Genomic DNA, 56280 nt, shown 5'->3' with positions numbered 1-56280 from the left:
TCGGTCGAGTCGTCTTCCTCGTCCGGCGGCACCACGCCGGCCTTCTCGTACTGCGCGCCGCGCAGCACCAGCATGGTGGCGTCACCGCCGTCGTCCAGGATCATGTTGGCCGGCTCGTCGGGCCAGGTCAGCACCTGCTCGGCCGCCCACCAGTACTCCTCGAGCGTCTCGCCCTTCCACGCGTACACCGGCACGCCCTTGGGCTCCTCCGGGGTGCCATGGGGCCCGACGACCACCGCGGCGGCGGCGTGGTCCTGGGTGGAGAAGATGTTGCAGGACGCCCAGCGCACCTCGGCGCCCAGCGCGACGAGGGTCTCGATCAGCACCGCGGTCTGCACGGTCATGTGCAGCGAACCCGAGATGCGCGCGCCCTTGAGCGGCTGCACGTCGTGGTACTCGCGGCGCAGCGACATCAGACCCGGCATCTCCTGCTCCGAGAGCTCGATGTCCCGGCGACCGTAATCCGCCAACGACAGATCGGCGATCTTGAAATCGATGCCGTTCCGAACGTCGGGGGTGAGTGCGTTTTCGGTCGTCGTCATAACGTGTCTTCCTTTTAGGCTCGCTCGGATCCAAGCGGTAATTAGCTTAGGTATGTTCTTGGGCCACTGTAGTCGCGGGTCCGCGCGCCGTGCGGGTCAGGGAACGTTGATGACGCCGTGACGCTCCGCGAACGGCGTCATCAACCGGGCCAGGTCGGCGGCCACGTCTTCGCTGCGAGCGGGAGACACCCCCGGGTCCGCCTCAGGCGGCATCGACACGTAGCTCAGCGCCAGCCGCACGATGGCACGCGCCAGCACGCCGGCGTCCTCGTCGCTGGCGGCCACCCAGCTGTGGGTGAGCGCCGTGGCCAACCGTTCGGAGGCGCGGTTGACGATGGGGGCGCTGCCGATGGTGATGAGCTGCAGCAGGTCCGGCTTGGCCACCCCGGTGAGCAGCGAGATCACCAGGGGGTCCGCCGCCAGCTCGGTGAACAGGTCGCGGAAACCCTGCAAAAACGCCTCGTAGATGTCGCCGATGTTGGCTTGCAGCGCGGCGTCGACGGCGTCGACCAGCCGATCGGCCAGGCGCAGGGCGTACCCCTGCGCCAGGCCCTGCCGGGAGCCGAACTCGTTGTAGATCGTCTGCCGGCTGATGCCGGCGGCGCGGGCCACGTCGGACAGGGTGATGGCCGACCAGTCCCGCGTCAGCAACAGATCCCGCATCGCATCGAGCACCGAGTCACGCAGCAGGGCACGCGACGCCTCGGCGTACGGCATCCGCTTCACAGGCGCGACAATAGCGGCTTTCGCTGCGGCGGTGGCTGCGATCACGGTCGGGCGATCTCCACCATCACGAAATCGGACTTCGCGGCACCGCAATCCGGGCAGCTCCAGTCCTCGGGGATGTCGTCCCACCGGGTCCCGGGCGCGATGCCGTCCTCCGGCCAGCCCTTGGCCTCGTCGTACTCGAATCCGCACTGCACGCAGGCGAAAAGCTTGTAGTCCTCACTCATCGGTTCACTCCTATAGTTTCGAAATCGACCTTCTCGCGCACCGCGCAATCGGGGCAGCACCAGTCTTCGGGGATTTCACCGAACGGCGTGCCCGGCCGAAAGCCTTCCCGCGGTTCGCCTTTCGCTTCGTCGTAGGTGTAATCGCAGCCTGGGCAACGATAGGCGGTCATGCCGTCACCCCGTGACGGGCCAGCAGCTTCTCGCGCAACCGCGGCTGCACGTTGATCCGGGTGATGTCGCCGTCGTAGTGCGCCAGCACCCGGTGGTCCATCACCTTGCGCCACAGCGGCGGGAAGTAGGTGAGCGAGATCATCGACGCGTACCCGCTCGGCAGGTTGGGCGCGCCCTCCATGCTGCGCAGCGTCTGGTAGCGCCGCGTGGGGTTGGCGTGGTGGTCGCTGTGCCGCTGCAGGTGGTAGAGGAACAGATTGGTCACCACGTGGTCGGAGTTCCAGCTGTGCGCGGGGGTGCAGCGCTCGTAGCGCCCGCTCGAATTCTTCTGCCGCAGTAGGCCGTAGTGCTCCAGGTAGTTGACCGACTCCAGCAGGCTGAAGCCGAAGACCGCCTGGATGACCATGAACGGGATCAGCGCCGGGCCGAAGATCGCGATCAGCACTCCCCACAGCACCACCGACATCAGCCAGGCGTTGAGGACGTCGTTGGACAGATACGTCTTGGGGTGCCACGGGCTGGAGCCCTGCCGGCGGATCCGTTGCGCTTCGAGCCGCAGCGACGAACGCAGGCTGCCGAACACGCTGCGCGGCAAGAACTCCCAGAACGTCTCGCCGAAGCGCGCCGACGCGGGGTCCTCCGGGGTGGCGACGCGGACGTGGTGGCCCCGGTTGTGCTCGATGTAGAAGTGCCCGTACCAGGTCTGCGCCAGGGTGATCTTGGACAGCCAGCGCTCCAGCGAGTCCTTCTTGTGGCCCATCTCGTGGGCGGTGTTGATGCCGACGCCGCCGAGCACGCCGACCGAGAGCGCCAGTCCCAGCTTGCCGGCCCAGCCGAGGGCGCCGTCGAAGCCCAGCCAGCTCAGGTTCGACGCGGTGAACAGGTAGGCGCCGAAGATCACGCTCAGGTATTGGAAGGGGACGTAAATGTAGGTGCAGTAGCGGTAGTACTTGTCGTTCTCCAGCTGCTCCATGACCTCGTCGGGCGGGTTCTGCCCGTCGGGCCCGAAGCGCAGGTCCAGGATCGGCAGCAGAACCCAGAGCAGGATCGGCCCGATCCACAGCGGCACCTGCGCGGCGCCGTGCCAGCCCAGCCGGTTCAGACCCCAGATGAGCGGCAGCATCGCGAACAACGCCGTCGGGGCGATCAGCCCCATCAGCCACAGTCTGCGCTTCTTGTCCCGCCAGGCCAGCGGCTCGGAATCCCTGCTCAGTTGCGGTTCGAATGTGGTCATATGCCAAACCTCCTTGTGAGTCACACCACGTTGAGATTGGACAATACCGCCGTTTGCGTCTCCTGTCTAGACAAAAGACGTCAATTTGTAAAGCCGCTGGCCTAGGGCACCGGGGTGTGGGGGTCGGCCTCGAGCGCGTCGCTGCGTTCCGTCTCCCCTTCCTCACGACGGCCCAGCACCGAGTGCCGGTAGCCGTATCCGGCGTAAATGGCCGTGCCGACGGCCAACCAGACGCCGAACCGGACCCAGGTGAGCGCCGTGAGGTTGAGCATCAGCCACGCACACGCGGCGATCGAGGCGATCGGAAGCAACGGCACCCACGGCGCCTTGAAACCGCGCTCCAGATCCGGTCGCGTCCGGCGCAGCACCATCACGCCGGCCGAGACCAGGACGAAGGCGAACAGCGTTCCGACGTTCACCATCTCCTCGAGCTTGGTGATGGGAAACACCGACGCCGTCACGGCCACCACCACGGCGACCAGCACGGTGATCCGTACCGGAGTGCCGTGCGTGCCGGTCTTGGCCAGCGACCGCGGCAGCAGCCCGTCGCGCGCCATCGCGAACAGGACCCGGCACTGGCCGAGCATCAGCACCATCACCACGGTGGTCAGTCCCGCCAGCGCGCCGATGGAGATGATCTTGCTCGCCCAGTGGATGCCGTTCGCGGTGAAGGCGGTGGCCAGGTTCGCCTGCCCGCGGCCCTTGACCGTCTTGAGCTGGGTGTAGGAGACCATGCCGGACAGCACGACGGCGACGGCGACGTAGAGCAGGGTGACGATGCCCAGCGACGCCAGGATTCCCCGCGGCACATCGCGCTGCGGATTCTTGGTCTCCTCGGCCATGGTGGCGACGATGTCGAACCCGATGAACGCGAAGAAGACGATCGACGCGCCGGCCAGCACGCCATACCAGCCGTAGTGGCTGCCGTGCGCGCCGGTCAGCAACGACAGGACGGACTGGTCGATGCCCTTGGCGTCACGGCCCGCCTCGGCCTTCGGGATGAACGGCGAGTAGTTGGCGCGCTTGATGTAGAAGACACCGACCACCACGACGAAGATCACCACCGACACCTTGATCGCGGTGATCACCGCCGAGAACCTCGATGACAACTTGGTGCCCAACGCGATCAGGGTGGCCACCCCCGCGACGATCACCAGTGCCCCCCAGTCGACCTGGGTCGAGCCGAATTTCGCGGTGCCGCCGGCGAATCCGAAGACGGTGCCCAGATAGCTCGACCAGCCCTTGGCCACCACCGCGGCGCCGATCGCCAGTTCCAGCACCAGATTCCAGCCGATGATCCAGGCCAGGAACTCCCCGAAGGTGGCGTAGGAAAAGGTGTAGGCGCTGCCCGCCACCGGCAGCATTGAGGCGAACTCCGCGTAGCACAGCGCGGCCAGCGCGCAGGTGCCCGCCGCGATCACGAACGACACCCAGATGGCCGGCCCGGTGATGTCGCCGGTCGTCGACGCGGTGACCGTGAAGATGCCAGCGCCGATCACCACCGCGACGCCGAACACCACCAGGTCGCGCCAGGTCAGGTCCTTGCGCAGCTTGGTGTCCGGCTCGTCTGTGTCGGCGATGGATTGCTCGATCGATTTGGTCCGCCATCGATTGGCCATGCATTCGCCCTTTCCCAGCGCTGGGAGCCGTTGGTCCGTCACAGTACTGGGTACTCTCGGCAAATGCCGGATAGCGGAGCAGCGGCCAGGGATCATGCTGTGGTCATCGGGGGGAGCATCGCCGGTCTGTGCGCCGCTCGGGTGCTTTCGGATTCGTACGCGCGGGTGACGGTGTACGAGCGCGACGAGTTGCCGGACGGCCCGGCGAACCGGGCGACGGTTCCTCAAGACCGGCACCTGCACATGCTGATGGCGCGCGGGGCGATCGAATTCGAGGGCCTTTTCCCGGGCCTGCTCGACGACATGGTGAGCGCCGGGGTGCCCAAACTGGAGAACCGGCCCGATTGCATCCACCTCGGCGCCGCGGGCCACGTGCTGGGTACCGGGCACACGCTGCGCGATGAGTTCACCGCCTACGTGCCCAGCCGCCCGCATCTGGAATGGCAGTTGCGACAACGGGTCCGCGGCATCGACAACGTCGACCTGGCGCGGCGCTCGGTGGCCGAGCCGCGGTTCGACCGCGCGCGACAGCGGGTGACCGGCGTGCTGCTGGATCCGGCCGACTCCGAAAGCACGGACCCCGAATTCGTGGCCGCGGATCTGGTCGTCGACGCGGCCGGCCGGGGCACCCGGCTGCCGGCGTGGCTGGCGGAATGGGGTTTCGAGCGCCCGATCGAACAGGAGCTGGACATCGGCATTCACTACGCCACCCAGCGATTCCGCATCCCCGACGGGCTGATCGCGGAGAAGGTGGTGGTCGCCGGCGCCTCGCATGACATGTCGCTGGGGTTGGGCATGCTCTGCTACGAGGACGGCACCTGGGTACTGACCACCTTCGGCGTGGCCAATGCGAAGCCGCCGCGGACCTTTCCCGAGATGCTCGCGCTGGCGCGGCGGCTGCTCCCGGACCATTTCAATGCGGCGCTGACGCGGGCCGAGCCGCTGGGCGATCCGGCATTTCACGCCTTCCCGGCCAGCAAGTGGCGCCGCTACGACAAACTGGACCGCCTGCCCGCCGGCATCGTCGCCTTCGGCGACGCGGTGGCCAGCTTCAATCCGACCTTCGGGCAGGGCATGACGATGACCTCGCTGCAGGCCGGGCATCTGCGCCGCGCGCTGCGATTCCCGGACCATCAAGTCGCCGCGGAGCTGAACCGCGCCACCGCCAAGAGCACTTTCCCGGTGTGGACGATGAACGCGATCGGCGACGTCACCTTCCACCACGCCGGCTCCAAGAAGCCGATCCCCTGGTGGTGGCGGCCCTCAGGCGCGCTGTTCGATCAGTTTCTGGGCGCCGCGGAGACCGAACCCGTTCTGGCGGAATGGTTCTTGCGGCGATTCTCGCTGCTCGACAGCCTCTATATGGTCCCGCCGCCGCGGATCATCGGCCGCGCGATGGCGCACAACCTGCGGCTCTGGTTAGGCGAGCGGCGCGAAGCCGCCAACCGGCGGCGCCGGCTCACAGCCCAACCGTCGCCCTGAACAGCTTGGTCGGTTCGTGCGCCTCGAGCCGGATCGGGGCGTCGTCGGCCGCCACCCAGGCGGCCATCCCCCGCTTCAACGTCAGCGAACCGGATTTGCCATGGACGGTCGTGGAACCCTGGCTGCACAACAGGATCTGCGGGCCGTCGTGGCTGCACGTCGCGTCCACCTCATGGCCGACGTACTCGTCATCGAGCGCCAACAGCGCGACCGCGAACTCGTCGGTCGGTGTCTCATAGATCAGTCCGAAGCCCTCTCGGCGGATCCGCGGCCGCAGCTGCTCCTCGGTGGTGGGCGCGAAGTCCAGCACGCGCAGCAGCTCGGGCACGTCGACGTGCTTGGGGGTCAGGCCGCCGCGTAACACGTTGTCCGAGTTGGCCATCACCTCCACCGCGAAACCCCGCAGATAGGTGTGCAGGTTGCCGGCGGAGACGAAGATGGCCTCGCCCGGGGCCAGGCTGATGCGATTCAGCAGCAGCGCCGCCAGCACACCGGCGTCGCCGGGATAGCGCTCGCCGAGCTCCAGCACCGTCTTGGCCTCGGCCGCGAATTCCGTTGCGCCCGAGCTGAGGTACGCGATGGCGCCGTCCAGCACGGCGGTCACCAGCACGTCGATGTCGGGCTGCGGCGCGGTGATCCAGGTGGTGAACAACGCGCGCAGACCGTCGGCGTCGGACTGGTCGTTGAGCAGGTCGATGTAGGGGTCCAGGTCGGAGACGGCCAGGGCCCGCAACAGCTCGACGGTGCGCGACGCCTGCCGGAAGCCGGCCAGCGCCTCGAACGCGTGCAGCGCCACCAGCAGCTCGGGCTTGTGCGAGGTGTCGCGGTAGTTGCGCACCGGCGAGGTCAGCGGAATGCCGACCCGCTCCTCGCGCAGGTAACCCTCGGCCGCCTGCGCGGCGCTGGGGTGCGCCTGCAGGGACAGCGGCTCGTCGGCGGCCAGCACCTTGACCAAAAACGGCAGCACGTCGCCGAAGCGCGCCCGCGACGTCGGCCCGAGCTGGCCCTCCGGGTCGTCGACCAGGGCCTCGAGCAAGGTGATTTCGCCGCTGTCGGTTTCCAGCCAGGCCGGATCACCCGGGTGCGCCCCAAACCACAGCTCCGCCTCCGGATGCGCCGCCGGCACCGGACGCTCGGTGAATTCGGCGATGGCGGTACGCGAACCCCAGGCGTACGTTCTCAAGGCCCCGCGAAGCAGTTCCACTGTTGTATCTATCCCCGCACCAGTCGCATATAAACCGCGGCCATTTCCAGCCGGACGGCCAATACTGCCAGTTGCTGCTCGGGGCTACCGGGTCCCCCCAGCGCCGGCGAAACGCCGTAGCCGGCCGAGCCGCCGGGCCCGTCGGGCACGTCCTCGGCGGCGAGCAGGTACACGTCGTCGAGCCCGGCCGTCCGCGCGGCCACACCCGTCTGCTCGGACTCCAGGACGACGGCCAGCACACGCAATCGCTGCGGCAGCGGTCCGTCGATCTGTTCGTCGTGGAACAGCGCGGCGTCGGGATCCTCGAAGCCGCCCGCCGCCCCCGCGCGCAAGGCGACCACCGCGTCCGCGAGGCAGGCGGCCGGGGTCACCTGGTTCGCGACCCGCAGCAGCACCGAGCTGCCGTGCCGGGCCAGCGCGAGCGTCGCGGCCCCGTCGCCGGCCAGCACCACCTGGCGCTCGGCGATCCGCGCGGCCAGCAGCTTGGCCGGGTTGGTGAACAGCTCGCGGGCGGCGCTGTTGCGCAGCGCCTCGGCATCCAGCTCGTCGGCGAGCAACGCCAGGTCGACCTTGGGCCGGGGGTCCACGGCGTGCAGCAGCGCGAGCCCGGCGGCCAGGTACCGGCACAGGCCGAACTCGTCGGGAACCCAGAGCCGGGGCGCCAGCACGGCCGCTCCCCCGGCGGTGGCGTCCCGCAGCGGACCCTCATAGGGCGCCGCCACGACCACCCGCGCGCCGCGGCGCAAGCCCGTGGCGGCCGCGGCGACCAGCGCGGGATCGCCCGGATCGCCGCCCGCGACGACCAGCACATCGAGCGGGCCCACCCACGGCGGTGCCTCGCCGGCCAGAGTGAAGGGCTGGGAAGCGGTTCCACCCATCGTCGCGGCCAGCATCGTCCCGGCCGTCTCGGCGGTGCCGCGCCCGGCGACCCAGATGACGCTGCGCGGACGGTCGTCGGCACCCAGCGGGGCCAGCGCACCCTCGTCGACCGCGGCGGCGACCGCACGCACCTGGGCACCGGCCGACGAAGCGGCGCGCAGCAGGCCGTCGCGGTCGGCGGCCAGCAGGCCCTCGGTGTCCTCCAGATCGATCGCCCGGGTGGCGTTCACGGCGCGGCCTTCGCGCCCGCCGAGGCCGCCGTGATTTCGGAACTGATCTGGGCGACCACCGCGGCCACGTCCTCAACCGTGCGCGCCTCAACGTTCAGCCGCAGCAACGGCTCGGTGTTGGAGCTGCGCAGGTTGAACCAGCTGCCGTCGCCCAGGTCGGCCGTCACCCCGTCCACATGATCGAGGGAGTGAATCCGGGCGCCGAACGACTTGAGCACCGCTTCCGTGCACTGCCCGGCGTCGGCGACGGTGAAGTTGATTTCGCCCGACGATTCGTAGCGCTGGTAGTCCGCGGTCAGCTCCGACAGCGGGCGGTCCTGCTCGCCGAGGGCGGCCAGCACGTACAGCGCGGCCAGCATCCCCGAGTCGGCACCCCAGAAGTCGCGGAAGTAGTAGTGCGCCGAATGTTCGCCGCCGAAGATCGCGCCGGTGTCGGCCATCAACGCCTTGATATAGGAGTGCCCCACCCGCGACCGCAGCGGGGTGCCGCCGCGCTCGGCGACCAGTTCGGGCACCGCGCGCGAGGTGATCACGTTGTGGATGATCGTCGCGCCGATCTCCCGGCTCAACTCACGGGCGGCCACCAGGCTGGTCACGGTCGACGGCGACACGGGGTTGCCGCGTTCGTCGACGACGAAGCAGCGATCGGCGTCGCCGTCGAAGGCCAGGCCGATGTCGGCGCCGGTCTCGCGCACGAACGCCCGCAGGTCCTCCAGGTTGGCGGGGTCGAGCGGGTTGGCCTCGTGATTGGGAAACGAGCCGTCGAGCTCGAAGTACAACGGCTCCAACGTGATCGAGCCGATCGGGCCGAGCACGGCGGGCGTGGTGAGGCCGGCCATGCCGTTGCCGGCGTCCACGGCCACCCGTAGCGGGCGCAGCCCGGAGGTGTCCACCAGCGACCGCAGGAACTGTCCGTAGTCGGCCAGCACGTCGCGATCGCTCGCGTCTCCCGGTTGCCCGTCGTAGGCGTCGACGCCGGCGATCACGTCGTCGGCGACCAGCCGCAGCCCGGTCTCGGCGCCCACCGGTTTGGCCCCCGCACGGCACAGCTTGATGCCGTTGTAGGCCGCCGGGTTGTGGCTTGCGGTGAACATGGCGCCCGGGCAGTCCAGCAGTCCGGAGGCGAAGTAGAGCTGATCGGTGGACGCCAGGCCGATGCGCACCACGTCCAGTCCCTGGCTCCGCACCCCGGCGGCGAACGCCGCCGCCAGCGCGGGCGAACTGTCCCGCATGTCGTGGCCGATGACGACCTGGCGGGCGCCCTCGCCGCGCATGAGTTTGGCGAACGCTGCGCCGAGATCGGTGACCAGCGACTGGTCGAGCTCTTCGCCGACTAGCCCACGCACGTCGTATGCCTTGACGACACGGTGGACAGTCGCGGCGGGCCGAGACATGCGGGACTCCTGACGACGTGAACTCTTGGCGTCAGCCTATCGGGCTACGGAGAACTGAGGTCACCACCGTCAGGGCTAGTCGCTGGGATCGGGCAGCACGCGCAGATGTCCGCGGCGCCGTCCGGAGCGATGCTCGGGCGGTGCCAGCAGGCTGCTACTGGGCGCGGTGGCCTGAGATCCGCCGTGATGGATGTGCGCGTCGGAGAAGCCGTTCGCGGGGGTCGCCGCGTAGGGCGCGCCGCGATCGCCGCCCTCGCGCACCGCGTCGGCCAGGGCGACCAGGTCGTCCTCGTCGGGGTGGGCGGGCTCCGAAAGGAGGGGTCCGGCATGGCGCACCAGCTCCCACCCGCGGGGCGCGGTGATCCGGCCGGCGTGGTTGACGCACAAATCCCAGGAATGCGGTTCCCGCGCGGTCGCCAACGGACCGACGACCGCCGTCGAGTCCGAGTAGACGAACGTCAGGGTTGCCACGGCGTAGTGCGGGCACCCGGGCCGGCAACAGCGACGGGGAACGTTCACGATCGAAAGGCTATCGTGCGCAAACGTCGCCGAAGCGCCGGACACGCGCAACCGGCCGGCCCTCGATGTGCAACCGTTACCATCGGCGCGTGGGTGATTCGCGCAGCTCCCCGCGAAGAGATCGGTTCTCCGGCGGACCGGCTCCGCGCCGGACCGGGACCCACCGACTCTTCCGCAGGGGCCGCGATATGCGCGGCCCGCTGTTGCCCCCGTCCGTGCCGGGGTGGCGCAGCCGCGCCGAGCGGTTCGACATGGCCGTGCTGGAGGCCTACGAACCCATCGAGCGAAGCTGGCAGGATCGGCTGGCCGAACTCGACGTGGCCGTCGACGAGATTCCGCGCATCTCGGCCAAGGATCCCGACAGTGTGCAGTGGCCACCCGAGGTGATCGCCGACGGGCCGATCCCGCTGGCGCGGTTGATCCCGGCCGGCGTCGACATCCGCGGCAACTCCACGCGGGCGCGAATTGTGTTGTTCCGCAAGCCAATTGAGCGACGGGCCAAAGACACCGTCGAACTCGGCGACCTGCTGCACGAAATCCTGGTGGCCCAGGTCGCGATCTACCTCGACGTCGAGCCGTCGGTCATCGATCCGACGATCGACGACGAATAACTGCTGCTTGCGCGTGAGTGCTGGCGGCTTAACGCTCAGCGCGCGTTGCGATCAGCGTGCGTCAGATGATGCCGCGCTTGAGGCGGCGGCGCTCGCGTTCGGACAAACCGCCCCAGATGCCGAAGCGCTCGTCGTGCTCGAGGGCGTACTCGAGGCACTCATGACGCACCTCGCACCCCAGGCAGATCTTCTTGGCCTCGCGGGTGGAGCCACCCTTCTCCGGGAAGAAGGCCTCGGGGTCGGTCTGGGCGCACAGCGCGCGGTCCTGCCATTGGTCGGCGGCCGGCTCCGGCATGGGCTCGGGCTCGAATGCGATTGGCGCATCAGGAACCACGGTCAGATGCGGCCGAGCGGGGCGGTCCAGTGCCGGGTCGATGTCGGTGTGCGGCGTGCTCGCCATGGCGCCTTGAAAAGTTTCGTAAGACATACGGTCGTCCGCCTCCTCAGCTTGATTGAGAGAGAGTGATTGGTTTCCCACTGTTCTGATGTACAGACAATTCGAACAAGTGATCGAATCTCGGTCTGCGACACCGGAGTCGGCCGGCCAACCGGGAAATGACACTGTTGTGATTAGACACGGGTTGACCTGCCGGGTCAAGCACTTCGGCGCATTTCCATACCATCTCGTGATCGAATTTCGGCGTTTCTGTTGTTTTGGGCCTTCGGCGTGTCGATCACAGTGCCCTCAACTTCCTCAGGAGTTGCCCACAACCGGTGGGGAACCGCAACTTTGAGGCACCCCCGGTGGGCCCACCACAGCGCCGCCGCCGGGCAGTACTGTCGTGCAATGTGAAGGTCACCGTTCTGGTCGGTGGGGTTGGCGGCGCCCGCTTCCTGCTGGGGGTTCAACAGTTGTTCGGGCTCGGTCAGTTTCAACCGCAACGGCGCCCGGACACGGAGGCCGACAGTCACGAGCTGACGGCGATCGTCAACATTGGCGATGACGCCTGGATACACGGACTGCGAATCTGCCCCGATTTGGACACCTGCATGTACACCTTAGGTGGAGGTGTAGATCCGGAGCGAGGGTGGGGGCACCGAAACGAAACCTGGCACGCCAAAGAGGAATTGGCGCGCTACGGGGTGCAGCCGGATTGGTTCGGGCTCGGCGACCGCGACCTGGGTACCCACCTGGTGCGCACCCAGATGCTCAACGCCGGCTACCCCCTGTCGCAGATCACCACCGCGCTGTGCGACCGCTGGCAGCCCGGCGCGCGGCTGTTGCCCGCCAGCGACGACCGGTGCGAGACCCACGTCGTGATAACCGATCCCGACGACGGCAGCCGGCGGGCCATTCACTTCCAGGAGTGGTGGGTGCGGTACCGGGCCCAGGTGCCCACGCACAGCTTCGCCTTCGTGGGCGCCGAAAAGGCGGCCGCCACAATCGATGCCACAGCGGCCATCGCGGACGCGGACGTCATCCTGCTGGCGCCGTCCAACCCGGTGGTGAGCGTCGGCGCCATCCTGGCCGTGCCCGGCATTCGCGGCGCGTTGCGCGCCGCACGCGCCCCGATCGTCGGCTACTCGCCGATCATCGGTGGAAAGCCTTTGCGCGGCATGGCCGATGCCTGCCTGTCGGTGATCGGGGTCGACTCCACCGCCGAGGCGGTCGCCCGGCACTACGGCGCGCGCCGCGACACCGGCATCCTGGACGGCTGGCTGGTGAGCGAAGACGATCGCGCCGACATCGACGCCGTCGAGGTGCGCTCGGTGCCGCTGGTGATGACCGACCCGAAGGCGACGGCCGAGATGGTCAGGGCCGGGCTCGACCTGGCGGGGGTGACGCCATGACGACCGCCGGCGAGCACGGCGCCGCCGCCGCCATCGAAATCCTGCCCGTCGCCGGGCTGCCCGAATTCCGGCCCGGCGACGATCTTGGCGCGGCCGTCGCCGCGGCGGCCCCGTGGCTGCGCGACGGCGACATCGTCGTCGTCACCAGCAAGGCGGTGTCCAAGTGCGAGGGCCGGCTGGTGCCGGCGCCGCAGGATCCCGAACAGCGCGATCGGTTGAGGCGCAAACTGGTCGACGACGAAGCCGTCCGAGTGCTGGCCCGCAAGGGCCGAACCCTGATCACCGAGAACCGGATCGGCCTGGTGCAGGCCGCCGCGGGCGTGGACGGATCCAACGTCGGGCGCGACGAACTGGCGCTGCTGCCGGTCGACCCGGACGGCAGCGCCGCGGCGCTGCGGGCCGCGCTGCGCCGGCGCCTCGGGGTCGACGTCGCCGTGGTCATCACCGACACGATGGGCCGCGCCTGGCGCAACGGCCAGACCGACGCGGCCGTGGGCGCGGCGGGTCTGGCTGTGCTGCACGGCTATTCGGGGGCCGTCGACCAGCACGGCAACGAGCTGCTGGTCACCGAGGTGGCGGTGGCGGACGAGGTCGCCGCCGCCGCCGATCTGGTCAAGGGCAAACTGACCGCGATGCCGGTGGCGGTGGTGCGGGGCATGTCCGTGACCGACGACGGCTCGACCGCGCGGCAGTTGTTGCGGCCGGGCACCGAAGACCTGTTCTGGCTCGGCACCGCCGAAGCCCTCGAGGCGGGCCGCCGCGAGGCGCAGCTGCTACGGCGATCGGTGCGCCGGTTCAGCGCCGAGCCGGTGCCGGCGGATTTGTTGGAAGCCGCCGTCGCCGAGGCGCTGACCGCGCCGGCGCCCCACCACACCCGCCCGGTGCGGTTCGTCTGGCTACAGACCCCGGCCACCCGGACCCGGCTACTGGATCGCATGAAGGACAAGTGGCGCGCGGACCTCGCCGGTGACGGCCGGCCCGCCGACTCGATCGACCGGCGGGTGGCGCGCGGCCAGATCCTCTACGACGCGCCGGAAGTCGTCATCCCGATCCTGGTGCCCGACGGCGCCCACTCTTATCCCGACGCCGCCCGCACCGCCGCCGAGCACACCATGTTCACGGTTGCGGTCGGCGCGGCCGTGCAGGCCCTGCTGGTCGCACTCGCCGTGCGCGGGCTGGGCAGCTGCTGGATCGGCTCGACGATCTTCGCCGCCGACCTGGTGCGCGCCGAGCTCGGGCTGCCCGCCGACTGGGAGCCGTTGGGCGCCATCGCCATCGGCTATGCCGCCGAACCGGCCGGGCCGCGCGATGTCCCGGACCCCGGTGATCTGCTGATCCGCAAGTGATACTGGGCCCAGGGTGTCGTTGCGGGATCGGCGGGGTGCGATGAGCGTTCGGGAGTCGGCGATCGCGATGCTGTCGGATTGGGAGCCACCCGACCCGGCCCAGGATTCGTTGCGCCACGCGGTGTTGGCGTTCGTGCACGCCCGCAGCGATGCGTGTCGGCGCGAATGCGTGCCGGGGCACGTGACCGCCTCGACGCTGGTTCTCGACCACTCCGGCAGCAAGGTGCTGCTGACGTTGCATCCCCGCCTCGGCCGATGGGTGCAGCTGGGCGGCCACTGCGACGATGACGACGCCGACGTCCTCGCCGCCGCCCTGCGCGAGGCCGCCGAGGAGTCCGGGATCGACACGCTGCGCATCGAACCCCGCCTGGCCGCGCTGCACGTGCACCCGGTGACCTGCTCGCTGGGCGTGCCGACCCGCCATCTGGATCTGCAGTTCGTCGCGCACGCCCTGGCCGGCGCGCAGATCGCGATCAGCGACGAGTCCGACGACTTGCGGTGGTGGCCCGCCGACGCGCTGCCCGACGGGACGGACTACGCGCTCGCCTACTTGGTCGCCCGGGCCACGCGAACGTCACGCTAGCGTGGCCGCCGGGGTCGAACGCCACGCTGGCGTGACGCTCGGCGGGGTGAGGCGCCGCCTAGACGTCGGACGAGTAGCGGATCCCGCCGTCGGGAATCGACACGCCGGGCCACACCCGGGCGCCGCGCAACAACTCGCAGCGCGCCCCGATGTCGGCGCCGTCGCCGATCACGCCGTCGCGGACCAGCGCCCGCGGGCCGATGCGCGCGCCGAAGCCGATGATCGAACGCTCGATCACGCTGCCCGCCTCGACCTTGACGCCGTCGAAGATCACGGCGCCGTCCAGCCGGACGCCGGGGCCGATCTCGGCTCCCCGCCCGACGACCGTGCCGCCGATCAGCACCGCGCCCGGCGACACCGCCGCGCCGTCGTGCACCAACTGCTCGCCGCGGTGGCCGTGCAGCGCCGGCGACGGCGCGATGCCGCGCACCAGATCCGCCGAGCCGCGGACGAAGTCCTCCGGCGTACCCATGTCTCGCCAATAGCTGGCGTCGACGTAGCCGCAGACCTTCACGTCGGGATCCGACAGCAGCGCGGGGAATACCTCGCGTTCCACCGAGACCTCACGGCCCCGCGGAATCCGGTCGATCACCGCGCGCGAGAAGACGTAGCACCCGGCGTTGATCTGGTCGGTCGGCGGGTCCTGGGTCTTCTCCAGGAACGCGGTCACCCGGCCCTCCTCGGTGGTCACGCAGCCGAACGCGCGCGGGTCGCCCACCCGGACCAGGTGCAGCGTGACGTCGGCGTCCTGAGCCGAGTGAAAGTCGAGCATCTGGCCCAGGTCGGCTCCGGAGAGCACGTCGCCGTTGAACACCATCGCGGTGTCGTGCCGCAGGTGGCCGGCGACGTTGGCGATGCCGCCGCCGGTGCCCAAGGGCCGCTCCTCGGTGACGTACTCGATCTGCAGACCCAGCTTGGAGCCGTCACCGAACTCGGCCTCGAACACCGCCGCCTGATACGAGGTGCTCAGGATGACGTGGTCGATGCCGGCCGCCGCGACCCGCGAGAGCAGGTGCGTGAGGAACGGCAGTCCCGCGGTGGGCAGCATCGGCTTGGGCGCCGACAGGGTCAGCGGCCGCAGCCGGGTGCCCTTGCCGCCGACCAGGATCACCACATCGACGTCTGGAGTTCCCACCTCAGTGTCGCCCTTCTAGGAGTTTCCGCCGCCCGGACGCGCGCAACGCACTGCGCACCATCAGGCGCGACCGCACCATCAGCGAGGCGCGCAGCGTCCAGCGCAGCGGAGCGCGCAACCAACCGGAATGCCGGTCGGCCAGAAACATGTACGTGCTCCTGTGGTGCGCGGCCAGGTGGCTGGCTGGGTCCGAGCCGGTGGAGTGGCCCTTGTGATGCAGCACCTCCGCCGACGGCACATACACCGACAGCCAGCCGGCCTTGCCGAGGCGGTCGCCCAGGTCGACGTCCTCCATATACATGAAGTAGCGCTCGTCGAACCCGCCGATCTGGCCGAACGCCGACCGCCGCACCAGCAGGCACGACCCCGACAGCCAGCCCACCGGGCGCTCGCTGGGCTCCAGCCGCTCCTGGCGGTACGCCGCCGACCACGGGTTGCTCTTCCACAACGGCCCGACCACCGCGTGCATGCCGCCGCGGATCAGGCTGGGCAGGTGCCGCGCCGACGGATACACCGATCCGTCCGGCTCGCGGACCAACGGGCCCAGCGCGCCGGCGCGCGGCCAGCGCGACGCGGCCTCCAGCAGTTCGTCGATGCTGCCCGGGCCCCACTGCACGTCCGGGTTGGCGACGATCACCCAGTCGTCCTCGGGATCCAGTTGCGCCACGGCGCGATTCACCGCGGTCCCGTAGCCGAGGTTGGCGCCGGTGTGGAACAGCCGCACGTTGGGATAGCGGTCGACGGCCGCCTCCGGGGTGCCGTCGGTGGAGCCGTTGTCGGCCAGCAGCACGCACACCTCTCGCTCCGTGGCCAGCGACAGGGAAGCCAGGAAGCGTTCCAGGTGCGGACCCGGCGAGTAGGTCACGGTCACGACCGGCAGGACGTCAGTCACGCGTAGAGGGTAACGGTCGATCGGCGGCGGCCCCGTTATCGGCGGCGGCCAGCGCCGCGGCAAGCGCGGGGCGCCAAGGCCGCAGCGGCCGCATCCCCGCCGCGACGGACTGGCCGCTCGACAACGCGGAGTAGACGGGCCGGGGTGCGGGGCGGGGGAAGTGATCGGTGGTGACGGGCCGCACCCGCTCCGGGTCGGCGCCGCATTCCTCGAAGACCGCGCGGGCCTGCTCGAACCGCGAGCAGGCGCCCTCGTTGGCGGCGTGCAGGATCGGGCCGGGCGTGCGATCGTCGACGATCTGCAGCAGCGCGGCGGCCAGGTCGCCGACGTAGGTCGGCGAGCCGGTCTGGTCGTCGACCACGTCCACCGGGCCGTCGCCGGCGGCCAGCCGGCGCATGACGGCGACGAAGTCCTTGCCCGTGCCGCCGGTATAGACCCAGGCGGTGCGGACCACGACCGCCTCCGGCAGCGCCGCGAGCACGGCCCGCTCCCCCGCGGCCTTGCTGCGTGCGTACACACTCTGCGGCGCGGTCTGATCGGTGGGCTCGTAGGGCCGCGGCGGTGCGCCGCCGAAGTCGCCGTTGAACACGTAGTCGGTGGAGACGTGGACCAGCTGCGCGCCGGCCCGCGCGCAGGCGCGGGCGATGTGCGCGGGTCCGGCTTCGTTGACCGCGAACGCGCCCGCCTCGTCGGTTTCCGCGCCATCGACGTCGGTGTAGGCCGCGCAGTTGATCACCACGTCCCGACGCCGCACGATCCGCTCGGCCGCCGCGGGGTCGGTGATGTCCCACTGCGACGACGTCAGCGCCAGCGCGTCACGGCCCTGACTCGCGGTCAGCGAGGTCAAATAGCCGCCCAGCTGGCCACCGGCACCGGCGATCACAATCCTGCCTGACATGGTTTTCAGTCTGGCATGGCCCGAGAAGGCTGGAACCAAGCCCGGGGCGCGCGGGCGCTGGCTACCAGTGAAGCCACTGTGTCGCAAGTAATGTAGTGGGATGCCTGTGCAACGTGTGGTTCGTGTGATTGCCACCGCGCTGACGCTCGCGGTCGTCGTCGGCACCGGGATCGCGTGGAGCAACGTCCGGTCCTTCGAAGACGGGATCTTTCACATGTCCGCGCCCTCGTTAGGCAAGGGTGGCGACGACGGCGCGATCGACATCCTGCTGGTCGGCATGGACAGCCGCACCGACGCGCACGGCAATCCCTTGTCGCAGGAGGAACTGGACACGCTGAAAGCCGGCGACGAGGAAGCCACCAACACCGACACGATCATCCTGATCCGCATCCCCAACAACGGGAAGTCGGCCACCGCGATCTCGATCCCGCGCGACTCCTACGTCGCCGCCCCGGGGCTGGGCAAGACCAAGATCAACGGCGTTTACGGCCAGACCCGGGAGGCCAAGCGCACCGCCCTGGTCAAGGCCGGCGCCTCCCCCACCGAGGCCGCCGCGCAGGGCACCGAGGCCGGTCGCGAGGCGCTGATCAAGACGGTCGCCGACCTCACCGGCGTCACCGTCGACCACTACGCCGAGATCGGCCTGCTCGGCTTCTCACTGATCACCGACGCCCTCGGCGGCGTCGACGTGTGCCTCAAAGAGCCGGTGTTCGAACCGCTTTCGGGTGCCGACTTCCCGGCCGGCCAGCAACGACTCAGCGGCCCCGAGGCGCTCAGCTTCGTGCGTCAGCGCCACGAACTGCCGCGCGGAGACCTGGACCGGGTGGTGCGCCAGCAGGTGGTGATGGCCTCGCTGGCCCACCGGGTCATCTCCGGCCAGACGCTGTCCAGCCCCACCACGGTCAAGCGGCTGGAGTCCGCCGTCCAGCGCTCGGTGGTGATCTCGGCCGGTTGGGACGTCATGGATTTCGTGCAGCAGATGCAGAAGCTGGCCGGCGGCAACGTCGCCTTCGCCACCATTCCGGTGCTCGACGGTGCCGGCTGGAGCGACGACGGCATGCAGAGCGTGGTGCGGCTGGACCCGCATCAGGTCGCCGAGTGGGTGGGTGGCCTGCTGCACGATCAGGAACAGGGCAAGACCGAGGAGATCGCGTACACGCCGGCGAAGACCACGGCCAGCGTCGTCAATGACACCGACATCAACGGGCTGGCCGCGGCCGTATCAGATGTGTTGAGCGCCAAGGGGTTTGCCGCCGGCACGGTGGGCAACAACGACGGTGGGCACGTGAAGGCCAGCCAGGTGCGCGCCGCCAAGAGCGACGACCTGGGGGCCAAGGAGGTCTCCAAGGAGTTGGGCGGGTTGCCGGTGATCGCCGACGCCTCGCTGGCGCCGGGTGCGGTCCGGGTGGTGCTGGCCAACGACTACAGCGGTCCGGGCTCGGGCCTGTCCGGCGGCGAGACGGTCATGCCCGCCAAGGTGTCCACCGCCGGCGCGGTGGCGACCGACCCCAGGGTCCCCGCGCCGTCGCCGATCCTGACCGCCGGCTCCGACAAGCCGGAGTGCATAAACTAACCACCGGTGCATCAACTGATCACGCTCAGCGGGGCCATCCTGGATCCGATGCTGCGGGCCGATCCGGTCGGTCCGCGCATCACCTACTACGACGACGTCACCGGCGAGCGCATCGAACTGTCCGCCGTGACGCTGGCCAACTGGGCGGCCAAGACGGGCAACCTGTTGCGCGACGAGCTGGGCGCCGGGCCGTCCAGCCGGGTGGCGATCCTGTTGCCCGCGCATTGGCAGACGGCGGCGGTGCTGTTCGGGGTCTGGTGGGTCGGCGCCGAGGCGGTGCTGGCGGGCCCGGCGGACCTCGCGCTGTGCACGGCGGAGCGGCTCGAGGAAGCCGACGCCACGGTATCGGGGGGCGAGGTGGCGGTGCTGTCGCTGGATGCGTTCGGCCGCCCGGCACCCGACCTGCCGATCGGCGTGACGGACTACGCCACCGCCGTGCGGGTGCACGGCGATCAGATCGTTCCCGAGCCGCGCCCGGGGCCGGCGCTGGGTGGACGATCCGTCGAGCAGGTGCTCGCCGATTGTCAAAGCTCCGCCGCGACAAGGGGTTTGACGTCGAGCGATCGAGTACTGTCCGGCGCGTCATGGTCTGGGCCCGCCGAACTGGTGGACGGCCTGCTGGCGATCATGGCCGTCGGCGCCTCGCTGGTGCAGGTGGCCAACGCGGACCCGGCCGGGCAACAGCGCCGAATCGAGAGCGAAAAGGTCACCAGGGTGCTGTGACGCCCGGCGGCCCCGCCCCAATACATATTGATATCGCTATATTTCGATGTTAACGTCGTGCAAGCATGGCTGAACGCTGAGGCGATAGGAAGGGTGCGGCAATGGCGGTGTACGGGCTCCTGGCGAAGGCGGCAGGCACGGTGGTCACCGGGCTGGTCGGCGTGACGGCCTACGAGGTGGTTCGCAAAGCCGTGGCCAAGGCGCCGCTGCACGAGACCGCGGTCAAGGGGGCCGAGCTCGGACTGCGTGGCACCCGCAGGGCCGAGGAGGCCGCCGAGTCGGCGCGCCTCAAGCTCGCCGACGTCATGGCCGAGGCCCGCGAGCGAATCGGCGAGGAGGCGCCCACGCCGTCGATCGCCGACACCCACGACCACGAGCACTGATCCTTTGATTCAGCCGCAAGACCCTGCGCTGCAAGTCATTTCGGATGCCGGCGGACGCATGCGGGTGGCCGTCGACTGGGTGCGCGCCAACTCCCGGCGCGCCGTGGCGGTCGAAGAGGCCGTGGCCAAGTGTGACGGCGTGCGCGTGGTGCACGCCTACCCGCGCACCGGATCGGTCGTCGTCTGGTACTCGCCCCGGCGCTGCGACCGCTCCGCGGTGCTCGCCGCAATCGGCGAGGCGGCGCATGTCGCGGCCGAGCTGATTCCGGTCCGCGCGCCGCATTCGGACGAGATCCGCAACGCCGACGTGCTGCGCATGGTCGTCGGGGGCGCCGCGCTGGCCCTGCTCGGGGTGCGTCGCTACGTCTTCGCGCGGCCGCCGCTGCTGGGACCCAGTGGCCGGCTGTTCGCCACCGGCGTCACCGTCTTCACCGGCTATCCCTTCCTGCGCGGCGCGCTGCGCTCGCTGCGCTCGGGCAGGGCCGGCACCGACGCGCTGGTCTCGGCGGCGACCGTGGCAAGCCTGGTGCTGCGCGAGAACGTCGTCGCGCTCACCGTGCTGTGGTTGCTCAATATCGGTGAGTACCTTCAGGATCTGACGTTGCGCCGGACCCGCCGCGCCATCTCCGAGCTGCTGCGCGGCAGCCAGGATACGGCCTGGATCCGGCTGTCCGACGGGCCCGAGGCGGGAACCGAGGTTCAGGTGCCGATCGACACCGTGCAGATCGGCGACGAGGTGGTGGTGCACGACCACGTCGCCATCCCGGTCGACGGCGAGGTGGTCGACGGCGAGGCGATCGTCAATCAATCCGCGATCACCGGCGAGAATCTGCCCGTCAGCGTGGTGGTCGGTGCGCACGTGCACGCCGGTTCGGTGGTGGTGCGCGGACGCCTGGTGGTGCGCGCCCGCGCCGTCGGCAACCAGACCACCATCGGCCGCATCATCACCCGGGTCGAGGAGGCGCAGCACGACCGGGCGCCGATCCAGACCGTCGGCGAAAACTTCTCCCGCCGTTTCGTTCCCACCTCGTTCATCGTCTCGGCCATCACGCTGGCGATCACCGGCGACGTCCGGCGGGCGATGACCATGCTGCTCATCGCCTGTCCGTGCGCGGTGGGCCTGGCCACCCCCACCGCGATCAGCGCGGCGATCGGCAACGGTGCCCGCCGCGGCATTCTGATCAAGGGCGGTTCGCACCTCGAGCAGGCCGGCCGCGTGGACGCGATCGTGTTCGACAAGACCGGCACGCTGACCGTCGGTCGGCCCGTCGTCACCAATATCATTGCGCTGCATTCCGATTGGCAGCCCGAGCAGGTGCTGGCGTATGCGGCCAGCTCGGAGATCCACTCCCGGCACCCGCTGGCCGAGGCGGTGATCCGGTCCACCGAGGAACGCCACATCACCATTCCGCCACACGAGGAGTGCGAGGTCCTGGTGGGCCTGGGCATGCGGACCTGGGCCGACGGCCGGACCCTGCTGCTGGGCAGCCCCGGGCTGCTGCGCGCCGAGAAGGTGCGGGTGTCCAAGAAGGCGTCGGAGTGGGTGGAACGCCTGCGCCGGCAGGCCGAGACCCCGCTGCTGCTCGCCGTCGACGGCAAACTGGTGGGACTGATCAGCCTGCGCGACGAGGTGCGCCCCGAGGCCCCCGCCGTCCTGGAGAAGTTGCGCGCCAACGGGATTCGCCGGATCGTCATGCTCACCGGTGATCACCCCGACATCGCCGAGGTGGTGGCCGGCGAGCTCGGGATCGACGAGTGGCGTGCCGAGGTGATGCCCGAGGACAAGCTCGCTGCGGTGCGCGACCTGCAGGACGAGGGCTACACCGTCGGCATGGTCGGCGACGGCATCAACGACGCCCCCGCACTGGCCGCCGCCGACATCGGGATCGCGATGGGCCTGGCCGGAACCGACGTCGCCGTCGAGACGGCCGACGTGGCGCTGGCCAACGACGACCTGCATCGCCTGCTCGATGTGGGCGACCTGGGCGCTCGCGCGGTCGACGTGATCCGCGAGAACTACGGCATGTCCATCGCCGTCAACGCGGCCGGGCTGATCATCGGCGCGGGCGGCGCGCTGTCCCCGGTGCTGGCCGCGATTTTGCACAACGCGTCGTCGGTTGCCGTGGTGGCCAACAGTTCTCGGCTGATCCGCTACCGGCTGGACTCGCCACGCGGCTCGGTGAACGGCGAGCGCGCCGGCTGAAGACAGCGCGAGCGCGCACCTCGCGCCCGGGCCTCCGGCGCCGGTAGTTATGGTGGCTAACCAGTAGATCGGAAGGAATCCCTCGATGGCGCGCACCGACGACGACACCTGGGACCTGGCGACCAGCGTGGGAGCGACCGCCACCATGGTGGCCGCCGGGCGGGCCCGGGCCACCCGCGACGGGCTGATCGACGATCGGTTCGCCGAGCCGCTGGTGCGCGCGGTCGGCGTCGACTTCATGACCCGGTGGGCCGCCGGCGAGCTCGCCGCCGCCGACGTCGACGAGCCGGGCGCCCCGTGGGGCATGCAACGCATGACCGACATGATGGCCGTCCGCACCCGGTACATCGACGCGTTCTTCGCCGAGGCGGGCGCCCAGAAGGACCCCGCCATCGACCAGGTGGTCATCCTGGCCTCCGGCCTGGACGCGCGCGCCTACCGCCTGCCGTGGGCGCCGGGCACCACGGTGTTCGAGATCGACCAGCCCCAGGTCCTGGAGTTCAAGGCCACCACCATCGCCGAACTCGGTGCCGAGCCCACCGCCGAGGTGCGCAACGTCCCGGTCGACCTGCGCCACGACTGGCCGTCGGCGCTGCGACAGGCCGGCTTCGACACCGGGCGGCCCGCCGCCTGGGCGGCCGAGGGGCTGATCGGCTTCCTGCCGCCGGAGGCTCAGGATCGGTTGCTGGACAACGTCACCGACCTGTCCGCCGACGGCAGCCAGTTGGTGGCCGAGGTGTTCGCGAACACAGGGGTCAGCGGGGACGCGCTGAACGCCGCGAGCGAGAAGTGGCGGCGCAGCGGCCTCGACATCGCCCTGGGCGAACTGGGCTTCCCCGGCGAGCGCAACGACGTGGCCACCTACTTGCAGCAGCGGGGCTGGCAGCCGGTGCGCACCCCGCTCAACCAGCTGCTGGCCAACACCGGCCTGCCGCTGCAGTCGACCGACCCCGACGCGCCCTTCGCCCAGAACTACTACTGCACCGCGGTGCTGAACAAGACGGGGTAGACGATGCCGAACAGCAAGCCCGCCAAGCCCCTTGACGGATTCCGGGTGCTCGACTTCACCCAGAACATCGCCGGGCCGATGGCCGGACAGGTGCTGGCCGATCTGGGTGCCGAGGTCATCAAGATCGAGGCGCCCATCGGCGAGGCGGCCCGGCACATCACCGCCGTACTGCCCGGCCGCCCGCCGCTGGCCACCCTGTTCCTCCCCCACAACCGGGGCAAGAAGTCGGTGATGGCCGACCTGCGCAGCGACGACGCCAAGCAGCAGATCCTCAAGCTGGTCGACACGGCAGACGTTGTGCTGGAAGGGTTTCGGCCCGGGGTGATGGAACGCATGGGCCTGGGTCCCGACGAGCTGCAGTCGCGCAATCCCAAACTCATCTATGCGCGTCTTTCCGCGTACGGCGGCAACGGCCCCGAGGGCAGCCGGCCGGGGGTGGACCTGATGGTCGCCGCCGAGTCCGGCATGACCACCGGGATGCCCACGCCCACCGGCAAACCCCAGATCATCCCGTTCCAACTCGTCGACGCCGCCAGCGGTCACGTGCTCGCCCAGGCGGTGCTGGCCGCGCTGCTCAACCGTGAACGCCACGGGGTCGCCGACGTGGTGCGGGTCGCCATGTATGACGTCGCGGTCAGCCTGCAGGCTAGTCAGCTGACCATTCACCTGAACAAGCCGAGCGACGCCCCCCAATCGGAAGCCACGCCAAAACCCAAGCGGCGCAAGGGTGTCGGATTCGCCACCCAACCGTCGGACGCCTTCAAGGCCGCCGACGGCTACCTGGTGATCAGCGCGTACGTGCCCAAGCACTGGGACAAGCTGTGCGAGATCATCGGCCGGCCCGACATGCGCGACGACGAGCGATTCGTCGACCAGCGCGCGCGGGCGCTCAACTATCCCGAACTGACCGAGGAACTCGAGAAAGCTTTGGCCGCCAAGACCGCCGACGAATGGGTCCGGCTGCTACAGGCGGGTGGCCTGATGGCCTGCCATGCCTACACCTGGAAGCAGGTGGTTGCCACCCCGCTGTTCGCCGAGAACGAGCTCGCCCTGTCGATCGGCGAGGGCGCGGATGAGGTCACGGTAATCCGCACTCCGGCACGCTATTCCAGCTTTGACGCCTTGTCGGCCGGGTGGGCCGCCGAACCCCCGCCCGCCCTCGGCCAGCACACCGAGGAGTATCTGGGCGCACCCTAGGCCTTACGGCGTCAGCTTGACCACCCGGTCGTTGCCGCGGTCGGCGACGTAGAGGTTCTGGTCCTTGTCGACCGTCACCGCCAAGGGGGTGTTGAGTCCGGTGAACGGCACGACGGTCCCCGTGGTCGCGCCCTGAGGGTATTTCATGACGTCGTTCTTGTCGTGCTCGGTGACGTACACCGTGCCGCTGTTGTCCACGGCGATCCCCCACGGCACCGACAGGTCGTGAAATGGCAACTCCGACGCGGTATTCGACGCGGCGTCGAGCTTGACCACCCTGTTGTTGTCGGTGTCGGCGACGTACACGTTGCCCGCGGGATCGACGGCCACGCCGTCCGGGTTCTTGAGCCCGTTGAACGGAAGCACGGTCTGAGTGCTGGATCCCGCCGCCAGCTTCACCACCCTGCTGTTGCCGCGGTCGGCGACATACACGGCACCCTGGCTGTCGACCGCGACGCCCTCCGGATAGCTCAGGCCGGTAAACGGCAGCTGCTTCTGGCTGTTGGAGCCCGCGGCCATGCTGAGCACCCGGTTATTGAAATCGGCGACGTACACCGTGCCCGCACCGTCGACGGCCAAGCCCTGCGGCTGGTAGAGCCCGTTGAACGGCAGCACCGTCGTGGCGTCCGAACCGGTCGTCAGCTTCACCGCCCGCCCGTACATGCCCTCGCTGGTCACGTAGACGTTGCCTGCGCTGTCCAGCGCCACCCCACCCGGGGACAAACGAAAGTCAATGCCCTTGAACGGCAACACACTTTGACCGCTCGCCTGCTTCGACGGCCCAGAGGATTCGGTGGACAGGTAGCCGACGACCGCCACGACGAAAGCGATCAGCGCGACCAGAGCGATGGCGCCGACGATGATCCACTGTCGACGTTTGTTGTCGGGCGGCACGACGGGACGCCTGAAGTCGGTCGGGGGTCCATACATGCGGCCGGAAGTCGTTGGGGCGGCACGGATCAGCGAGGGCCCTTGACCGGACCGGTCGCTCCTGATCGCGCCGCTGCCCCCGGAGGGCCACGGACCGGCCACGGTGTCGGCGCCCGGCGACGGGGCGAACGATTGCGGCCCGCGCGCCCCGCCCTGAGCGTTGACGGCCTCGCCCAATGCCGCGCTCTCGCCCTCGCGCAGGATGGTGGTGGCCTTGCGCTGCTCGGATGTGGTCAGCGCGTCATGGGCGGCGGCGGCGAATTCGCCGGCGGTGCGATAGCGCTCCTCGGGGCGTTTGGCCATGCCCTTGGCGATCACGTGATCCAGGGCGGGCGGAAACGCGCCGGGGCGCAATTGGCTGGGCGGGGGGGCGGTCTTCGTCAAATGCGCGGCGACCAGCCGTTCGACGGTATCGGCCCGGTACGGCGGCGAGCCTGTCAGGCACTCGCTCAAAACGCATGCGAGCGAATAGATGTCGACACTGTGGGTGACCTCGTCGTCGGTGAAGCGTTCCGGGGCCATGTAGTAATACGTTCCGATCGCGGTCCCGACCTGGGTCAGGCCCGGATCCGTCGCGGCCTGCGCGATGCCGAAATCCGCCAGGTAGGCGAAGTCGCTGGGGGTGACGAGGATGTTCCCGGGGGTGACGTCGCGGTGCATCACCCCGGCGGCGTGCGCCGCGTCGAGTGCGGCGGCGACCTGGCGGATGATGGCGATCGCCCGCGGCGCGGCCAACGGCCCGTCCCGGTGCAACAGCGTGCCGAGATCGACGCCGTCGACAAGGCGCATGTCCACGTAGAAGCGCCCGTCGAACTCGCCGTAGTCGTGGATCGGCACCACATGCGGTTCGGTCAGCCGCCCCGCGATGTCGGCCTCGCGCTGCAGGCGCGCGCGGAACTCCGAGTTGCCGGTGAACTGCTGGGAGATCAGCTTCAGGGCCACCCTGCGGCGCTTGCGGGTGTCCTCGGCCTCGTAAACCTCACCCATGCCGCCCTTGCGCAGAAGTCGCACCAGCCGGTAGGGGCCGAACCAGGACCCGACCAGTGAGGCCGGCGCGCTATCGCTCACCCTCGAGCCTCCTTCACATCGTCACGAAATCGCATTGACCGCGCTCGACAGCTTCGTCGTGAACGAGCTGGGCAGCGGGATGGAACCGTACTGCTCCAATCCGTCCTGGCCCGGACCGATCGCCGCCTGCATGAACGCCTTCACCGCCTTGCCCGTGGCCGCGTCCGGGTACTTCGAGCAGACGATCTCGTAGGTGGCGAGCACGATCGGGTACGCGCCGGACTGCGTCGGCTTGTAGAACGACGAGGTGTCCAGCACCAGGTCGTTGCCTTGTCCGCTGAAGGTCGCCCCGGCGATCGTCTTCTCGACGGAGTCCTTGGTGATGGCCACCGCGTCCGGGCCCGCCGACGTGATGATCGACGCCATGCTCAGCTGCTTGCCCACCGCGAAGGACCACTCGTTGTAGGTGATCGACCCCTCGGTGTTCTGCAGCAGCGCGGACGTGCCGTTGTTCCCACTGGCGCCCTGGCCGACGCCGCCGTTGAACGTCTCGCTGCCGCCCTTGCCCCAGGCGCCGTCGGACGCGCCATCGAGATACTTCTGAAAATTCGCCGTCGTACCGGATTTGTCACTGCGGAAGATGACCGTGATGGGTGTCGAGGGCAGGTTGAGGCCCGAGTTGATCGCCTTGAGCGCCGGATCGTCCCACTTGGTGATGGTGCCGTTGAAGATCTTCGCGGCGGTCGGCCCGTCCAATTTCAGCCCGTTCACCCCGCTGAGGTGGTAGGTGACCGCGATCGGCCCGAACACGGTGGGCAGATCCCAGGCCGGTGAACCGCACCGCTGCGCCGCCCGGTCGTTCTGGCCCGTCGAGGGGTCCAGGGGGACATCGGAACCGGCGAGGTCGGTCTGGTTGTTGACGAATTCCGTCACGCCGGCGCCGGACCCGTTCGCGTCGTAATCCAGCGTGTAGCCCGGGCACGCACGGACGTAGGCGTAGACGAATTGTTCGATCGCGTTCTGCTGCGCCGTCGAGCCGCTGTCCTTCAGCACCTTCTTGCCGCCGCAGTCCACCGGCGGCGCCTTGGCGCCGGAGTTCGAATCGCCGCCGCATCCCGTCAGCGCCAGGGCGGTGACGGCCGCCAGGCCCAATGCGACACAAGATCGGGCGAACCTCACAAAACTCCTTCGATCGTCAACAAAAGTTAACCAATCGCGAATATACAAACCCTTGACAAAGAATGAGAGGTTACTGAGCGGTGACCGCGTGCCGCGCCGCAAACACGTAGCATCGGTTGTCAATGCGTCGCGAACAACAGATACCCGCCGCAGTTGCGGCTCCTGTCGCCGACAAAGGTGGCCAGCCCATGCGCGCGGTCGAACTGACCCTGGGATTCGGCCCCAAGACGGTCCTCGAGCAGGTCAGCCTCGACTTCCCCGCCCGCTCCGTCACCACCCTGCTGGGCCCGACCGGCTCGGGCAAGACCACCTTTCTGCGAACGCTGAACCGGATGAACGACAAGGTCTCCGGATTCCGGCACAGCGGTGATGTCCTGTTGGGCGGGCGCACCATCTTCGCCGACCGCGACCTGATGGAGTTCCGCCGCAGCGTCGGCATGCTGTTCCAGCGCCCCAATCCGTTCCCGATGACGATCATGGACAACGTGGTGGCCGGCGTGCGGGCCCACAAGATGGTGCCGCGCAAGGAATTCAAAAACGTCGCCGAGGCCCGGCTCACCGAGGTCGGCCTCTGGGGCGCGGTCAAGGATCGGCTCGGTGATTCACCGTTCCGGCTCTCCGGTGGCCAGCAGCAGCTGTTGTGCCTGGCCCGCGCGCTCGCCGTCGACCCGGAGGTGCTCCTGCTCGACGAGCCCACCTCCTCGCTGGACCCCACCACGACCGAGAAGATCGAGGGACTCATCCGATCACTCGCCGACCGGCTGACCGTGATCATGGTCACCCACGACCTCGCGCAGGCCGCCCGCACCGGCGACCGGACGGCTTTCTTCTTCGAGGGAAGGCTCGTCGAGGAGGGGCCGACCAAGCAGTTGTTCCTGTCGCCGAAGCACGAGGAGACCGTCCGCTACTTCGCGCCGTTCCGGCCCCCGGCCGGGAGCGCCTCGCCGGACAACGGGCACGAGGAAGCGAGGACGTGACGGCTCGGTGGGTTGCGCTGTTGGGCCTGGTGGGCGCCGCGCCCCTGGCCCTGGTCGCGGCCTGCGGGTCGCACGCGACCGGCGGCGCGCAGAGCCCAGCCGAAAGCGCCGCCACCGTCGCCACCGCGCCGGCGACGTCCACGATGGAGCTCTCCGAGACCGGCAGCACGCTGCTCTACCCGCTGTTCAGTGAGTGGGGCGCCGCCTATCGGGCCAAGTACCCGAACGTCACCATCACCACCCAGGGTGGCGGCTCCGGCGCCGGGATCTCCCAGGCCGCGGCCGGGGCGGTCGTCATCGGCGCCTCCGACGCCTATCTGTCCGAGGGCGACCTGGCCGCGCACAAGGGATTGATGAACATCGCGCTGACGATTTCGGCGCAGCAGGTCAACTACAACCTGCCCGGTGTCCATCAGCACCTCAAGCTCAACGGCAAGGTACTGGCCGCCATGTACCGGGGCGCCATCAAAACCTGGAACGATCCGCAGATCGCCGGCATCAACCCCGGCCTGCAGCTCCCCGACACCCCGGTGGTCCCGCTGCACCGCTCCGACGGCTCCGGCAACACGTTCCAGTTCACCCAGTACCTCTCCAAGCAGGACCCCGACGGCTGGGGCCGCTCGCCCGGTTTCGGCACGACCATCGCCTTCCCGGCGGTGCCCGGCGCGCTGGGCGAGAACGGCGACGGTGCCATGGTGACCGGCTGCGCCGCGAACCCCGGCTGTGTGGCCTACACCAGCATCGGCTCGCTCGACGAGGCCGACCAGCACGGGCTGGGCGAGGCCAAGCTGGGCAACGCCTCCGGCAAGTACCTGCTGCCCAAGGCCAAGAGCATTGCGGCCGCGGCCGCCGGCTCCGCCTCGAAAACCCCGGCGAGCCAGGCGATTTCGCTAATCAACGGCCCAGCCCCGGACGGCTATCCGATCGTCAACTACGAGTACGCCATCGTCAACGAAAAACAGCGCGACGGCGCCACCGCACAGACGCTGCAGGCGTTCCTGCACTGGGCGATCACCGATGGCAACAACCCCTCGTTTTTGGACAAGGTTCACTTCCAGCCGCTGCCGGCCGAGGTGGCGAAGTCGTCGGACGCCCAGATCGCCAAGATCAGCGGGTGAGCACAGAAACGCAGGGGACACCAAGGAAAGGGAGAAGATCGTGAAAGTTCGGATGAGTAGGTTGCTCGCGGCGGCCGCCGCACCGTTGGTCCTCATCGCGGCGGGGTGTGGTTCGAACTCGCAGAACGGCGCGCCGAGTCAGGGTGGCGGCGGCGGCCCGGTGGCGACGACGCCGGCGTCTTCGCCGGTGACGCTGTCGGAGACCGGCAGCACGCTGCTCTACCCGTTGTTCAACCTGTGGGGCCCCGCCTATCACGACAAGTACAACAACGTCACGATCACCACCCAGGGCACCGGCTCGGGGACCGGGATCTCGCAGGCGGCGGCCGGGGCGGTCGCCATCGGCGCCTCCGACGCCTACCTGTCCGAGGGCGACATGGCCGCGCACAAAGGGCTGATGAACATCGCGCTGGCGATCTCGGCGCAGCAGATCAACTACAACCTGCCCGGTGTCACCGAACACATCAAGCTGAACGGCAAGGTGCTGGCCGCTATGTACAACGGCACCGTCAAGACCTGGAACGACCCGCAGATCGCCGGGCTGAACCCCGGCGTGAATCTGCCCGCCACGCCGGTCGTTCCGCTGCACCGCTCCGACGGCTCCGGCGACACCTTCCTGTTCACCCAGTACCTGTCCAAGCAGGACCCGGACGGCTGGGGTAAGTCGCCCGGTTTCGGCACCACCGTCGCCTTTCCGACGGTTCCCGGCGCGCTGGGCGAGAACGGCAACGGCGGCATGGTGACCGGCTGCGCCGACACCCCGGGCTGCGTGGCCTACATCGGCATCAGCTTCCTCGACCAGGCCCAGCAGAAGGGGCTCGGCGAGGCGCAGCTGGCCAACGCCTCCGACAAGTACCTGCTGCCCGACGCCAAGAGCATCCAGGCCGCGGCGTCCGGCTTCGCCTCGAAAACCCCTGCGAATCAGGCGATCTCGCTGATCAACGGCCCGGCTGCGGACGGCTACCCGATCGTCAACTACGAGTACGCCATCGTCAACAGCGGGCAGAAGGACGCCGCCACCGCCCAGACGCTGCAGGCGTTCTTGCACTGGGCGATCACCGACGGCAACAACGCCTCGTTCCTGGACAAGGTTCACTTCCAGCCGCTGCCGGCCGAGGTGGCGAAGTCGTCGGACGCCCAGATCGCCAAGATCAGCGGCCAGTAAGGGTTCGGTGACCGACGTGATGGGGGGCGCGCTGCGGCGGATCCGTGGCGTGCGCCGCCCCGGCCTGGCGATCCGTTCCCTGGGTGCCCTGGGTGCGGTGGTTCCGCTGCTCGCACTGGTGTTCGTGCTCGCGACCCTGCTGCTCGAGGCGCTGCCCGCGATCAGGGTCAACGGGCTGCACTTCTTCACGGCCACCGACTGGAACCCCGGCAACACCTACGGCGACGCCGTCGTCACCCGCGGCGTCCAGCATCCGGCCGGCGCCTACTACGGTGCGCTGCCGCTGATCGTCGGGACCCTGGCGACCTCGGCGATCGCCCTGATCATCGGGGTGCCGGTGTCGATCGGGGCGGCGCTGGTGATCGTCGAGCGGTTGCCGAAGCGTCTCGCGTCGGCCATCGGGATGGTGCTCGAACTGCTCGCCGGCATCCCCAGCGTCGTCGTCGGCCTGTGGGGCGCAATGACATTCGGGCCGTTCATCGCCCACTACGTGGCTCCGGTGATCGCCCGCAACGCCCCCGACGTGCCGGTGCTGAGCTACTTCCGCGGCAACACCGGTAACGGCGAGGGCTTGTTGGTGTCCGGCCTGGTGCTCGCGGTGATGGTCATTCCCATCATCGCCAGTACCACCCGCGACCTGATCCGGCAGGTGCCGGTGCTGCCCCGCGAGGGTGCCGTCGCACTGGGGATGACCGATTGGGAGTGCGCGCGGCGGGTCACCCTGCCGTGGGTGTCGAGCGGCATCGTCGGCGCCGTCGTGCTCGGACTCGGGCGCGCGTTGGGCGAGACCATGGCCGTCGCCATGGTGTCGGGCGCGGTGCTGGGCGCGATGCCCGCCAACATCTACGCGACGATGACCACCATCGCCGCCACCGTTGTGTCGCAGCTGGATTCGGCGATGACCGACTTCACCGACTTCGCGGTGAAGACGCTGGCCGAGGTCTCCCTTGTGCTGATGGTCATCACGTTGCTGACCAACGTCGCTGCCCGCGCGATGGTGCGGCGGGTGTCGGGCACGGCGCTGCCGGTGGGGCGGGGGGTCTGACGTGGCCGGTACCCGGCGCAAGGTCGTCAACGCGCTGTTCTGGGTCGCGTGTGCGTGCTGCCTGGCGGTGGTGGTCGTGCCGACGCTGTGGATGCTGATCGAGGTCGTCGGGCGTGCGTTGCCGGTCTTCAAATGGAGTGTGCTGACCGAAAACACCCGCGGCAACGGCGGGGGGCTGCGCAACGCCATCGTCGGGACCGTCGTCGTCGGCGTCGGCGTCATGCTGGTCGGCGGCACCGTCAGCGTGTTGACCGGCATCTATCTCTCCGAATTCGCCGGTGGCAGAACGCGTTCCATTCTGCGCGGCGCCTACGAAATACTGTCCGGCATCCCTTCGATCGTGCTCGGGTACGTGGGCTATCTGGCGCTGGTGGTGAAGTTCGGCTGGGGGTTTTCCCTGGCGGCCGGGGTGCTGACGCTTTCGGCGATGAGCATTCCGTACATCGCCAAGGCCACCGAATCCGCGCTTGCCCAGGTGCCCACGTCCTACCGGGAGGGGGCCGAGGCGCTCGGCTTGCCGCTCGGTTGGACGCTGCGCAAGATCGTGCTCAAGTCCGCGATCCCCGGGATCGTCACCGGCCTGCTGGTGGCGCTCGCGCTGGCGGTCGGCGAGACGGCGCCGATGCTGTACACGGCGGGCTGGTCGAATTCGGCCCCGAGCGGAAAGCTCACCGGCTCACCGGTCGGCTACCTGACCTATCCGATATGGACGTTCTACAACCTGCCGTCGAAGACGGCGCGCGACCTGTCGTATGACGCGGCGTTCCTGCTGATCGTGTTCGTGCTGCTGCTGATCGTCCTCGGCAGGCTGATCACCTGGTTCGCGCGGCGGCACTCGGAATCGCAGTGACCCCGGCTAGGCCCCGTTGCCCGGCAGCCGCACGACCTGAACGAAGAACTCGTCGATCTGCCGGACGGCCTTCATGAACTGGTCCAGGTCAACGGGTTTGGTGACGTAGGCGTTGGCGTGCAACTTGTAGCTCTTGAGGATGTCCTCCTCGGCCGAGGAGGTGGTGAGCACCACGACCGGGATGCGCGCCAGGTCGGGGTCGGACTTGATCTTCTCCAGTAGCTGGCGGCCGTCGTATTTGGGCAGATTCAGGTCGAGCAGGATGAGGTCGGGCCGCGGCGCGTCGGCGAATTCACCGCGCCGGTAAAGGTAGTTGAGGCCTTCCTCCCCGTCGTGGGCGACGTGCAGGCGGTTCTTGAGCTTGTTGTGCTCGAACGCTTCTCGGGTGATGAGCTCGTCGCCCGGGTCGTCCTCGACGAGCAGGATGTCGATTGCTCTGCCTTCCGGCGTGGTCATTGATGCGCTCCTTCCAAAGCAACCGAGTCTGCTTCGTCGACGGGTTCGGGCATGGGAAGGGTGAATTCGAATCGGGTCCCCTCGGTGTAGGACGTGTCGATTCGGACGGTGCCGCCGTGGTGCTCGATGATCTTCTTGACCAGGGCCAGGCCTACTCCGGTGCCGGCGTACACATCCCGGCCGTGCAGCCGCTGGAAGATCACGAAGACCTTGTCGGAGAATTCCTCCGGGATGCCGATGCCGTTGTCGGCCACACTCAGCAGCCATTCGCGGTCGTGGATGCCGGTCCCGGGCGCGCATTCGATGACGACGCGGGGCGCACGGTCCTTGTGCCGGAACTTGATTGCGTTGCCGATCAAGTTCTGCCACAGCATCGTCAGCAGCATAGGATCGCCGAGGATCTGTGGCAGCGGCTGCGCCGGGCGCACGATTTGGGCGTCCGTTTCCTCAACTGCGACAGCCAGATTGGCCAGTCCGGCGTCGAGCGTCGCGTCGAGCTGCACCTCGGTTTCGGTGGTGCCCAGCCGGCCGACCCGCGAGAAGGTGAGCAGGTCGTTGATCAGCGCCTGCATGCGTTTGGCGCCGTCGACCGCGAACCCGATGTACTCGATGCCGCGCTCGTCGAGCTTGTCGCCGTAGCGCTTTTCCAGCAGCTGGCAAAAGGACGCCACCTTGCGCAGCGGCTCCTGCAGGTCATGGGAGGCGACGTAGGCGAACTGCTCGAGCTCGGTGTTGGATCGCCGTAGTTCGGCGGCCTGTTCGTCCAGCTGCGCCTGCGCACTCTGCGACACCGCGAGTTCGGAGACGATGCGCTTGCGCATGTCCTCCACGTCGATCGCCATCTTGCGAATGTCCCTGGGCCGGCGCGGGGGTGAAATCGTCTCGTCGAAATTGCCCTCGGTGATCCGCCGGCAGGCCGCGGCCAGCGCCGCGATCGGCCGGGTGATCGCGGCGCGGCTGAGCAGTCCCAGCACCAGGGCCGCCCCGATCACGATTAGCACCGTGGTGCCGAGCACCCAATCGCGCCAGCCGTTGATCTCGTTGAGCTCGTTGGTGGCCGCCGCGGAGGCCGCCGCCAGATGGGTGTTCTGCGTGTCGAAAAGCTCACGTAGACGGTCGAATTTGACCTTGCCCATGTCGGCCGTGCGGGGGCTGAGGTAGGTGGGCGTCTTGGGAGCCACGTTGGCGATCAGTGGCTCGGCATAGTTTGTCCGCCAGTCGGCGGCGGCGGCTTCCACCGCGTCCAGATCGGCTATCAGCTCCGGTCGCCCGCCGACCAGACGCCGAATCTCGTCGGCCGCAGCCTGTTCGGCGCGCTGCCCGTCGTAATACGGCGCGAGGAACTGCCGGTCGGCGGCCATCAGGTAGCCGCGCATGCCGGTCTCCTGGTCACGCAGAGCCGCCTGCAGGCGTGCCGCCGCGACGCGCGCCGGCTGAATGTTCTGCGCCATCTGGCGCGACACCTCGTCGGTGCGATGCAGCAACACGGCGCCGACCAACGCCCCGACGAGCACCGTCACGCCCATGACCCACAGCACCAACGCCAGCCATCCCCGCACGGTGAGCTCCGTGAACCGAAGCGGACGCGACGCGATCACGTGGTAGTCCTTTCGATGCGCAGTACGGCGATGTCATCGGTCAGGCCGCCGCGTGGCTGGGCGAGCGTCTGGGCACCGTTGATGAGCGCGTCGACGAACGCGGGGCCGGGCTGATCCGCGTGCGCGCGGGCCAGGGCGAGCAGGCCGTCCTCGCCGAGGCGTTCCGTGCCCTGTCCCGAATATCCCTCGAAGAGCCCGTCGGTCAGCAAGAGCAGGGCGTGCCCGGTCGGTAAGTCCAGCTCCTCGGACGGCCAATCGCCGGCATGCAGGCCGAGCGCCGGGCCACCCGCCGGCTCGTGCCATCGGACGGTTCCCCCGGCCTGTACCAGGATCGGCGGATGGCCGGCACGGATGACGCTGACCCGCGGGGTGTCGGGCGAGATCTCGAGGCTGAGCACCGTCGCGAAGATCCCCGTTTGGGTTCGTTCCGAATACAAGACCCGTTCGAGCTGGCGCATCCGTTCGACGCCGTGCACACCGGCGAAGGTGAGCGCCCGAAACGCGATCCGCAACGCCGCGCCCAGCGCCGCCTCGTGCGGACCGTGCCCGGCGACGTCGCCGATCAGGACGTGCACGACCCGTTCGGCCGTCTGGACGACGTCGTAGAAGTCTCCGCACAGCAATGCGTCTTCGCGGCTCGGCCGGTAGCGGGCGACGATGTCGACGCCCGGGTTGTCCAGCAGCAGCGGTGAGGGCAGCAGGCCCCGTTCCAGCAGCGCGTTCTCCCGGGCCCGCAGCTGCGTCGCGTGCAGATCGGCGGCGATGAGTTCGGCGCGCTTGCGCTCGATGGCGTACAGCAGCGCCCGGCGCAACATCTCCGGCTCGACCCGGCCCTTGACCAAGTAGTCCTGGGCGCCGGCTGCCACCGCCGAAGCCCCGAAGTACTCGTCGTTCAGCCCGGTCAGCACCACGATCGGCACCGTGGCGTCGAGGTTGGCGATGCGGTTGAGCGCGTCGATCCCGCTGGCGTCGGGTAGGTGCAGATCCAGCAGCACGCAGTCGGGCCGGGCGGATTCCAGCTCGCGTTCCGCGTGCGCCATCGACTTCGCCCACACCACCCGGGTGTCGGTGACCGCGTCGGTGATCAGGTCTTCCACCAGGACCGCGTCGGCGCGGTCGTCCTCGACCAGCAGCAACGACAGTGACTGCCAACTAGCCGTCGGGGTCACCGGAGCGCGCACGGGCATCAAATCCCAGCCATCTGTGGACGGGCATCGAAAGGCACGTTCTGCACTGCAGACCCCTTTGCCGCGATAGCCCTTTGCTCTGTGATGACAGTGGTCGGACGTAAGTCGGTGACTGTTTACCGATCGTCGGTGTGGACTTCACGCACCGAGTGCAGATCCTAAGCGGTGCCGCTCGACTCTTCGCAACAGCATCGCCGAAAAGCCATCAGCGCAGCAGCGCTCGCGACATCACCACGCGCTGAATCTGATTGGTGCCCTCGTAAATCTGCGTGATCTTGGCGTCACGCATCATCCGCTCGACCGGGAAGTCGGTGGTGTAGCCGGCGCCGCCGAACAGTTGCACGGCTGCCTCGGTCACGTCCATGGCGGTGTCGGAGGCGAAGCACTTTGCGGCCGCGGAGATGAATCCGAGGTTCGGCTCGCCGCGTTCGGCGCGGGCGGCGGCGGTGTAGACCATCAGCCGAGCCGCTTCGACCTTCATCGCCATGTCGGCCAGCTCGAACTGCACACCCTGAAAGTCCGAGATCGACCTGCCGAACTGCTTGCGCTCCTTGGTGTAGGCGACGGCGGCGTCCACCGCGCCCTGCGCGAGGCCGACCGCCTGCGCGCCGACGGTGGGGCGGGTGTGGTCGAGGGTCTGCAGTGCGGTTTTGAACCCGGTGCCGGGTTCGCCGATGATCCGGTCGCCCGGGATGCGGCAGTTCTCGAAATACAACTCCGTGGTCGGTGAGCCCTTGATGCCCATCTTCTTTTCCTTCGGGCCGAAGGAGAAGCCCTCGTCGTCTTTGTGCACCATGAACGCCGAGATGCCGTTGGCGCCCTTGTCGGGATCGGTCACCGCCATGACGGTGTACCAGGTCGACTTGCCGCCGTTGGTGATCCAGCATTTGGTGCCGTTGAGAATCCAGTCATCCCCGTCGGCCTTGGCCTTGGTCCGCATCGACGCCGCGTCACTACCGGCTTCGCGCTCGCTCAAGGCGTAGGAGGCCATCGCCCCGTCCTTGGCCAGGGCTGGCAGCACCTGCTTTTTCAGCTCCTCCGAACCCTGCAGGATCAGGCCCATGGTGCCCAGCTTGTTGACGGCCGGAATCAGCGAGGCGGAGCCGTCGACGCGGGCCACCTCTTCGATCACGATGCAAGCGGCGACCGAATCCGCGCCCTGACCGCCGTATTCCTCGGGGATGTGGACCGCGTTGAAGCCCGACGCGTTCAGCGCGTCCAGGGCCTCCTGCGGGAAGCGCGAATTCTCGTCTACGTCGGCGGCGTGCGGAGCGATCTCCTTCTCCGCCAGCGCGCGAATCGCCGCCCGCAGCTCAACGTGTTCCTCGGGCAATTGGAACAAATCAAAGTTGGGGTCTCCGGCCCACTGAGCCATGTCGGCCTCCTTGCACTCTGCCAAATCCGCCCGACCTGTCCGCGGGCCGCTAGCCGGCCCACTTCGTCGCCAGGCTACTGGCCAGTAACCCTACCCTGACGCTGCTGCAGCGCCTCATCCTTGGCCCGCACGCTGTCCGCCAGCTGCTCCTGAAAGGCGACGATCCGCGCCCGCAGCGCCGGGTCGGAGGAGCCGAGGATGCGCACGGCGAGCAGGCCCGCGTTGCGGGCGCCCCCGATGGACACCGTGGCCACCGGTACCCCCGCGGGCATCTGCACGATCGACAGCAACGAGTCCAGCCCATCGAGGCGCGCCAGCGGCACCGGCACGCCGATGACCGGCAGCGGCGTCGCGGACGCGACCATTCCGGGCAGGTGCGCGGCTCCCCCGGCCCCCGCGATGATCACCTCGATGCCCCGCCCGGCCGCCTCACGCGCGTAATCGAACATCACCTGCGGGGTGCGGTGCGCGGAGACGACCCGGACCTCGGCCGGCACGTCGAACTCGGCCAGCGCCGCGGCGGCGTCGGCCATCACCGACCAGTCGCTGTCGCTGCCCATGATCACCCCGACGCGAGGCGCTCTAGTCACGGTCATCTATGCCGCTTCTCCTCATCGCTTCGCTCTGCATCGTCGCCGGCATGTGGATCCCATCCGTCCGGCCACCGCCCATGTGACAACCAGTGTGCCGCCAGGCCGGCGCGTTCCCGCAGCTTCCCCACGCTTTCCTGGTCCGCCGGCCCGGAGCCGACGAAGTTGATGTGGCCGACCTTGCGGCCGGGACGTTCTTGTTTGCCGTAGAGGTGGACGCGCGCGTCGGGCATCCGCGCGAACAGGTGATGCAGCCGCTCGTCGACGCTCATCTCCGGGGTTTCGGCCGCGCCCAGCACGTTGGCCATCACGGTCACCGGTGCGATGGCGTCGGTATCGCCGAGCGGGTAGTCCAGCACCGCGCGCAGGTGCTGCTCGAATTGACTGGTGCGCGAGCCGTCCATGGTCCAGTGCCCGGAGTTGTGTGGCCGCATCGCCAGTTCGTTGACCAGCAGTTCGCCGTCGACCGTCTCGAAGAGCTCGACGGCGAGCACCCCCACCACGCCGAGCTCGGCCGCCAGCCGCAACGCCAGCTGCTGCGCGGCGGCGGCCCGTTCGGCGGGCAGCTCGGGCGCGGGCGCGATCACCTGCACGCAGATGCCATCTCGCTGCACGGTCTCGACGACCGGCCACGCCGCGCCCTGGCCGAACGGTGATCGGGCCACCAGGGCCGACAGTTCGCGGCGCAGGTTCACATGCTCCTCGGCCATCAGCGGCACATCGTCGGCCAGGAAGGCGGCCGCGATCTCCCGGGCGTGCGACGGGTCGCGCGCCATCCGCACCCCGCGCCCGTCGTAGCCGCCGCGGATCGCCTTCACCACCACCGGGCCAGCTATGCGTCGCGCGAAGGCGTCGAGTTCGTCGACGCCCCGGATCTCGGCGTAGCGGGGCACCGGAACGCCGAGGGCCTCGAGCCGGCGGCGCATGACGAGCTTGTCCTGCGCGTGCAGCAGGGCCTGCGGCGGCGGCGCCACGTTGACACCCTCGGCGACCAGTTTCTCCAGCAGGTCGTTCGGCACGTGTTCGTGGTCGAACGTCAGCACGTCGGCGCCCGCGGCCACCCCGCGCAGGTCGTCGAGATCGGTGTGCGAACCGAGCACGACGTCGGGCGCGACCAGCGCGGCCGGCTCGTCGGCGGCGGTGGCCAGTACCCGCAGCGTCTGCCCCAGCGCGATCGCCGCTTGGTGGGTCATCCGGGCGAGCTGGCCGCCACCGACCATTGCGACCACGGGGACGGCGCGCGGGACGGCGCGGGCGGCTGCGACGGGGGCTGCGCCCGGTACGCGTGGAGTCGACACGGCCATCATGGTGTCACGGCGAAACTCCCCAGCGCCAAAGGCGTGTTGACCGGGGCCGACGCCGAATTGTTATGTAGGATTTTGCGTCGAATTTGGGTCCGTCCGTAGACTGACGTGTTGTGTCCTTCGCCGAAGCCACGATCGCGCGTCTACCTAGGGTTATGCAGCCCTATTTGCAACGCCATCACGAACTGATCAAATTCGCCATCGTCGGCGGAACCACATTCGTCATCGACTCGGCGATTTTCTACACGCTGAAGCTGACAATTCTCGAACCCAAACCGGTGACCGCAAAGGTGATTGCGGGCATTGTCGCGGTCATCGCGTCTTATGTGCTGAACCGGGAGTGGAGCTTCCGCAATCGCGGCGGCCGCGAGCGCCACCACGAGGCGCTGCTGTTCTTCGCGTTCAGCGGCGTCGGGGTGCTGCTCTCCATGGCGCCGCTGTGGTTCTCCAGCTACGTGTTACAGCTGCGCGAGCCGACGGTGTCGCTGGCGGTGGAAAACGTCGCCGACTTCATCTCGGCGTACATCATCGGGAACCTGCTGCAGATGGCGTTCCGGTTCTGGGCGTTCCGGCGCTGGGTGTTTCCCGACCAGTTCGCGCGCGACCCCGAGAAGGCGCTGGAGTCCGCGCTTACCGCCGGCGGTATCGCCGAGGTCTTCGAGGACGAGATCGAGGGCGGCAACGTCACGCTGCTGCGCTCTTGGCGCAACCGCGCCGGCCGCCTGGGTCAGCTGGGCGATTCCTCGGAACCCAGGGTGTCGAAGACTTCGTGATACAGCAGCGCGTGTACCTCGCGCAGCCGCGGAATGTCGTAGAACTCCAACGGATCCTGTGATGCCGATTCGATGATCAGCGTCCCGGTGCGGAACATCCGCTCGGTGATCCGGTCGCGAAACTCCACGCTGTTGATCCGGGCCAGCGGGATGTCGATGCCGGTGCGGGTCAGCACCCCGTGGCGAAACATCACCCGCCGGTTGGTCACCACGAAATGGGTCGTCAGCCAACTCAGGAACGGCCACAGCGTCAGCCAGCCCACGATCACCAGCCAGATCCCCCAGATGACGCCGTAGATGATGTTCTTGGCGAGCTGTTCCCAATGCGTCGAGTTGAGGTATCCGGAGCCGAATGCGGCCAGCCCGGTCACTCCGATGAGAACCAGCACCGGCCAGATCAGCCGCTTCCAGTGCGGGTGGCGGTGCACGATGACATGTTCGCCGGCGGCCAGAACGTTATCCGGGTAGCCCATGCCCGCCGACATTAGCTGTGCAACGCGACATTTTGCGCCCGACTAGCGCAAATGCACCACGTCGCCGGCCGCGACGACGACGGTCTGCCCGCCGCTTTCCAGGCAGAGCCTGCCCTGGTCGTCGATTGCGCTCGCGGTGCCGTCGACCTGCTTGCCGCCGGGCAGGTGCGCGCGGACCCGGTTGCCGATGGTCAGGCTGCGCGCCCGGTAGTCGGCGGCCAGCGCCCAGTCGGCCCCGCGCGCCGCGCGCCAGGCCACGATCCGCCGGCCCAGCTCCCGCAGCAGGGCCGACACCAGCTCGGTGCGGTCCGGCGCGGCGACGCCCAGGTCGAGCAGCGACGTCGCGCCGGGGCCGTCGATCTCGTCGGCGGACTGAGTCACGTTGAGCCCCAAGCCGATAACGACGACGGGCTTCGCGACCTCGGCGAGGATTCCGGCCAGCTTGCCGGGCGCATCCGGCGGGCCGGCCAGCACGTCGTTGGGCCATTTGAGACCCGCCTGCACCCCGGTGCCCGACAGCAACGGGGTCACCGTGTCCACCACCGCCACCCCGGTCGCCAGCGGCAGCCAGCCCCATCCGGTGGTCGGGACGTCGACGACGCTGACCCCGACCGACATGGTGATCTGGGCCCGCGGCGTGGCCGACCAGCCGCGGCCGTGCCGGCCCCGCCCCGCGGTCTGGTGCTCGGCGATCAGCACCGCACCGGCGACGTCGTCGCCCGAGGCCGCGCGCGCCAGCAGGTCGGCATTGGTGGAGCCGGTCTGCTCGACGACCTCGAGCCTGCGCCAGCCCAGCCCCGTGCCGATCAACTCGGCGCGCAATGCGCTCTCGTCCAACGGTGCTCGAAGCTGATCTCGTTCTGTCACCGCACCCAGCCTAGAACTCAGGGCCGACGGTCGCGTATGTCCAGCACGGCCAAATGACTGAACAGCATGCTGGTTCCGATCGGGTTGCCGCCGCCGGGATACGCGGTGCCGCTGGGCGCGGCCATGGTGTTGCCCGCGGCGTACAGGCCGGGGATCGGATTGCCGGACGTGTCGAGCACCCGCGCCGCGCTGTCGGTGCGCAGGCCGCCCTTGGTACCCAGATCGGAGATGCCGAACGCGGCGGCGTGATACGGCGGCGAGTCGATGGGCACCAGCGGCGACGCTCCCGCGGAGAACGCGCGGTCGAAGGCCTCGTCGCCGCGGCCGAAGTCCTCGTCGACGCCTGCGGCGGCAAAGGCGTTGAACCGGGCCACGGTTGCCGCCAGCCGCTCACCCGGAACGCCGATCTTGGCGGCCAGTTCCTCCAGCGTGTCCGCGGTGTGCCACAGGCCGGCGGCGACGTACTTCTCGGTCTCGACGATGGACACGTTGGCCGCCTTCACCGGCGGCACCTCGCCCTCCTTGTCGTCGTAGATCATCCAGTACGGCAACGTGATCGAGCCGTCGCGCAGCTGCGCGATGATCTCGCGGCCCGCGCGGTCATACGCCCGGGATTCGTTGACGAACCGGTCGCCGTCCTGGTTGACGAAGATGCCGCCGGTGAACCACAGCGCGAACGCCGACCGGCCGTCGGGGTGGGTCATGCCGGGCGACCACCAGGCCTGGTCGAGCAGGTCGGTGTCGGCGCCCGCGGCGATGCCGGCCTGCAGCGCCTGCCCGCGACTTCCCGGCCCGCCCATGGTGTCTCGCGACGTTCCCGGCACGTTGTAGCGCCGGCGCAGCTCCTCGTTGGCTTCGAAGCCGCCGGCGGCCAGCAGCACTCCGCGGCGGGCGCGGATGGCGCTACGCTGCCCGGCGGTCTCGACGATCGCGCCGCTGACCCGACCGTCGGACAGCACCAGCTCCACCAGGGCGGTGTCACGGCGCAGCGACGCCGTCGGGTACTGTCCGATGGCCTTGAGGAATCGCGCGATCAGGGCGCGGCCGCCCAGGTAGTAGTCCGACGGGGGCTGGGCGCCGAGCCGGTCGGTGTCCAGCGGACCGCGGATCGCCTCGCGCAGTTCCGGCGCGGCGTCCACCTTCAGCGGCTTGGCCGCGATGTGGCGTTGGCCGTCCAGCCGCGCCTTGGGCGCCTTGCCGAAATAGTCGGGCCACGGCAGTGGCACGAACTTCAGGTTCGGGTCGGCCTCCAGGTACTCGATCAGCGGCGCGCCGCCGCGGACATAGGTTTCCTGCAGCTCGCGCGGGGTCCGGTCGCCGACCACGGCGCGGTAGTAGGTGAGCGCGTCCTCGAGGGTGTCGTCGTCCATGCCGGCGCGGACCAGCACGGGATTGCACGGGAACCAGACGCCGCCCCCGCCGGAGTAGGCGGTGGTGCCACCGAATTTCGACGTCGCCTCGACCAGCAGCACGTCGAGGCCTTCGCGCGCCGCGGTGTACGCACCGGTCACGCCGCCGCCGCCCGAGCCCGCGACCAGCACGTCGCATTCGGCCGCCCAATCCGCGGTTCCCAACGGGCGGGCGTGCATCAGCGGAGAGTACCGCGCCGCTAAGCTCGACTCCCATGACGAGCGTTACCGACCACACTGCGGAACCGGCCGCCGAGCACAGCATCGACATCCACACCACCGCGGGCAAGCTGGCCGAGCTGCACAAGCGGCGTGAAGAGTCACTGCACCCGGTTGGCGAAGAGGCCGTCGAGAAGGTGCACGCCAAGGGCAAGCTGACCGCCCGCGAACGCATCCTCGCGCTGCTCGACGAGGACTCGTTCGTGGAGCTCGATGCGCTGGCCCGGCACCGCAGCAAGAACTTCGGCCTGGAGCACAACCGCCCGCTCGGCGACGGGGTGATCACCGGCTACGGCACCGTCGACGGCCGCGATGTGTGCATCTTCAGCCAGGACGCCACGGTGTTCGGCGGCAGCCTCGGCGAGGTGTACGGCGAGAAGATCGTCAAGATCCAGGACCTGGCGATCAAGACCGGTCGCCCGCTGATCGGCATCAACGACGGCGCCGGCGCGCGGATCCAGGAGGGCGTCGTCTCGCTCGGCCTGTACAGCCGCATCTTCCGCAACAACATCCTGGCGTCCGGCGTCATCCCGCAGATCTCCCTGATCATGGGGGCGGCCGCCGGTGGGCACGTCTACTCGCCCGCCCTGACCGACTTCGTGGTCATGGTCGACCAGACCAGCCAGATGTTCATCACCGGGCCCGACGTCATCAAGACCGTCACCGGTGAGGACGTCACCATGGAGGAGCTGGGCGGCGCCCACACGCACATGGCCAAGTCGGGCACCCTGCACTACGTCGCCTCCGGCGAGCAGGACGCCTTCGACTGGGTCCGCGACCTGCTGAGCTACCTGCCGCCCAACAACGCCACCGACGCGCCGCGCTACGCCGAGCCGCATCCCCCGGGCGCCATCGAGGACAACCTCACCGAGGAAGACCTCGAGCTCGACACGCTGATCCCGGACTCGCCCAACCAGCCCTACGACATGCACGAGGTGATCACCCGCATCCTCGACGACGACGAGTTCCTCGAGATCCAGGGCGGCTACGCGCAGAACATCGTCGTCGGCTTCGGCCGCATCGAGGGCCGCCCGGTCGGGATCGTGGCCAACCAGCCGACGCAGTTCGCCGGCTGCCTGGACATCAACGCCTCGGAGAAGGCCGCGCGGTTCGTGCGGACCTGCGACTGCTTCAACATCCCGATCATCATGCTGGTGGACGTGCCGGGCTTCCTCCCGGGCACCGGCCAGGAGTACAACGGCATCATCCGGCGTGGCGCCAAGCTGCTGTTCGCCTACGGCGAGGCCACGGTCCCGAAGATCACCGTCATCACCCGCAAGGCCTACGGCGGCGCCTACTGCGTGATGGGGTCCAAGGACATGGGCTGCGACGTCAACCTGGCGTGGCCGTCGGCGCAGATCGCGGTGATGGGCGCCTCCGGCGCGGTCGGGTTCGTCTACCGCAAGCAACTGAGCGAGGCCGCCAAGGAGGGCAAGGACGTCGACGCGCTGCGGCTGCAACTGCAGCAGGAGTACGAGGACACCTTGGTCAACCCGTATGTCGCCGCCGAGCGGGGCTATGTCGACGCGGTGATCCCGCCGTCGCACACCCGCGGTTACATCGGCACGGCGCTGCGCCTGCTGGAACGCAAGATCTCGCACCTGCCCCCCAAGAAGCATGGGAACATCCCCCTATGACCGAGACTCAGACCGAGACTCAGACCGCAGCCGCGCCCGAGGCGCACGAGCCGCACATCCAGATCCTCAAGGGTGAGCCCACCGCCGAGGAGGTGGCCGCGCTCGTCGCGGTGCTGGGCTGCGCCGGCGGTGCGCCGGATCCCGAGCAGCCCGAGCGGACCCGCTGGGGTCTGCCGGTCGACCGGTTGCGCTTCGCGATGACCAACTTTCAGCGGCTCACGTTCCAGCAAATGACCCACATGAGGCATTGACCCGCCTGGTGCTGGCGTCGGCGTCGGCCGGCCGGCTCAAGGTGCTGCGCCAGGCCGGCGTCGATCCGGTGGTCGTGGTCTCGGGCGTCGACGAGGATGCCGTCGCCGCCGCGCTGGGCCCGGACGCGCCGCCGCGCGACGTGGTGTGCGCCCTGGCCCGGGCCAAGGCCGAACGGGTGGCGGGCGAGCTCGACGCCCGAGTCGCGGCCGATTGCGTTGTCATCGGCTGTGATTCGATGCTGTCCATCGACGGCCGGCTGTGCGGGAAGCCCGGTTCGGCCGAGGCCGCCGCGACCCAGTGGCGCGTGATGAGCGGCCGCTCCGGCGAACTGCACACCGGGCACTGCCTGCTGCGGCTGCGCGACGGCGCCATCACCCACCGCGAAGTCGAATCACGATGCACCACAGTGCATTTCGCCGCCCCAACGGACGCGGACCTGCGCGCGTACGTCGCCCACGGCGAGCCGTGGCACGTGGCCGGCGGCTTCACCCTGGACGGCCTGGGCGGCTGGTTCGTCGACGGCATCGACGGCGACCCGTCCAACGTGATCGGCGTCAGCCTGCCGCTGCTGCGGTCGCTGCTGGGGCGGGCTGGGCTGTCGGTGGCCGCGCTGTGGACGGCACCGCCGAGCCGCTGAATCCGCAGGGCCGCTCGCGCTTTCGCCGCCGAAGTACACGTCGGGCCCGAACCCTAGGGTCAAGCCATGACCACGTGGACCGAGTTCACCGCCCAAGCGCCGCGCATCGCCGGCATCTTCACCCGTCGCCATCGAGCCAGCGGCAACCTGTGCATGCTGGCCACCCTGCGCTCCGACGGCTTCCCGCGGATCAGCCCGATGGAGCCGCGGATCTTCGAGGACGAGTTGTGGCTGCCGGGGATGCCGGCCACCACCAAGTTCCTCGATCTGGCGCGCGACCCGAGGTTTTGTCTGCACACCGCGACCGTCGACACCGAGGTGACCGACGGGGACGCAAAGTTGTGGGGCCTGGCGCGCGTCGTTCCCTACGGCGCGGTGCACCGGCGCTTCGCCGAGGCGCTGTTCTCCGAGACCGGATTGGACCTGCGCGATCAGCGATTCGACCTGCTCGGCGCCGATGTCACCGGGGCATCGGCGGTCGAGGTCCGCGACGGCCACATGGATGTCACCATCTGGAGTCCCGGCGTGCCCGAGCGGGTGGTCCGCAAGCACTGACCTGCTGGCCGTTTCGGAAGCTGGCGGTAGGCTCGGCAGCGTGGCATTACCACCCGATCCGAGCCCGACATTGCAGGGCTACGCCCATCCCGAGCGACTCGTCACCGCCGACTGGCTGTCCGCCAACCAAGGCACCCCCGGTCTGGCGATCGTCGAATCCGACGAGGACGTCCTGCTCTACGACGTCGGTCATATCCCCGGGGCCGTGAAGGTCGACTGGCACACCGACCTAAACGACTCCCGGGTCCGCGACTACATCAACGGCGAGCAATTCGCGGAGCTGATGGACCGCAAGGGCATCGCCCGCGACGACACCGTGGTGATCTACGGCGACAAGAGCAACTGGTGGGCGGCCTATGCCCTGTGGGTGTTCACGCTGTTCGGCCACCCCGACGTGCGGCTGCTCAACGGCGGCCGCGACCTTTGGCTGGCAGAACGCCGCGAGACGACGCTGGACGTGCCCACCAAGACCTCCAGCGGCTATCCCGTCGTCACCCGCAACGACGCACCGATCCGCGCCTTCAAGGACGACGTGCTGGGCATCCTCGGCAGCGAGCCGCTGATCGATGTCCGCTCGCCCGACGAGTACACCGGCAAGCGGACGCACATGCCCGAGTACCCCGAGGAAGGCGTGCTGCGCGGCGGCCACATCCCCACCGCCCGGTCGATTCCCTGGGCCAAGGCGGCCGACGAGAGCGGGCGGTTCCGCAGCCGCGAGGAGCTCGAGGAGCTGTACGGCTTCATCGAGCCCGACGACAAGACGGTCGTCTACTGCCGCATCGGCGAGCGCTCCAGCCACACCTGGTTCGTACTGACGCATCTGCTCGGCAAGCCCGGGGTGCGCAACTACGACGGGTCGTGGACGGAGTGGGGCAACACCGTGCGCACGCCGATCGTGGCGGGTGAAGAGCCGGGCACCGTCGAAGTCTGATGGCGCCCCGATGAGCATGCCCGCGCCGCTGGCAGAGGTGGTGTCCGACTTCGCCGAAGTCGAGGGCCAGGACAAGCTGGCGCTGCTGCTGGAGTTCGCCAACGAGCTCCCGGCGCTGCCGTCCGATCTCGAAGAGGCGGCCATGGAGCCGGTGCCCGAATGCCAGACCCCGCTGTTTTTGCACGTGGACGCCAGCGACCCCGAGCGGGTGCGGTTGCACTTCAGCGCGCCGGCCGAATCGCCGACCACGCGGGGGTTCGCGTCGATCCTGGCCGCCGGTCTCGACGAGCAGCCGGCCGCCGACATTCTGGCGGTGCCCGAGGATTTTTACGCCGACCTCGGGCTGGCCGCGCTGATCAGCCCGCTTCGGCTGCGCGGCTTGTCGGCGATGCTCGCCCGCATCAAGCGCAGGCTGCGCGAGAGTGCCTAGAAAACCCCGGAAATCCGGACCGCCTCGTCGGGCCGAACGGCGCGGCGCTTAGACTTCCCGTGAACTCGTTGTAAGAAATTCTCTTAGAGAAATCCGCAGAAATGCGTCTGCGGTGATGCCGAACAGGAGGCGCTGTGGCCACTCACGCCAGCTCGAGGATCTCCAAGGTGCTCGTCGCCAACCGCGGCGAAATCGCAGTCCGGGTGATCCGGGCGGCCCGCGACGCGGGCCTGTCCAGCGTGGCGGTGTACGCCGAGCCCGACGCCGACGCGCCGCACGTGCGGCTGGCCGACGAGGCGTTCGCATTGGGCGGCCAAACGTCCGCGGAGTCCTACCTGGACTTCGGCAAACTCCTTGACGCGGCGGCCAAGTCGGGCGCCAACGCCATCCACCCCGGCTACGGCTTCCTGTCGGAGAACGCCGACTTCGCCCAGGCGGTCCTGGACGCGAACCTGATCTGGATCGGGCCCAGCCCGCAGTCCATCCGCGATCTCGGTGACAAGGTCACCGCCCGCCACATCGCCGCGCGCGCGCAGGCCCCGCTGGTGCCCGGAACCCCCGACCCGGTGAAGGACGCCGACGAGGTGGTGGCTTTCGCCCAGGAGTACGGCGTGCCGGTCGCGATCAAGGCGGCGTTCGGCGGCGGCGGCAAGGGCATGAAAGTGGCCCGCACCATCGAGGAGATCCCCGAGCTGTTCGAGTCGGCCACCCGTGAGGCCGTCGCGGCGTTCGGCCGCGGCGAGTGCTTCGTCGAGCGCTACCTGGACAAGCCGCGCCACGTCGAGGCGCAGGTGATCGCCGACCAGCACGGCAACGTGATCGTCGCCGGCACCCGCGACTGCTCGCTGCAGCGCCGCTTCCAGAAGCTGGTGGAGGAGGCCCCCGCTCCGTTCCTGACCGACGCGCAGCGCAAGGAGATCCACGAGTCGGCGAAGCGGATCTGCAAGGAGGCGCACTACTACGGCGCCGGGACCGTCGAATACCTGGTTGGCCAGGACGGCCTGATCTCCTTCCTGGAAGTCAACACCCGTCTGCAGGTCGAGCACCCGGTCACCGAGGAGACCGCCGGCATCGACCTGGTGCTGCAGCAGTTCAAGATCGCCAACGGCGAGAAGCTGGACCTCACCGAGGACCCCACGCCGCGCGGGCACGCGATCGAGTTCCGGATCAACGGCGAGGACGCCGGACGCGGGTTCCTGCCCGCGCCCGGCCCGGTCACCCGCTACGACATCCCGACCGGCCCCGGCGTCCGCCTGGACTCGGGCGTCGAGGCGGGCTCGGTCATCGGCGGTCAATTCGACTCGATGCTGTCCAAGCTGATCGTGTACGGCGCCACCCGCGAGGAGGCGCTCGCGCGCTCCCGCCGGGCGCTGGACGAGTTCCACGTCGAAGGCTTGGCCACGGTCATCCCGTTCCACCGCGCCGTGGTGTCCGACCCGGCATTCATCGGTGACGGTGACGGCTTCTCGGTGCACACCCGCTGGATCGAGACCGAGTGGAACAACACGATCGAACCGTTCACCGGCGGCGAGCCGCTGGACGACGAGGACGCCCGGCCGCGCCAGAAGGTGGTCGTGGAGGTCGGCGGCCGCCGGCTCGAGGTGTCGCTGCCCGGCGATCTGGCGCTGTCCAGCGGCGGCGCGGCGGACCCGGCCGGCGTCATTCGCAAGAAGCCCAAGGCGCGCAAGCGCGGGGGGCACGCGGGTGCTGCTGCCTCCGGCGACGCGGTGACCGCCCCCATGCAGGGCACCGTGGTCAAGGTCGCGGTCGAGGAAGGCCAGGAGGTTGCCGCGGGCGACCTGGTGGTGGTGCTCGAGGCGATGAAGATGGAGAACCCGGTCACCGCGCACAAGGACGGTGTGATCACCGGACTCGCGGTCGAGGCCGGCGCCGCCATCACGCAGGGCACGGTGCTCGCCGAAATCAAGTAGCGCTGGCTGAGAGTTTTCCCAGACAACGTTGTCGCCCCTCGCTGTCGCGAGTAGGGTTCGGACAAGGTTGAGTTCACAGCCGCCCGGGATACGTCGGTGACGTGGGGGTAGGCCGAATTCCCATCTTCTCCGAACTCTTTGCATGTGGCTGACGTATCGATAGCAGGATCTCCCGGAATGGGATGGAGTCAGCGATGTCTGTGGCGCAATCTTGGCAACAAAGCCGCACAGCACAATTCACCGCCCGGTGGGGCCCGGCGGGAGCCCTGATCACCGTGGACGGCGAGCTCGACGCGGCCAACGCCGATCAGCTCGTCGCGTACGTGCAGCAGGGCACCAGCCGCTCCCGGCGAGTTATCCTGGATCTGCGCGGCCTCAAATTCATTGGTACCGCGGGCTTTTCGGCCCTGCACCGGATCAATGTGGCATGTTCGGGCGCTCAGGTGTCCTGGGCCATGGCGCCCAGCCCGGCGGTAGCCAGGCTGCTGCGGGTGTGCGACCCCGACGCGACGCTGCCGGTGACGACACAGCAGGCCGAGCCGCTGCTGGAACCGCTGTGGGTCGAAGACCAGTCCCCGCCGCTACTGCAACTGGTCACGGAGCCGCGTTAGCGACTTCGCCAGCAGCCGCGACACGTGCATCTGTGAGATGCCGACCCGCTCGGCGATCTGTGTCTGCGTCATCGACTCGAAGAATCGCAGCACCAACACCGTCCGTTCCCGCTCGGGCAGCGCCTCGAGCAGCGGACGCAACGATTCCTGATCCTCGATCCGGTCCAGGCCGGTGTCGACGTCACCGAGGGTGTCCGCGATCGCGCGGGCTTCCTCTTCCTCGCCGCCGCCACCGCTGTCGATGGACAGGGTGTTGTAGGAGCTGCCCGCCACCAGCCCCTCGACCACCTCTTCACGGTCCATGTCCAGCTCCGCGGCGAGTTCGGTCGCGGTGGGCGCCCGGCCCAGCCGCTGCGACAGGTCGGCGGTGGCGGTGCCGAGCCGCAGGTGCAGTTCCTTCAGCCGCCGCGGGACTTTCACCGACCAGCTGTTGTCCCGGAAGTGACGGCGGACCTCCCCCATGATCGTGGGCACCGCGAAGGAGACGAAGTCCGAGCCGGCGTCGACGTCGAATCGGACCACCGCGTTGACCAGTCCGACACGCGCCACCTGAACCAGGTCGTCCCGCGGTTCGCCGCGGCCTTCGAAGCGGCGCGCGATGTGGTCGGCGAGCGGCAGGCAGCGCTCGACGATCTTGTCCCGTTGACGCTGAATTTCCATCGAGTCGGGCGCGACAGCGGCCAACTCACGGAACATGTCCGGAACATCGGCGTATTCGTTCGGACGAGAAACCGAACCGCCGGCAGCTCGCGCTGTCACCTGCTGGAGGCCGCCCGTCGCGCCGTCAGTGTGATGCCGAAAACACTGCCGGTTTCATCGGGTTCGCGGCCGTCGTGGAAAGTCTGGACGTCGTCGGCGAGCGACGTCAGCACGTGCCAACTGAAGCTTCCGGGCGCCACCACGTCGTGAGTGTCGCATGCCGCCGAAGCTTCCACTACCAATTGGTCGTCCTGGGGGTCGACCACGACGATCAGGGTCGCGTCAGGAGTGGCCGAACGAATCAACCGGGTGCACACTTCGTCGACCGCGAGCCGAAGGTCCGCCACCGCATCGAAATCCAGGTCCTCGAAGGTGCCGATGGCACCGACCAGGGTGCGCAGCATCGCCAGGTTCTCCAGTCGCGCAGCAACGTGAAGTTCGACGGCGCGATGGCCGCGCGGACGCTTGTTAGCGTGCAATCCAGCATCGTTCATATGGTCTCCCGGCAATGTTCGACTGACACTACTACTGCTCCGCAGTCCGCCATGGACCTCGGGTTCGAGCCGGTTAGTCATGATCGCCGCCGGGTATTCGGCCCGCCGTCGGCGGGCCTGACACGACCGACATCCGGTAGCGCCGGCACCGGCGCTGTTCGGTGATCGCCGGGGCCACGCAGGTCATATCGGTGGTCGTCGCAGTAGGCATACATATCTTCGGTGTGTTCGTGATTCCGAACCCCATGATGGGGTGACCACGCAACCGTTCCGGCACTCATCATGGTGCAAACCTGATACCCACAAGTTCACGCCCGTAACCCCGCAATCATCTTTGATGCGGAATATCACACCGGTGGTGTCGAGGCAGGTCACGCGAAGAAAACGCGCGACGGCCGGGACGCGTGTCAATTAGCCGGCGGCCCGCCCTAGCTGGCCGGCCGTTGGCGGTACACGTCCGGATGTTCGGTGTACCAGCGATCGCAGATCCGGCGAATCCTGCGGTGCTCCACCGCCAGCCAGGCCAGCCCCAGCACCGCGGCTATCAACCCGACGATTCCCGCCGTCATGCCCTCGTGGTGATGTCCGCTGGCGAAGGCCGCAAGGCTGCCGCAGGTCCCGATCACGCCCGCGACGACCAAGAGGTATCCGGGCCAGTGCAGGACGTCGATCAGCGACTCGCCGGCGAGCGGCCGCGTTGTCCTCAGATGGTCGACGGGGTCGTGGTAGGTGTCTCCCATAGCTGCTCCTCACCGCACCTTCAACGGTAGAACGCGGGAGGACAAACCTAAAGGGCCAGTACTGGACCGGCGATCGGCGCGACGCCCATCGCGACCATCAGCGCCATCGCCGTGAGCAGGAACCAGCCCGCGCCGTGCCACCCCCACCAGGTCCCCCGGGCCTTCCACACCAGATAGGTGCGCACGAAAGCCCAGATCCCGGCGCCGAGCGCGATCAGCGGGCCCCCGAACGCCAGCAGGGTGCGCTGCGGTGGGCCACACGCCACCGTGTCCACGCCCACCCCCGGGCAGGTACTGACCCATACCGCGGCGATCAACAGGAAACCGACGGCGGCCAACGTGGACAGGACGGCGAAACGGATCGCGGCGTGCACCTCGCCGTCCTCCTGGCCCAAGCGGTCACCGCCCGATCGCGCGTCCGCTTTCTGCATCGTTGTTCACCTCCCCTTGGAAACCCCGCGCTGAGTTCATCGCTCGCTACGTCGCATTAGTTACAGGGCGGCAGTGCCTGCGCTGGTAGCTGCGGAATGCGCACGAATTCACATACCCCGTGGCAAACCCCGGTAAACGGCATCGATGTGAGGCCCAGCGCCAGGTCATCGGCGGGGCACGAAGGTGCGCGGCGCGGGCATCCGCTTTCGTCCGCCGTCTTCTCACCCCCACCCGCGGCGGGCGCGAATCCGGAGTGGACTCGCCGAAGGCCTACTAGCGCCAAAGTGCCGTTACCGTCAATTATTCCGGCGATTTATCGCCGGTCCGCGCTGTGGAGTTCGGATGATTCCAATGTGGCTAGGGGCTTATGTCCCATGGGTACTATCTGACACATGCCAACCGCCCGCAGGCGCTTATCCCCCGAGGATCGACGCGCTGAGCTGCTCGCCTTAGGAGCAGAGGTCTTCGGGAAGCGACCCTACGACGAGGTCCGGATCGATGAGATCGCGGAACGTGCCGGAGTGTCTCGGGCCCTGATGTACCACTATTTCCCCGACAAGCGCGCGTTCTTCGCTGCGGTCGTCAAGGACGAGGCCGACCGCCTGTACGAGAACACCAACATGGACGACGCGACCGGTCTGACCATGTACGAGGAGATCCGGGTCGGCGTGCTGGCCTACATGGCTTACCACGAGCAGAACCCGGAGGCCGCGTGGGCCGCGTACGTCGGCCTGGGCCGGTCCGACCCGGTCCTGTTGGGCGTCGAGGACGACGCCAAGAACCGCCAGATGGAACACATCATGTCGCGGATCAACCGGTTGCTCGGTGAGGTCAACGCCGCCAGCATGGCGCCCGACGTCGAGCGGCACCTGCGGGTGATCCTGAACGGCTGGCTGGCCCTGACCTTCGAGATCTGCCGGCAGCGGATCATCGACCCCTCCACCGACGCCGAGAAGCTCGCCGACGCGTGCGCGCACGCGCTCCTGGACGCGATCGCGCGGGTTCCCGAGATCCCGGAGGCACTCGGCGAGGCGATGTCCAACTCGCGGCTGTGAGCGGGGCGGCCATCGTGTCGGTGGCCGTTGGCACGATGGATAGATGAGCACGCGCGCTGATTCCGGGCCGTCCGGGCGCCCCGACCCGTTGGGCCGCTTCAGCGCGATCACCCGCGAGTGGTTCACCAGCACCTTCGACGCACCGACCACCGCGCAGTCCGAGGCTTGGAACGCCATCGCCGACGGCAACAACACCCTGGTGATCGCGCCCACCGGCTCGGGCAAGACGCTGGCGGCCTTCCTCTGGGCGCTGGACAGCCTCGCCGGCGCGGCCGAACGCCCGCCCGGCACCCGCGTGCTCTATGTGTCACCGCTCAAGGCGCTGGCGGTCGATGTCGAGCGCAACCTGCGCACTCCGCTGGCCGGGCTCACCCGCATCGCCGAACGTCAGGGTCTGCCGCCACCCGAAATCAGCGTCGGCGTCCGTTCCGGGGACACCCCGCCCGCCGCCCGTCGCCAACTGATCAACCGGCCCCCCGACGTGCTGATCACCACCCCCGAGTCGCTGTTTCTCATGCTCACCTCGGCCGCCCGGGAAACGCTGGCCGGCGTGCAGACGGTGATCGTCGACGAGATCCACGCCATCGCCGCCGGAAAGCGCGGCGCGCACCTGGCCGTGTCGCTGGAGCGCCTCGACGCGCTGCGGCAGGACAAACCCGCGCAGCGCATCGGATTGTCGGCGACGGTTCGTCCGCCCGAGGAACTCGCCCGGTTCCTGTCCGGGCAGGCGCCGACGACCATCGTGGCCCCGCCGTCGGCCAAGACGGTCGAGCTCACCGTGCAGGTTCCGGTGCCCGACATGGCCAACCTGGCCAACAACACGATCTGGCCCGACGTGGAGAACCGCCTGGTCGACCTGATCGAATCGCACAATTCGACGATCGTCTTCGCCAACTCGCGGCGGCTGGCCGAGCGACTCACCGCCCGCCTCAACGAGATTCACGCGGAACGCAGCGGCGTTGGACTGTCTACGGACGCCAATCCGAAGGTGGCCGGCGGCGCTCCCGCGCACATCATGGGCAGCGGACAGACCTACGGCGCCGACCCGATACTGGCCCGCGCCCATCACGGCTCGGTGAGCAAGGAGCAGCGTGCCCTGGTCGAAGAGGACCTCAAGCGCGGGCTGCTCAAGGCGGTGGTGGCCACCTCGAGCCTGGAGTTGGGCATCGACATGGGCGCCGTCGACCTGGTGATCCAGGTGGAGGCGCCACCCTCGGTGGCCAGCGGCCTGCAACGCATCGGCCGCGCCGGCCACCAGGTCGGCGAGGTCTCGCAGGGAGTGCTGTTCCCCAAGCACCGCACCGACCTGATCGGCTGCGCGGTCACGGTGCAGCGCATGCTCACCGGCCAGATCGAAACCATGCGGGTGCCCGCCAATCCGCTCGACATCCTGGCGCAGCAGACGGTGGCGGCGGCCGCACTGGAACCGTTGGACGCCGACCGCTGGTTCGACACGGTCCGGCGGGCCGCGCCGTTCGCGACGCTGCCGCGCAGCGTGTACGAGGCGACCCTGGACCTGCTGAGCGGAAAGTACCCGTCCACCGAATTCGCCGAGCTGCGACCGCGATTGGTGTACGACCGCGACACCGGCACCCTGAGCGCCCGCCCCGGTGCGCAGCGCCTGGCCGTGACGTCCGGCGGCGCCATCCCCGATCGGGGACTGTTCACCGTCTACCTTGCCTCCGAGGCCGAAAAGCCTTCGCGGGTAGGCGAACTCGAAGAGGAAATGGTCTACGAGTCGCGTCCCGGCGATGTCATCTCGTTGGGCGCCACGAGCTGGCGTATCACCGAGATCACCCACGACCGGGTGCTGGTGATCCCCGCACCCGGCCAGCCGGCCCGGTTGCCGTTCTGGCGCGGCGACGGCCTGGGCCGCCCGGCCGAGCTGGGCGCCGCGCTCGGCGCGTTCACCGGCGAGCTGGCCGGCCTGAAGCGAGAGGCATTCGAAACGCGTTGTAAATCACTGGGTTTCGACGCATACGCCATCGACAACCTGTGGGGCCTGCTCGACGAGCAGCGCAGCGCCGCCGGGGTGGTGCCGACCGACACCACCTTGCTGGTCGAGCGGTTCCGCGACGAGCTGGGCGACTGGCGGGTGATCCTGCACTCGCCGTACGGCCTTCCGGTGAACGGACCACTGGCGCTGGCGGTGGCCCGCCGGCTGCGCGAACGCTACGGCATCGACGAGAAACCCACCGCCTCCGACGACGGCGTCGTCGTGCGCCTGCCGGACATGTTGTCCGATGCCGGGGAAACCCCGCCCGGCGCTGACCTTTTCGTGTTCGACGCCGAGGAGATCGACCCGATCGTCACCGCCGAGGTGGGCGGCTCGGCGCTGTTCGCCTCGCGGTTTCGTGAGTGCGCGGCCCGGGCCCTGCTCTTGCCACGCCGGCATCCCGGGCGGCGCTCGCCGCTGTGGCAGCAGCGCCAGCGCGCCGCCCAGTTACTGGAAGTGGCCCGCAAATACCCCGACTTCCCGGTGGTACTGGAGACCATCCGCGAATGCCTGCAGGACGTCTACGACGTTCCGGCCCTGACGCGGCTGATGTCCGGTATCGCGCAGCGGCGGGTGCGGGTGCTCGAGGTCGAGACGCAGCGGCCGTCGCCGTTCGCGGCGTCGCTGCTGTTCGGGTACGTCGGCGCGTTCATGTACGAGGGCGACAGCCCGCTGGCCGAGCGCCGGGCCGCCGCGCTCTCGCTGGACAGCACGCTGCTGGCCGAGCTGCTGGGCCGGGTGGAGCTGCGCGACCTGCTCGATCCCGAGATCATCGCCGCCACCGGC

56 protein-coding genes (1 of these 56 only partly in view) are annotated in these 56280 nt (G+C 69.0%); 27 read left to right on the top strand and 29 right to left on the bottom strand.

Annotated features, from left to right (window positions below; all coding sequences use genetic code 11):
• From ahcY to AC5Y4T_RS21550, 6 genes are all read right to left on the bottom strand, one after another.
• Nucleotides 1–542: the 5' portion of an adenosylhomocysteinase gene (gene ahcY, locus AC5Y4T_RS21575; protein WP_499920325.1), read on the bottom strand. Its footprint begins 931 nt before the window's first position; 542 of the gene's 1473 nt are visible here — the first part of the coding sequence; the start codon lies at nt 540–542; its stop codon lies off the left edge, out of view.
• Between the two features lie 96 nt (nt 543–638).
• Nucleotides 639–1259, bottom strand: coding sequence for a TetR family transcriptional regulator AlkX (gene alkX / locus AC5Y4T_RS21570; protein ID WP_499920740.1), 621 nt, complete (start codon nt 1257–1259; stop codon nt 639–641).
• A 50-nt stretch (nt 1260–1309) separates the two neighbouring features.
• Entirely contained in the window at nt 1310–1495 is a 186-nt protein-coding gene (locus AC5Y4T_RS21565; protein WP_499920326.1) for a rubredoxin, read from the bottom strand.
• A complete protein-coding gene (locus AC5Y4T_RS21560) occupies nt 1492–1665 on the bottom strand; it encodes a rubredoxin (RefSeq protein WP_499920327.1) in 174 nt (57 codons plus the stop codon). The genes AC5Y4T_RS21565 and AC5Y4T_RS21560 overlap by 4 nt, the downstream gene beginning before the upstream one ends.
• Nucleotides 1662–2900, bottom strand: coding sequence for an alkane 1-monooxygenase (locus AC5Y4T_RS21555; RefSeq protein WP_499920329.1), 1239 nt, complete (start codon nt 2898–2900; stop codon nt 1662–1664). The genes AC5Y4T_RS21560 and AC5Y4T_RS21555 overlap by 4 nt, the downstream gene beginning before the upstream one ends.
• Before the next feature lie 101 nt (nt 2901–3001).
• Nucleotides 3002–4519, bottom strand: coding sequence for an APC family permease (locus AC5Y4T_RS21550; RefSeq protein WP_499920331.1), 1518 nt, complete (start codon nt 4517–4519; stop codon nt 3002–3004).
• A gap of 99 nt (nt 4520–4618) precedes the next feature.
• On the opposite strand from AC5Y4T_RS21550, the gene AC5Y4T_RS21545 reads away from it, so the two are divergent.
• The gene (locus AC5Y4T_RS21545) at nt 4619–6001 is read left to right on the top strand and encodes an FAD-dependent oxidoreductase (RefSeq protein ID WP_499920742.1); all 1383 of its coding nucleotides are present in this window, start codon (nt 4619–4621) and stop codon (nt 5999–6001) included.
• Here AC5Y4T_RS21545 and manA read toward each other — a convergent pair.
• The 4 genes from manA to AC5Y4T_RS21525 all read right to left on the bottom strand — a co-directional run bounded on the left by manA (nt 5979) and on the right by AC5Y4T_RS21525 (nt 10227).
• The gene (manA, locus tag AC5Y4T_RS21540) at nt 5979–7205 is read right to left on the bottom strand and encodes a mannose-6-phosphate isomerase, class I (protein WP_499920332.1); all 1227 of its coding nucleotides are present in this window, start codon (nt 7203–7205) and stop codon (nt 5979–5981) included. The genes AC5Y4T_RS21545 and manA overlap by 23 nt on opposite strands.
• 8 nt (nt 7206–7213) lie before the next feature.
• Nucleotides 7214–8314, bottom strand: coding sequence for a TobH protein (locus AC5Y4T_RS21535; protein ID WP_499920334.1), 1101 nt, complete (start codon nt 8312–8314; stop codon nt 7214–7216).
• Nucleotides 8311–9708, bottom strand: coding sequence for a phosphomannomutase/phosphoglucomutase (locus AC5Y4T_RS21530; protein WP_499920335.1), 1398 nt, complete (start codon nt 9706–9708; stop codon nt 8311–8313). Before AC5Y4T_RS21530 ends, AC5Y4T_RS21535 begins: the two co-directional genes overlap by 4 nt.
• Before the next feature lie 75 nt (nt 9709–9783).
• Nucleotides 9784–10227: a DUF3499 domain-containing protein gene (locus tag AC5Y4T_RS21525; protein WP_499920337.1), complete on the bottom strand. Its 444-nt coding sequence runs from the start codon at nt 10225–10227 to the stop codon at nt 9784–9786.
• A 188-nt stretch (nt 10228–10415) separates the two neighbouring features.
• On the opposite strand from AC5Y4T_RS21525, the gene AC5Y4T_RS21520 reads away from it, so the two are divergent.
• Entirely contained in the window at nt 10416–10838 is a 423-nt protein-coding gene (locus AC5Y4T_RS21520; RefSeq protein ID WP_499920744.1) for a metallopeptidase family protein, read from the top strand.
• 61 nt (nt 10839–10899) lie between these two features.
• Here AC5Y4T_RS21520 and AC5Y4T_RS21515 read toward each other — a convergent pair whose 3' ends face one another.
• Complete coding sequence (locus AC5Y4T_RS21515) at nt 10900–11238, bottom strand: WhiB family transcriptional regulator (RefSeq protein WP_066868492.1); 339 nt, start codon at nt 11236–11238, stop codon at nt 10900–10902.
• A 389-nt stretch (nt 11239–11627) separates the two neighbouring features.
• Between AC5Y4T_RS21515 and cofD the strand changes: the two genes are divergently transcribed.
• Genes cofD through AC5Y4T_RS21500 form a run of 3 tightly spaced genes read left to right on the top strand, consistent with a single transcriptional unit; the run spans nt 11628 to nt 14558 of the window.
• On the top strand, nt 11628–12629 hold the full coding sequence (cofD, locus tag AC5Y4T_RS21510) for a 2-phospho-L-lactate transferase (RefSeq protein WP_499920338.1): 1002 nt from the start codon (nt 11628–11630) through the stop codon (nt 12627–12629).
• Nucleotides 12626–13975 (top strand): coenzyme F420-0:L-glutamate ligase, encoded by a 1350-nt coding sequence (locus tag AC5Y4T_RS21505; protein ID WP_499920339.1) that lies wholly within the window; start codon nt 12626–12628, stop codon nt 13973–13975. The genes cofD and AC5Y4T_RS21505 overlap by 4 nt, the downstream gene beginning before the upstream one ends.
• 40 nt (nt 13976–14015) lie before the next feature.
• The gene (locus tag AC5Y4T_RS21500; protein ID WP_499920341.1) at nt 14016–14558 is read left to right on the top strand and encodes an NUDIX domain-containing protein; all 543 of its coding nucleotides are present in this window, start codon (nt 14016–14018) and stop codon (nt 14556–14558) included.
• 58 nt (nt 14559–14616) lie between these two features.
• On the opposite strand, the gene manB is transcribed toward AC5Y4T_RS21500, so the two are convergent.
• From manB to rfbD, 3 genes are read right to left on the bottom strand one after another with little or no spacing between them, the layout of a single operon-like run.
• On the bottom strand, nt 14617–15693 hold the full coding sequence (gene manB, locus AC5Y4T_RS21495; RefSeq protein WP_499920343.1) for a mannose-1-phosphate guanylyltransferase: 1077 nt from the start codon (nt 15691–15693) through the stop codon (nt 14617–14619).
• A 1-nt stretch (nt 15694) separates the two neighbouring features.
• Entirely contained in the window at nt 15695–16585 is an 891-nt protein-coding gene (locus tag AC5Y4T_RS21490) for a glycosyltransferase family 2 protein (RefSeq protein ID WP_499920345.1), read from the bottom strand.
• Complete coding sequence (rfbD, locus tag AC5Y4T_RS21485) at nt 16578–17483, bottom strand: dTDP-4-dehydrorhamnose reductase (protein ID WP_499920347.1); 906 nt, start codon at nt 17481–17483, stop codon at nt 16578–16580. The genes AC5Y4T_RS21490 and rfbD overlap by 8 nt, the downstream gene beginning before the upstream one ends.
• A 100-nt stretch (nt 17484–17583) precedes the next feature.
• Here rfbD and AC5Y4T_RS21480 point away from each other — a divergent pair, with 100 nt between their 5' ends.
• From AC5Y4T_RS21480 to AC5Y4T_RS21455, 6 genes are all read left to right on the top strand, one after another.
• The gene (locus AC5Y4T_RS21480; protein ID WP_499920348.1) at nt 17584–19056 is read left to right on the top strand and encodes an LCP family protein; all 1473 of its coding nucleotides are present in this window, start codon (nt 17584–17586) and stop codon (nt 19054–19056) included.
• Nucleotides 19057–19062: 6 nt separating this feature from the next.
• Nucleotides 19063–19779 carry a TIGR03089 family protein gene (locus AC5Y4T_RS21475; RefSeq protein ID WP_499955266.1) on the top strand — a complete coding sequence of 239 codons (717 nt, stop codon included), beginning with the start codon at nt 19063–19065 and terminating at the stop codon, nt 19777–19779.
• A 101-nt stretch (nt 19780–19880) separates the two neighbouring features.
• Nucleotides 19881–20162, top strand: a complete 282-nt coding sequence (locus AC5Y4T_RS21470; RefSeq protein ID WP_499920352.1) for a DUF1490 family protein — start codon at nt 19881–19883, stop codon at nt 20160–20162.
• A 58-nt stretch (nt 20163–20220) separates the two neighbouring features.
• Nucleotides 20221–22365, top strand: a complete 2145-nt coding sequence (gene ctpC, locus AC5Y4T_RS21465; RefSeq protein WP_499920746.1) for a manganese-exporting P-type ATPase CtpC — start codon at nt 20221–20223, stop codon at nt 22363–22365.
• 85 nt (nt 22366–22450) lie between these two features.
• A complete protein-coding gene (locus AC5Y4T_RS21460) occupies nt 22451–23374 on the top strand; it encodes a class I SAM-dependent methyltransferase (protein WP_499955264.1) in 924 nt (307 codons plus the stop codon).
• Between the two features lie 3 nt (nt 23375–23377).
• A complete protein-coding gene (locus AC5Y4T_RS21455) occupies nt 23378–24571 on the top strand; it encodes a CaiB/BaiF CoA transferase family protein (protein WP_499955262.1) in 1194 nt (397 codons plus the stop codon).
• Nucleotides 24572–24574: 3 nt separating this feature from the next.
• On the opposite strand, the gene AC5Y4T_RS21450 is transcribed toward AC5Y4T_RS21455, so the two are convergent.
• Nucleotides 24575–26569 carry a protein kinase domain-containing protein gene (locus AC5Y4T_RS21450; RefSeq protein WP_499955260.1) on the bottom strand — a complete coding sequence of 665 codons (1995 nt, stop codon included), beginning with the start codon at nt 26567–26569 and terminating at the stop codon, nt 24575–24577.
• A 21-nt stretch (nt 26570–26590) separates the two neighbouring features.
• Nucleotides 26591–27688, bottom strand: a complete 1098-nt coding sequence (pstS, locus tag AC5Y4T_RS21445) for a phosphate ABC transporter substrate-binding protein PstS (protein ID WP_499955258.1) — start codon at nt 27686–27688, stop codon at nt 26591–26593.
• Nucleotides 27689–27876: 188 nt separating this feature from the next.
• Here pstS (AC5Y4T_RS21445) and AC5Y4T_RS21440 point away from each other — a divergent pair, with 188 nt between their 5' ends.
• The 5 genes from AC5Y4T_RS21440 to pstA are packed head-to-tail and all read left to right on the top strand — an operon-like array spanning nt 27877 to nt 32843.
• On the top strand, nt 27877–28665 hold the full coding sequence (locus AC5Y4T_RS21440) for an ATP-binding cassette domain-containing protein (protein ID WP_499955256.1): 789 nt from the start codon (nt 27877–27879) through the stop codon (nt 28663–28665).
• Nucleotides 28662–29783: a phosphate ABC transporter substrate-binding protein PstS gene (gene pstS, locus AC5Y4T_RS21435; RefSeq protein ID WP_499955254.1), complete on the top strand. Its 1122-nt coding sequence runs from the start codon at nt 28662–28664 to the stop codon at nt 29781–29783. Before AC5Y4T_RS21440 ends, pstS (AC5Y4T_RS21435) begins: the two co-directional genes overlap by 4 nt.
• Nucleotides 29784–29835: 52 nt before the next feature.
• Nucleotides 29836–30948, top strand: a complete 1113-nt coding sequence (gene pstS, locus AC5Y4T_RS21430) for a phosphate ABC transporter substrate-binding protein PstS (protein WP_499920366.1) — start codon at nt 29836–29838, stop codon at nt 30946–30948.
• A gap of 19 nt (nt 30949–30967) precedes the next feature.
• Nucleotides 30968–31993 carry a phosphate ABC transporter permease subunit PstC gene (pstC, locus tag AC5Y4T_RS21425; protein WP_499955276.1) on the top strand — a complete coding sequence of 342 codons (1026 nt, stop codon included), beginning with the start codon at nt 30968–30970 and terminating at the stop codon, nt 31991–31993.
• 1 nt (nt 31994) lies between these two features.
• A complete protein-coding gene (gene pstA / locus AC5Y4T_RS21420) occupies nt 31995–32843 on the top strand; it encodes a phosphate ABC transporter permease PstA (RefSeq protein ID WP_499920367.1) in 849 nt (282 codons plus the stop codon).
• 6 nt (nt 32844–32849) lie between these two features.
• Here the strand turns inward: pstA and AC5Y4T_RS21415 are convergent, their stop codons facing one another.
• From AC5Y4T_RS21415 to AC5Y4T_RS21390, 6 genes are all read right to left on the bottom strand, one after another.
• Nucleotides 32850–33299: a response regulator gene (locus tag AC5Y4T_RS21415; RefSeq protein WP_083097908.1), complete on the bottom strand. Its 450-nt coding sequence runs from the start codon at nt 33297–33299 to the stop codon at nt 32850–32852.
• Nucleotides 33296–34897: a sensor histidine kinase gene (locus AC5Y4T_RS21410; RefSeq protein ID WP_499955252.1), complete on the bottom strand. Its 1602-nt coding sequence runs from the start codon at nt 34895–34897 to the stop codon at nt 33296–33298. The genes AC5Y4T_RS21415 and AC5Y4T_RS21410 overlap by 4 nt, the downstream gene beginning before the upstream one ends.
• Nucleotides 34894–36084 carry a PP2C family protein-serine/threonine phosphatase gene (locus tag AC5Y4T_RS21405; protein ID WP_499955250.1) on the bottom strand — a complete coding sequence of 397 codons (1191 nt, stop codon included), beginning with the start codon at nt 36082–36084 and terminating at the stop codon, nt 34894–34896. The genes AC5Y4T_RS21410 and AC5Y4T_RS21405 overlap by 4 nt, the downstream gene beginning before the upstream one ends.
• 205 nt (nt 36085–36289) lie before the next feature.
• The gene (locus AC5Y4T_RS21400) at nt 36290–37459 is read right to left on the bottom strand and encodes an acyl-CoA dehydrogenase (RefSeq protein WP_499920372.1); all 1170 of its coding nucleotides are present in this window, start codon (nt 37457–37459) and stop codon (nt 36290–36292) included.
• 74 nt (nt 37460–37533) lie between these two features.
• Nucleotides 37534–38055, bottom strand: a complete 522-nt coding sequence (gene purE, locus AC5Y4T_RS21395; protein WP_499955248.1) for a 5-(carboxyamino)imidazole ribonucleotide mutase — start codon at nt 38053–38055, stop codon at nt 37534–37536.
• Nucleotides 38052–39356, bottom strand: coding sequence for a 5-(carboxyamino)imidazole ribonucleotide synthase (locus AC5Y4T_RS21390; RefSeq protein ID WP_499955246.1), 1305 nt, complete (start codon nt 39354–39356; stop codon nt 38052–38054). Before AC5Y4T_RS21390 ends, purE begins: the two co-directional genes overlap by 4 nt.
• 110 nt (nt 39357–39466) lie before the next feature.
• Between AC5Y4T_RS21390 and AC5Y4T_RS21385 the strand changes: the two genes are divergently transcribed.
• Entirely contained in the window at nt 39467–40126 is a 660-nt protein-coding gene (locus AC5Y4T_RS21385) for a GtrA family protein (protein WP_499920378.1), read from the top strand.
• Here AC5Y4T_RS21385 and AC5Y4T_RS21380 read toward each other — a convergent pair.
• Genes AC5Y4T_RS21380 through AC5Y4T_RS21370 form a run of 3 tightly spaced genes read right to left on the bottom strand, consistent with a single transcriptional unit; the run spans nt 40081 to nt 43055 of the window.
• Entirely contained in the window at nt 40081–40599 is a 519-nt protein-coding gene (locus AC5Y4T_RS21380) for a PH domain-containing protein (RefSeq protein ID WP_067128527.1), read from the bottom strand. The two genes, AC5Y4T_RS21385 and AC5Y4T_RS21380, sit on opposite strands and share 46 nt — an antisense overlap.
• A 42-nt stretch (nt 40600–40641) precedes the next feature.
• Nucleotides 40642–41466, bottom strand: coding sequence for a biotin--[acetyl-CoA-carboxylase] ligase (locus AC5Y4T_RS21375; RefSeq protein ID WP_499955244.1), 825 nt, complete (start codon nt 41464–41466; stop codon nt 40642–40644).
• Between the two features lie 17 nt (nt 41467–41483).
• Entirely contained in the window at nt 41484–43055 is a 1572-nt protein-coding gene (locus tag AC5Y4T_RS21370) for an FAD-binding protein (RefSeq protein WP_499955242.1), read from the bottom strand.
• A 35-nt stretch (nt 43056–43090) separates the two neighbouring features.
• On the opposite strand from AC5Y4T_RS21370, the gene AC5Y4T_RS21365 reads away from it, so the two are divergent.
• The 8 genes from AC5Y4T_RS21365 (at nt 43091) to AC5Y4T_RS21330 (ending at nt 50078) form a co-directional block, all read left to right on the top strand.
• Entirely contained in the window at nt 43091–44731 is a 1641-nt protein-coding gene (locus tag AC5Y4T_RS21365) for an acyl-CoA carboxylase subunit beta (protein ID WP_499920387.1), read from the top strand.
• Nucleotides 44728–44982 (top strand): acyl-CoA carboxylase subunit epsilon, encoded by a 255-nt coding sequence (locus tag AC5Y4T_RS21360; RefSeq protein ID WP_499955240.1) that lies wholly within the window; start codon nt 44728–44730, stop codon nt 44980–44982. The genes AC5Y4T_RS21365 and AC5Y4T_RS21360 overlap by 4 nt, the downstream gene beginning before the upstream one ends.
• Complete coding sequence (locus AC5Y4T_RS21355) at nt 44979–45620, top strand: Maf family protein (RefSeq protein WP_499955238.1); 642 nt, start codon at nt 44979–44981, stop codon at nt 45618–45620. The genes AC5Y4T_RS21360 and AC5Y4T_RS21355 overlap by 4 nt, the downstream gene beginning before the upstream one ends.
• A gap of 66 nt (nt 45621–45686) precedes the next feature.
• Complete coding sequence (locus tag AC5Y4T_RS21350; protein WP_499955236.1) at nt 45687–46175, top strand: pyridoxamine 5'-phosphate oxidase family protein; 489 nt, start codon at nt 45687–45689, stop codon at nt 46173–46175.
• Between the two features lie 40 nt (nt 46176–46215).
• Nucleotides 46216–47106, top strand: coding sequence for a sulfurtransferase (locus tag AC5Y4T_RS21345; RefSeq protein WP_499955234.1), 891 nt, complete (start codon nt 46216–46218; stop codon nt 47104–47106).
• Nucleotides 47107–47116: 10 nt separating this feature from the next.
• Nucleotides 47117–47536, top strand: coding sequence for a SufE family protein (locus AC5Y4T_RS21340; RefSeq protein ID WP_067938364.1), 420 nt, complete (start codon nt 47117–47119; stop codon nt 47534–47536).
• A 134-nt stretch (nt 47537–47670) separates the two neighbouring features.
• The gene (locus AC5Y4T_RS21335) at nt 47671–49467 is read left to right on the top strand and encodes an acetyl/propionyl/methylcrotonyl-CoA carboxylase subunit alpha (protein ID WP_499920392.1); all 1797 of its coding nucleotides are present in this window, start codon (nt 47671–47673) and stop codon (nt 49465–49467) included.
• Between the two features lie 182 nt (nt 49468–49649).
• Complete coding sequence (locus tag AC5Y4T_RS21330; protein WP_499955231.1) at nt 49650–50078, top strand: STAS domain-containing protein; 429 nt, start codon at nt 49650–49652, stop codon at nt 50076–50078.
• Here the strand turns inward: AC5Y4T_RS21330 and AC5Y4T_RS21325 are convergent.
• The 4 genes from AC5Y4T_RS21325 to AC5Y4T_RS21310 all read right to left on the bottom strand — a co-directional run bounded on the left by AC5Y4T_RS21325 (nt 50049) and on the right by AC5Y4T_RS21310 (nt 52442).
• Entirely contained in the window at nt 50049–50837 is a 789-nt protein-coding gene (locus tag AC5Y4T_RS21325) for an RNA polymerase sigma factor SigF (RefSeq protein ID WP_499920394.1), read from the bottom strand. The genes AC5Y4T_RS21330 and AC5Y4T_RS21325 overlap by 30 nt on opposite strands.
• Nucleotides 50834–51271, bottom strand: a complete 438-nt coding sequence (locus AC5Y4T_RS21320; protein ID WP_499920396.1) for an ATP-binding protein — start codon at nt 51269–51271, stop codon at nt 50834–50836. The genes AC5Y4T_RS21325 and AC5Y4T_RS21320 overlap by 4 nt, the downstream gene beginning before the upstream one ends.
• Before the next feature lie 428 nt (nt 51272–51699).
• Complete coding sequence (gene usfY, locus AC5Y4T_RS21315) at nt 51700–52011, bottom strand: protein UsfY (RefSeq protein WP_499920399.1); 312 nt, start codon at nt 52009–52011, stop codon at nt 51700–51702.
• A gap of 47 nt (nt 52012–52058) precedes the next feature.
• On the bottom strand, nt 52059–52442 hold the full coding sequence (locus tag AC5Y4T_RS21310; protein ID WP_499955229.1) for a hypothetical protein: 384 nt from the start codon (nt 52440–52442) through the stop codon (nt 52059–52061).
• A gap of 393 nt (nt 52443–52835) precedes the next feature.
• On the opposite strand from AC5Y4T_RS21310, the gene AC5Y4T_RS21305 reads away from it, so the two are divergent.
• On the top strand, nt 52836–53498 hold the full coding sequence (locus AC5Y4T_RS21305) for a TetR/AcrR family transcriptional regulator (protein ID WP_499920402.1): 663 nt from the start codon (nt 52836–52838) through the stop codon (nt 53496–53498).
• Nucleotides 53499–53541: 43 nt separating this feature from the next.
• Nucleotides 53542–56280, top strand: a 2739-nt coding sequence (locus AC5Y4T_RS21300) for a DEAD/DEAH box helicase (protein ID WP_499955227.1), incomplete at its 3' end; no start/stop codon positions are given.

The organism is Mycobacterium sp. NGS11 (assembly GCF_059813315.1).
Note: the sequence above shows the minus strand (reverse complement) of the source record. Positions and strands in the feature narration are given on the sequence as shown.

What these genes read in the sequence shown, in the direction of transcription:
- AC5Y4T_RS21455 (WP_499955262.1), top strand. Translation starts at nt 23,378, where the DNA reads ATGCCGAACAGCAAGCCCGCCAAGCCCCTTGACGGATTCCGGGTGCTC.
- AC5Y4T_RS21370 (WP_499955242.1), bottom strand. Translation starts at nt 43,055, where the DNA reads ATGCACGCCCGCCCGTTGGGAACCGCGGATTGGGCGGCCGAATGCGAC.
- purE (WP_499955248.1), bottom strand. Translation starts at nt 38,055, where the DNA reads ATGACCGTGACTAGAGCGCCTCGCGTCGGGGTGATCATGGGCAGCGAC.
- AC5Y4T_RS21460 (WP_499955264.1), top strand. Translation starts at nt 22,451, where the DNA reads ATGGCGCGCACCGACGACGACACCTGGGACCTGGCGACCAGCGTGGGA.
- AC5Y4T_RS21555 (WP_499920329.1), bottom strand. Translation starts at nt 2,900, where the DNA reads ATGACCACATTCGAACCGCAACTGAGCAGGGATTCCGAGCCGCTGGCC.
- AC5Y4T_RS21390 (WP_499955246.1), bottom strand. Translation starts at nt 39,356, where the DNA reads ATGATGGCCGTGTCGACTCCACGCGTACCGGGCGCAGCCCCCGTCGCA.
- rfbD (WP_499920347.1), bottom strand. Translation starts at nt 17,483, where the DNA reads ATGTCAGGCAGGATTGTGATCGCCGGTGCCGGTGGCCAGCTGGGCGGC.
- AC5Y4T_RS21380 (WP_067128527.1), bottom strand. Translation starts at nt 40,599, where the DNA reads ATGGGCTACCCGGATAACGTTCTGGCCGCCGGCGAACATGTCATCGTG.
- AC5Y4T_RS21305 (WP_499920402.1), top strand. Translation starts at nt 52,836, where the DNA reads ATGCCAACCGCCCGCAGGCGCTTATCCCCCGAGGATCGACGCGCTGAG.
- AC5Y4T_RS21505 (WP_499920339.1), top strand. Translation starts at nt 12,626, where the DNA reads ATGACGACCGCCGGCGAGCACGGCGCCGCCGCCGCCATCGAAATCCTG.
- ctpC (WP_499920746.1), top strand. Translation starts at nt 20,221, where the DNA reads ATGCGGGTGGCCGTCGACTGGGTGCGCGCCAACTCCCGGCGCGCCGTG.
- AC5Y4T_RS21470 (WP_499920352.1), top strand. Translation starts at nt 19,881, where the DNA reads ATGGCGGTGTACGGGCTCCTGGCGAAGGCGGCAGGCACGGTGGTCACC.
- pstC (WP_499955276.1), top strand. Translation starts at nt 30,968, where the DNA reads ATGGGGGGCGCGCTGCGGCGGATCCGTGGCGTGCGCCGCCCCGGCCTG.
- AC5Y4T_RS21500 (WP_499920341.1), top strand. Translation starts at nt 14,016, where the DNA reads ATGAGCGTTCGGGAGTCGGCGATCGCGATGCTGTCGGATTGGGAGCCA.
- AC5Y4T_RS21330 (WP_499955231.1), top strand. Translation starts at nt 49,650, where the DNA reads ATGGAGTCAGCGATGTCTGTGGCGCAATCTTGGCAACAAAGCCGCACA.
- AC5Y4T_RS21520 (WP_499920744.1), top strand. Translation starts at nt 10,416, where the DNA reads ATGCGCGGCCCGCTGTTGCCCCCGTCCGTGCCGGGGTGGCGCAGCCGC.
- AC5Y4T_RS21350 (WP_499955236.1), top strand. Translation starts at nt 45,687, where the DNA reads ATGACCACGTGGACCGAGTTCACCGCCCAAGCGCCGCGCATCGCCGGC.
- AC5Y4T_RS21405 (WP_499955250.1), bottom strand. Translation starts at nt 36,084, where the DNA reads ATGCCCGTGCGCGCTCCGGTGACCCCGACGGCTAGTTGGCAGTCACTG.
- AC5Y4T_RS21480 (WP_499920348.1), top strand. Translation starts at nt 17,584, where the DNA reads ATGCCTGTGCAACGTGTGGTTCGTGTGATTGCCACCGCGCTGACGCTC.
- AC5Y4T_RS21530 (WP_499920335.1), bottom strand. Translation starts at nt 9,708, where the DNA reads ATGTCTCGGCCCGCCGCGACTGTCCACCGTGTCGTCAAGGCATACGAC.
- pstS (WP_499920366.1), top strand. Translation starts at nt 29,836, where the DNA reads ATGAGTAGGTTGCTCGCGGCGGCCGCCGCACCGTTGGTCCTCATCGCG.
- AC5Y4T_RS21560 (WP_499920327.1), bottom strand. Translation starts at nt 1,665, where the DNA reads ATGACCGCCTATCGTTGCCCAGGCTGCGATTACACCTACGACGAAGCG.
- usfY (WP_499920399.1), bottom strand. Translation starts at nt 52,011, where the DNA reads ATGGGAGACACCTACCACGACCCCGTCGACCATCTGAGGACAACGCGG.
- AC5Y4T_RS21400 (WP_499920372.1), bottom strand. Translation starts at nt 37,459, where the DNA reads ATGGCTCAGTGGGCCGGAGACCCCAACTTTGATTTGTTCCAATTGCCC.
- AC5Y4T_RS21565 (WP_499920326.1), bottom strand. Translation starts at nt 1,495, where the DNA reads ATGAGTGAGGACTACAAGCTTTTCGCCTGCGTGCAGTGCGGATTCGAG.
- AC5Y4T_RS21310 (WP_499955229.1), bottom strand. Translation starts at nt 52,442, where the DNA reads ATGCAGAAAGCGGACGCGCGATCGGGCGGTGACCGCTTGGGCCAGGAG.
- AC5Y4T_RS21415 (WP_083097908.1), bottom strand. Translation starts at nt 33,299, where the DNA reads ATGACCACGCCGGAAGGCAGAGCAATCGACATCCTGCTCGTCGAGGAC.
- AC5Y4T_RS21340 (WP_067938364.1), top strand. Translation starts at nt 47,117, where the DNA reads ATGAGCATGCCCGCGCCGCTGGCAGAGGTGGTGTCCGACTTCGCCGAA.
- alkX (WP_499920740.1), bottom strand. Translation starts at nt 1,259, where the DNA reads ATGCCGTACGCCGAGGCGTCGCGTGCCCTGCTGCGTGACTCGGTGCTC.
- AC5Y4T_RS21365 (WP_499920387.1), top strand. Translation starts at nt 43,091, where the DNA reads ATGACGAGCGTTACCGACCACACTGCGGAACCGGCCGCCGAGCACAGC.
- AC5Y4T_RS21320 (WP_499920396.1), bottom strand. Translation starts at nt 51,271, where the DNA reads ATGAACGATGCTGGATTGCACGCTAACAAGCGTCCGCGCGGCCATCGC.
- AC5Y4T_RS21550 (WP_499920331.1), bottom strand. Translation starts at nt 4,519, where the DNA reads ATGGCCAATCGATGGCGGACCAAATCGATCGAGCAATCCATCGCCGAC.
- AC5Y4T_RS21360 (WP_499955240.1), top strand. Translation starts at nt 44,728, where the DNA reads ATGACCGAGACTCAGACCGAGACTCAGACCGCAGCCGCGCCCGAGGCG.
- AC5Y4T_RS21515 (WP_066868492.1), bottom strand. Translation starts at nt 11,238, where the DNA reads ATGGCGAGCACGCCGCACACCGACATCGACCCGGCACTGGACCGCCCC.
- AC5Y4T_RS21440 (WP_499955256.1), top strand. Translation starts at nt 27,877, where the DNA reads ATGCGCGCGGTCGAACTGACCCTGGGATTCGGCCCCAAGACGGTCCTC.